Origin of the sequence: uncultured Porphyromonas sp. (assembly GCF_902489635.1) — a bacterium.
Taxonomy (GTDB): Bacteria; Bacteroidota; Bacteroidia; order Bacteroidales; family Porphyromonadaceae; genus Porphyromonas.
Genome location: NZ_CABUAN010000008.1, coordinates 1 through 57,671, shown reverse-complemented (window position 1 = coordinate 57,671; position 57,671 = coordinate 1). Strand labels below are relative to the sequence as shown.

At 52.4% G+C, this 57,671-nt stretch carries 42 protein-coding genes, 1 other RNA gene and 1 pseudogene (1 of these 44 running past the window's edge); 18 read left to right on the top strand and 26 right to left on the bottom strand.

Features of this window, described 5'->3' with window-relative positions; translation table 11 throughout:
• The 8 genes and pseudogenes from ffh to RDM37_RS02950 all read right to left on the bottom strand — a co-directional run.
• Positions 1 to 896, bottom strand: the 5' portion of a protein-coding gene (ffh, locus tag RDM37_RS02985) for a signal recognition particle protein (protein WP_308554863.1). The gene continues 445 nt to the left of window position 1, outside the view; 896 of the gene's 1,341 nt are visible here — the first part of the coding sequence; the start codon lies at positions 894 to 896; its stop codon lies beyond the left edge, outside the window.
• 21 nt (positions 897 to 917) lie between these two features.
• Positions 918 to 1,265, bottom strand: coding sequence for an aspartate 1-decarboxylase (gene panD, locus RDM37_RS02980; protein WP_308554861.1), 348 nt, complete (start codon positions 1,263 to 1,265; stop codon positions 918 to 920).
• 26 nt (positions 1,266 to 1,291) lie between these two features.
• A complete protein-coding gene (locus RDM37_RS02975) occupies positions 1,292 to 1,981 on the bottom strand; it encodes a hypothetical protein (RefSeq protein ID WP_308554859.1) in 690 nt (229 codons plus the stop codon).
• Positions 1,982 to 1,992: 11 nt separating this feature from the next.
• On the bottom strand, positions 1,993 to 4,590 hold the full coding sequence (locus RDM37_RS02970; protein ID WP_308554857.1) for a DNA translocase FtsK 4TM domain-containing protein: 2,598 nt from the start codon (positions 4,588 to 4,590) through the stop codon (positions 1,993 to 1,995).
• Positions 4,591 to 4,915: 325 nt separating this feature from the next.
• Positions 4,916 to 5,785, bottom strand: a complete 870-nt coding sequence (locus tag RDM37_RS02965; RefSeq protein WP_308554855.1) for an alpha/beta hydrolase — start codon at positions 5,783 to 5,785, stop codon at positions 4,916 to 4,918.
• A 452-nt stretch (positions 5,786 to 6,237) separates the two neighbouring features.
• Positions 6,238 to 6,641: a transfer-messenger RNA gene (ssrA, locus tag RDM37_RS02960) on the bottom strand.
• A 341-nt stretch (positions 6,642 to 6,982) separates the two neighbouring features.
• Entirely contained in the window at positions 6,983 to 7,723 is a 741-nt protein-coding gene (locus RDM37_RS02955; RefSeq protein ID WP_308554853.1) for a hypothetical protein, read from the bottom strand.
• A 54-nt stretch (positions 7,724 to 7,777) separates the two neighbouring features.
• Positions 7,778 to 8,356, bottom strand: a pseudogene (locus tag RDM37_RS02950) (transposase); the annotation flags it as partial.
• Positions 8,357 to 9,521: 1,165 nt separating this feature from the next.
• Here RDM37_RS02950 and greA point away from each other — a divergent pair.
• From greA to aroE, 6 genes are all read left to right on the top strand, one after another.
• Positions 9,522 to 9,992, top strand: coding sequence for a transcription elongation factor GreA (greA, locus tag RDM37_RS02945; protein WP_004330537.1), 471 nt, complete (start codon positions 9,522 to 9,524; stop codon positions 9,990 to 9,992).
• 46 nt (positions 9,993 to 10,038) lie between these two features.
• The gene (locus RDM37_RS02940) at positions 10,039 to 10,434 is read left to right on the top strand and encodes an HIT family protein (protein WP_308554851.1); all 396 of its coding nucleotides are present in this window, start codon (positions 10,039 to 10,041) and stop codon (positions 10,432 to 10,434) included.
• 17 nt (positions 10,435 to 10,451) lie between these two features.
• Complete coding sequence (locus RDM37_RS02935; RefSeq protein WP_308554849.1) at positions 10,452 to 11,474, top strand: PhoH family protein; 1,023 nt, start codon at positions 10,452 to 10,454, stop codon at positions 11,472 to 11,474.
• Between the two features lie 75 nt (positions 11,475 to 11,549).
• Positions 11,550 to 12,494, top strand: coding sequence for a phosphoribosylaminoimidazolesuccinocarboxamide synthase (locus RDM37_RS02930; RefSeq protein WP_308554847.1), 945 nt, complete (start codon positions 11,550 to 11,552; stop codon positions 12,492 to 12,494).
• Positions 12,495 to 12,578: 84 nt separating this feature from the next.
• Entirely contained in the window at positions 12,579 to 13,292 is a 714-nt protein-coding gene (gene ubiE / locus RDM37_RS02925; RefSeq protein WP_308554845.1) for a bifunctional demethylmenaquinone methyltransferase/2-methoxy-6-polyprenyl-1,4-benzoquinol methylase UbiE, read from the top strand.
• A 20-nt stretch (positions 13,293 to 13,312) separates the two neighbouring features.
• Positions 13,313 to 14,065, top strand: a complete 753-nt coding sequence (aroE, locus tag RDM37_RS02920) for a shikimate dehydrogenase (protein WP_308554843.1) — start codon at positions 13,313 to 13,315, stop codon at positions 14,063 to 14,065.
• Positions 14,066 to 14,068: 3 nt separating this feature from the next.
• Here aroE and RDM37_RS02915 read toward each other — a convergent pair whose 3' ends face one another.
• The 7 genes from RDM37_RS02915 to rsmH form a co-directional block, all read right to left on the bottom strand.
• Positions 14,069 to 15,481 carry an FtsW/RodA/SpoVE family cell cycle protein gene (locus RDM37_RS02915; RefSeq protein WP_308554841.1) on the bottom strand — a complete coding sequence of 471 codons (1,413 nt, stop codon included), beginning with the start codon at positions 15,479 to 15,481 and terminating at the stop codon, positions 14,069 to 14,071.
• Positions 15,482 to 15,495: 14 nt separating this feature from the next.
• Positions 15,496 to 16,881: a UDP-N-acetylmuramoyl-L-alanine--D-glutamate ligase gene (murD, locus tag RDM37_RS02910; RefSeq protein WP_308554839.1), complete on the bottom strand. Its 1,386-nt coding sequence runs from the start codon at positions 16,879 to 16,881 to the stop codon at positions 15,496 to 15,498.
• Positions 16,882 to 16,909: 28 nt separating this feature from the next.
• The gene (gene mraY, locus RDM37_RS02905) at positions 16,910 to 18,169 is read right to left on the bottom strand and encodes a phospho-N-acetylmuramoyl-pentapeptide-transferase (protein WP_308554837.1); all 1,260 of its coding nucleotides are present in this window, start codon (positions 18,167 to 18,169) and stop codon (positions 16,910 to 16,912) included.
• Positions 18,170 to 18,236: 67 nt separating this feature from the next.
• A complete protein-coding gene (locus tag RDM37_RS02900) occupies positions 18,237 to 19,736 on the bottom strand; it encodes a UDP-N-acetylmuramoyl-L-alanyl-D-glutamate--2,6-diaminopimelate ligase (RefSeq protein ID WP_308554835.1) in 1,500 nt (499 codons plus the stop codon).
• A gap of 25 nt (positions 19,737 to 19,761) precedes the next feature.
• Positions 19,762 to 22,002 carry a penicillin-binding protein gene (locus tag RDM37_RS02895; RefSeq protein WP_308554832.1) on the bottom strand — a complete coding sequence of 747 codons (2,241 nt, stop codon included), beginning with the start codon at positions 22,000 to 22,002 and terminating at the stop codon, positions 19,762 to 19,764.
• A gap of 30 nt (positions 22,003 to 22,032) precedes the next feature.
• Positions 22,033 to 22,752: an FtsL-like putative cell division protein gene (locus RDM37_RS02890; RefSeq protein WP_308554830.1), complete on the bottom strand. Its 720-nt coding sequence runs from the start codon at positions 22,750 to 22,752 to the stop codon at positions 22,033 to 22,035.
• A gap of 14 nt (positions 22,753 to 22,766) precedes the next feature.
• Positions 22,767 to 23,699, bottom strand: coding sequence for a 16S rRNA (cytosine(1402)-N(4))-methyltransferase RsmH (gene rsmH / locus RDM37_RS02885; protein ID WP_308554828.1), 933 nt, complete (start codon positions 23,697 to 23,699; stop codon positions 22,767 to 22,769).
• Between the two features lie 908 nt (positions 23,700 to 24,607).
• Between rsmH and RDM37_RS02880 the strand changes: the two genes are divergently transcribed.
• From RDM37_RS02880 to RDM37_RS02830, 11 genes are all read left to right on the top strand, one after another.
• Positions 24,608 to 27,481 carry a T9SS type A sorting domain-containing protein gene (locus tag RDM37_RS02880; protein WP_308554826.1) on the top strand — a complete coding sequence of 958 codons (2,874 nt, stop codon included), beginning with the start codon at positions 24,608 to 24,610 and terminating at the stop codon, positions 27,479 to 27,481.
• 396 nt (positions 27,482 to 27,877) lie between these two features.
• Entirely contained in the window at positions 27,878 to 30,943 is a 3,066-nt protein-coding gene (locus RDM37_RS02875) for a SusC/RagA family TonB-linked outer membrane protein (protein WP_308554824.1), read from the top strand.
• Positions 30,944 to 30,982: 39 nt separating this feature from the next.
• A complete protein-coding gene (locus RDM37_RS02870; RefSeq protein WP_308554822.1) occupies positions 30,983 to 32,632 on the top strand; it encodes a RagB/SusD family nutrient uptake outer membrane protein in 1,650 nt (549 codons plus the stop codon).
• Positions 32,633 to 33,130: 498 nt separating this feature from the next.
• On the top strand, positions 33,131 to 34,486 hold the full coding sequence (locus tag RDM37_RS02865; protein WP_308554821.1) for a Na(+)-translocating NADH-quinone reductase subunit A: 1,356 nt from the start codon (positions 33,131 to 33,133) through the stop codon (positions 34,484 to 34,486).
• A gap of 68 nt (positions 34,487 to 34,554) precedes the next feature.
• The gene (locus tag RDM37_RS02860) at positions 34,555 to 35,778 is read left to right on the top strand and encodes an NADH:ubiquinone reductase (Na(+)-transporting) subunit B (RefSeq protein ID WP_308554820.1); all 1,224 of its coding nucleotides are present in this window, start codon (positions 34,555 to 34,557) and stop codon (positions 35,776 to 35,778) included.
• Positions 35,779 to 35,792: 14 nt separating this feature from the next.
• Entirely contained in the window at positions 35,793 to 36,542 is a 750-nt protein-coding gene (gene nqrC, locus RDM37_RS02855) for an NADH:ubiquinone reductase (Na(+)-transporting) subunit C (RefSeq protein WP_308554819.1), read from the top strand.
• Positions 36,543 to 36,566: 24 nt separating this feature from the next.
• Entirely contained in the window at positions 36,567 to 37,190 is a 624-nt protein-coding gene (locus tag RDM37_RS02850; RefSeq protein ID WP_297114699.1) for an NADH:ubiquinone reductase (Na(+)-transporting) subunit D, read from the top strand.
• Positions 37,191 to 37,241: 51 nt separating this feature from the next.
• Entirely contained in the window at positions 37,242 to 37,856 is a 615-nt protein-coding gene (gene nqrE / locus RDM37_RS02845; protein WP_308554818.1) for an NADH:ubiquinone reductase (Na(+)-transporting) subunit E, read from the top strand.
• A 21-nt stretch (positions 37,857 to 37,877) separates the two neighbouring features.
• A complete protein-coding gene (gene nqrF, locus RDM37_RS02840) occupies positions 37,878 to 39,116 on the top strand; it encodes an NADH:ubiquinone reductase (Na(+)-transporting) subunit F (RefSeq protein WP_308554817.1) in 1,239 nt (412 codons plus the stop codon).
• Positions 39,117 to 39,383: 267 nt separating this feature from the next.
• A complete protein-coding gene (locus RDM37_RS02835) occupies positions 39,384 to 39,995 on the top strand; it encodes a DUF3575 domain-containing protein (protein WP_308554816.1) in 612 nt (203 codons plus the stop codon).
• A 38-nt stretch (positions 39,996 to 40,033) separates the two neighbouring features.
• The gene (locus RDM37_RS02830) at positions 40,034 to 41,473 is read left to right on the top strand and encodes a DUF3868 domain-containing protein (RefSeq protein WP_308554815.1); all 1,440 of its coding nucleotides are present in this window, start codon (positions 40,034 to 40,036) and stop codon (positions 41,471 to 41,473) included.
• Between the two features lie 199 nt (positions 41,474 to 41,672).
• Here RDM37_RS02830 and RDM37_RS02825 read toward each other — a convergent pair whose 3' ends face one another.
• From RDM37_RS02825 to RDM37_RS02775, 11 genes are all read right to left on the bottom strand, one after another.
• Complete coding sequence (locus RDM37_RS02825) at positions 41,673 to 43,016, bottom strand: DUF2851 family protein (RefSeq protein WP_308554814.1); 1,344 nt, start codon at positions 43,014 to 43,016, stop codon at positions 41,673 to 41,675.
• Positions 43,017 to 43,032: 16 nt separating this feature from the next.
• A complete protein-coding gene (locus RDM37_RS02820; RefSeq protein ID WP_308554813.1) occupies positions 43,033 to 44,121 on the bottom strand; it encodes a mannose-1-phosphate guanylyltransferase in 1,089 nt (362 codons plus the stop codon).
• Between the two features lie 519 nt (positions 44,122 to 44,640).
• On the bottom strand, positions 44,641 to 46,098 hold the full coding sequence (gene rodA / locus RDM37_RS02815; protein ID WP_308554812.1) for a rod shape-determining protein RodA: 1,458 nt from the start codon (positions 46,096 to 46,098) through the stop codon (positions 44,641 to 44,643).
• 15 nt (positions 46,099 to 46,113) lie between these two features.
• Positions 46,114 to 47,970 carry a penicillin-binding transpeptidase domain-containing protein gene (locus RDM37_RS02810; RefSeq protein WP_308554811.1) on the bottom strand — a complete coding sequence of 619 codons (1,857 nt, stop codon included), beginning with the start codon at positions 47,968 to 47,970 and terminating at the stop codon, positions 46,114 to 46,116.
• Between the two features lie 10 nt (positions 47,971 to 47,980).
• Positions 47,981 to 48,499: a rod shape-determining protein MreD gene (mreD, locus tag RDM37_RS02805; protein ID WP_299369349.1), complete on the bottom strand. Its 519-nt coding sequence runs from the start codon at positions 48,497 to 48,499 to the stop codon at positions 47,981 to 47,983.
• Positions 48,496 to 49,371: a rod shape-determining protein MreC gene (gene mreC, locus RDM37_RS02800; protein WP_308554809.1), complete on the bottom strand. Its 876-nt coding sequence runs from the start codon at positions 49,369 to 49,371 to the stop codon at positions 48,496 to 48,498. The genes mreD and mreC overlap by 4 nt, the downstream gene beginning before the upstream one ends.
• A gap of 40 nt (positions 49,372 to 49,411) precedes the next feature.
• A complete protein-coding gene (locus RDM37_RS02795; protein WP_308554807.1) occupies positions 49,412 to 50,434 on the bottom strand; it encodes a rod shape-determining protein in 1,023 nt (340 codons plus the stop codon).
• A 24-nt stretch (positions 50,435 to 50,458) separates the two neighbouring features.
• The gene (gene purH, locus RDM37_RS02790; protein WP_308554805.1) at positions 50,459 to 51,976 is read right to left on the bottom strand and encodes a bifunctional phosphoribosylaminoimidazolecarboxamide formyltransferase/IMP cyclohydrolase; all 1,518 of its coding nucleotides are present in this window, start codon (positions 51,974 to 51,976) and stop codon (positions 50,459 to 50,461) included.
• A gap of 254 nt (positions 51,977 to 52,230) precedes the next feature.
• A complete protein-coding gene (locus RDM37_RS02785) occupies positions 52,231 to 53,229 on the bottom strand; it encodes a malate dehydrogenase (RefSeq protein ID WP_308554803.1) in 999 nt (332 codons plus the stop codon).
• Positions 53,230 to 53,367: 138 nt separating this feature from the next.
• Positions 53,368 to 53,949 carry a superoxide dismutase gene (locus tag RDM37_RS02780; protein WP_308554801.1) on the bottom strand — a complete coding sequence of 194 codons (582 nt, stop codon included), beginning with the start codon at positions 53,947 to 53,949 and terminating at the stop codon, positions 53,368 to 53,370.
• 317 nt (positions 53,950 to 54,266) lie between these two features.
• On the bottom strand, positions 54,267 to 54,905 hold the full coding sequence (locus RDM37_RS02775) for a 50S ribosomal protein L25/general stress protein Ctc (protein WP_308554799.1): 639 nt from the start codon (positions 54,903 to 54,905) through the stop codon (positions 54,267 to 54,269).
• Positions 54,906 to 55,423: 518 nt separating this feature from the next.
• On the opposite strand from RDM37_RS02775, the gene rpsA reads away from it, so the two are divergent.
• The gene (gene rpsA / locus RDM37_RS02770; RefSeq protein WP_299366724.1) at positions 55,424 to 57,220 is read left to right on the top strand and encodes a 30S ribosomal protein S1; all 1,797 of its coding nucleotides are present in this window, start codon (positions 55,424 to 55,426) and stop codon (positions 57,218 to 57,220) included.
• Positions 57,221 to 57,671 lie beyond the last annotated feature (451 nt).

Below are 57,671 nucleotides of genomic sequence, written 5' to 3'. Positions count from 1 at the left end.
ATATCACCCATGCCGAGGATACGATCGGCCATACGTGAGGGGTGGAAGACCTGCAGCGCCTCCATCTTCTCGCCTGTACCGACGAACTTGATCGGCTTATTGACGACACTGCGTATAGAGAGCGCAGCACCACCACGAGAGTCACCATCGAGCTTGGTGAGGATCACACCGTCGAAGTCGAGTCGCTTGTCAAACTCGGCTGCCGTATTGACCGCATCCTGACCAGTCATGGAGTCTACGACGAAAAGGGTCTCGTCGGGTCGGATCGCCTCCTTGATGCTGCTGATCTCATTCATCATCTCCTCATCGACCGCCAGACGACCTGCGGTATCGATGATGACGGTGTCTAGGCCCTCTTGCTGGGCATGGGCTATCGCATTGCGGGCGATCTGTACGGGATCTTTGCTGTCCGGCTCGCTGTAGACGGTTACGCCGATCTGCTCGCCCAGTACGTGTAGCTGCTGAATAGCAGCGGGACGGTATACGTCACACGCTACGAGGAGTGGCTTGCGCTGCTCCTGCTTCTTGAGCATATTGGCGAGCTTGCCTGAGAAGGTTGTCTTACCAGAGCCCTGCAGTCCTGACATGAGGATGATGGCGGGGCTGCCCTTGAGGTTGATCGCCACCGCCTCACTACCCATTAGTGTGGCCAGCTCGTCATGGACGATCTTGACCATCATCTGCCCCGGATTGACCGCCGTGAGGACGTTCTGACCGAGAGCCTTCTCCTTGACTTGGTTGGTGAAGTCTCGTGCTACGTTGTAGTTGACGTCGGCATCGAGTAGGGCGCGGCGTACATCCTTGAGCGTTTCGGCGACGTTTATTTCGGTAATACTCCCTTGTCCTTTGAGTATTTTGAATGAACGCTCTAGGCGTTCGCTTAGATTTTCAAACATGTTGCTGAGATGATGAGAGGTTTATAGACGATTCGTGTCGCTATCGGGGAAGATGATCTTAGGCTGGAAGGTGCGAGCCTCGTCGTAGTCCATAAGAGCGTAAGACATGATGATGACGATGTCGTCAGGCTGTACGAGACGAGCTGCGGGACCATTGAGACAGATGACCCCGCTGTCGGGCTCACCCGCGATGACGTAGGTGTCGAGGCGGTTGCCGTTGTTGCAGTCTACCACCTGTACGCGCTCTCCTGGTAGTATGCCCACGGCATCCATGAGGGTGCGGTCGATGGTGATACTACCCACGTAGTTGAGGTCAGCCTGTGTGACCCGGACACGATGGATCTTAGATTTGAGTACCTGTATGTACATAGTTTATTGTGTGGATCGCGAGGGGCCTAGCGTAGGTCTACGACCTCAAGCGATTTGTATTCTTGCGGTGCAAAGGTAAAGGATTGTGACGTAATATGCACCTTCGGCTGTATCTTGTGAATGGTGTAAGAGACCTGCTCGCCTAGGTCAAAGTAGAGATCGACTCGCTTAGGAGCCTGACTCTGCTGGTCAAATGTCACCTCATAGTACTTGACTCCTGCGAGTACGTTGGTACCCTGTGTGGGGACAAAGCGGTAAATGACCGTGCCTCGAGGACTCTTGCGCTCGGTGATGCGGTATCGCTGCGAGGTCTGCTGTATATAAGCGAGCGGATTCATCGCCGTGAGGTCTTGCTCAGAGGGAGTCATCAAGGTGTAGGTGCGCTCGCTCTGATTGATGATGCGCAGTGTCGAGCCGTCGAAGGCCACCTCCATGCCGGGCATACTGAGCATAAAGCGACGCCCGTAGAGCCATGTGTAGCCCTCCTGAGGCTTTGCGCCTTGAGAGGTTAGGGTAAAGGTGATAGCGACCCCTTTTTTGACCTGCTGCTCGAACTGTTGGAGTGCTTTGTTTAGGTCAAAGACCGCTTTGCGCTGTCCTTGCAGAGGTGCTATGGCAAAAGCACCACACAGGAACAGAGCGAAGAGCGAACTCAGGAGACGCATTGCAAAGGGCGCAGAGTGTCGCTGGTATGATAAGGAGAGGTTTGGTCTCATTTGATTACCGTTTAGAAAGTGTCTAGGAGTTGATCGAGCGTTGTCTCATCAGCGATCAGCACTTGGCGAGGCTTGCTACCATCTTGTGCCGACACGATACCGCACTCGTAGAGCTGATCCATAATGCGGCCAGCTCGGTTGTACCCGATGTTAAAGCGTCGCTGTATGTTGCTCGTCGATCCCTGCTGCATCTGTACGACGTGGCGAGCCACCTCCTCAAAGAGCGGGTCGCGCTCGGTCGCGCCACCACCTCCAGAACCAGCAGTTCCAGCCGCGCCCTCTGTGGCAGGAGGCTCAGGCAGCAAGTAAGGCACTGTCGGATAGGGCTGACGAGATATGTGATCCACGATGCGCTCCGTCTCAGGTGTGTCAATGAAGGCACACTGGATGCGTCGCATCTCCTTGCCGTCGTTGATAAGCATATCGCCACGTCCGATGAGATCCTTGGCACTCTTAGTGTCGAGGATGGTGCGAGAGTCCACCTGCGAGGAGACCTTGAAGGCGATACGTGAGGGGAAGTTCGCCTTGATCAGACCAGTGATCACATCTGTACTAGGACGCTGTGTCGCTAGGACGATGTGGATACCCGCTGCACGCGCCTTCTGGGCTAGACGAGCGATAGGCTTCTCGATGGCTCGTCCTGTGGTCATGATGAGGTCGGCAAACTCATCGACGATGAGCACCAAGTAGGGGAGGAAGACGAAGCCATCCTCCTCACGTAGATGCCCCTGACGGAAGAGCTTGTTGTACTCTGCGATGTTGCGCACCTTAGCACGCGCGAGCAATTCGTAGCGCCCGTCCATATCCACGCAGAGAGACTCTAGGACGGGGAGTGCCTTGGTTGTGTCGGTGATGATATACTTCTCCTCGTCCTCGAGCTTCGTCAGGAAGTGACGACCGATGCTCTCGTAGATGCTAAACTCTAGCATCTTCGGGTCGATGAGGATCAGCTTGAGTTCCTCCGGACGCTTATTATATAGGAGTGAAGTGATGAGCGCATTGAGACCGACACTCTTACCCTGACCCGTAGCACCGGCGATTAGGAGGTGCGGCATCTTGGAGAGGTCAAAGAGGTAGACATCGTTCGTGATGGTTCGCCCGATGGCTATCGGGAGCTTCATATCGGTCGTGATAAACTTCTGCGAAGTGATCAGCGCCTTCATACCGACGGTGCGTGGGTTGCGGTTTGGCACCTCGATACCGATGGTGCCACGTCCAGGCATCGGGGCAATGATACGGATTCCGCCGATGCTCTCTACCTTCATCGCTATATCGTCCTCAAGGCTGCGGATGCGGTTGACCTTAACCTTAGGGTCTAGCTTAAATTCGTAGAGCGTCACGGTCGGTCCGATGGTCACTTCGACCGGTTCTAGTCCGATGCCCAGATCGCTGAGCTTCTCGATGATGAGCTGCTCGATCTCCTTGATCTCAGTCCGATCGATCGTTTGCGAAGATTGATCGACATCTGCCAGTAGGTCTGGCGAAGGCATCTGATATCCTCCACGACGTGTGTCACTCTGTGGCACGACGGCGACCGCCTGCGAATCGGCATCACCCTGCGCTACGGTTACCGTGACGCCACCCTCGAGGCTCTCTTCAGCTGGTGTGGAGACGGGTTCGCGGTGTGCCTGAGGAGCGTTTGTAGTCGTCTGCGAGGTGGTGCGTGGTGCAGGCTGTGCAGCCAAGACGCTCGGAGCAGGAAGTGGTGCCTCCTCATCATCGTCTTCTGCAGTGTCTGGTTCGCCATCCACATCGTCTGGGGCAGCATCTTCAATTGTATCTGTAGGCTCTTCACCTGTGGGCTCCTCTCCATCCTCGATGCTCTCTAGGGAGCTATCGGTCGTGCGGCGACGATTAGGACGCTTGACCCAGCCTAGACCGATAGCTCGGCGCATCCACTGGAGGTACTCATAGCGTATCACCACAATGAGGATAATGATCGAGACAAGCAGGATCAGTGCTACACCCAGCCAGCCGATAGCTGGCAGTAGCTTGTCGAGCCAAAGTGTGCCATAAGCACCGCCCCAGCGGAAGAAAGTGGGCATGCCGAGGATGTTTTGTATAGCAGCTGCCGTGAGGCCCGTCCATAGACTCAGGGAGATGGCATAGACCGTTATTTTGATGAGACTACCTCGCTTGGTGATGCGCATCATACGCAGGGCGCAGATTATGCCAAAGATGAGCAAGAACCAGCTACCGAAGCCGAGGAAGCCGTCCATCAGCCGATGTGCTAGATAGGCTCCATGTACACGAGTCACGTTCTGTATCTCCGCGACGGAGCTGTCGATCCCCTCGGGGAGTGTCTGTGTCAATGCCTCCCAAGGCGTTAGCTCCGTGACAATGCTCTGGTCACGAGCCCCCACCATAAGGTAGGAGCCACAAGCCACCAAGGTGTATATGACGAAGGCAAGGAGGATCAGTCCCAAGATAAACGAGATCAGCTCGCCATACCGCTTGTTGGCGACATTGTTTTGTAAGCCCTGCGCCCACGAGCGCATACGACTCCCCACCGAGCGAGAGGGGTTTGAGTCCTTTCTGCTAGATGCGTTCGTACGCTTGCGAGTCTGTGCCGAGCGTTTTTTTGTCGGTTTATCTTTGGATGTAGCCATGAGGTAGTAATCAGGAAGTCTGTAGCGTGAGCATTGCACCATGCGTGGTGATCTCCTACAGGAAAGCTTGATGCAAAGGTAACGATTTTTACGCCAATGGCACACCACTCCACATGTCCGATCGCATTAGCATGTGGCACCGCCTGTCGCTGATTACCATTGCGCATAGCGACATATAGGGTTCTTGGTTAGTCCCTAAGAGCCCTACTTTAATTCTTTACGGAAGGTATCGCAAGTGCTTTTGGATAGAAACTCCTTTCCTACTAGGAGGATTTTGCAAAGCTCTCACGTAAGACTCCCATTCGCTTGGGAAGGTGCGCTACGCTTATCTTAGGCGATTGATGATTTCGTTCTGAGCCTTACGTCCCTCTGGAAAGAAGCGGAAGAGCGGATAGCAGTGGCACAGTCCCTCACCGATATGTATCTCATAGGGGACCCCATACTGGACGAATGCACGCTTATAGTAGGGAGCGCAAGCGTAGAGACACTCGTGCGACCCATAGTAGAGGTAGGTCTTGGGGAAGTGCGAGAAGTCGCCCACGCAGCTGTTGATCATATAGTCAGGCAGTCGCTTGTGTCGGTTCATTATCGAAGCGACGGTGCCGAAGTAATGGTAGTCGACGATTATGTCTTGCGCCGAGAGAGCCTTTAGAGAGGCGATGAAGTCTGCATCTTCGTCTGCCATGTCTTCATGTCCCTCACAAAGCGAGAGGGGGATTCCTCCAGGAGAGACCGCTATGATTTGTCTGGGGCTAGGTAGCTGCATACGCTGCTCATTATTGTATTGTCCTATCCCGATAGCGAGACAAGCTCCTGAGGAGAAGCCTAAGATCGATATTTGCTCAGGAGCGTACTGCTCGAGCATAAGCCGATAGAGCTGATGCGTCTTCTCAAAGGTCACCTCGAGTGTTTGCTCCAAAATAAGGGGGTAAAGGAAAAACCACACATCGCTCCCCGTCTGATCGACAATCCTCTTGGCTATCTTGAAGTCTCTCGCATCTGGTGGCGTGACATATCCTCCGCCATAAAGTAGCAGGACAGCTTTTGCAGCGGGCTTAGGAGTCGCCTGTAGCTTGATACACTTAAAGCCATCGACCTCCTCTATGGAGCAGTGATAGTCCTTGAATTGATCTAGCCGAAGCCTGAACTTATTAGACTGCTTAGTCGCAAAGGCGAGGATCTTTGCTTCTGACATTCTAAAGAGTCTCTTAATGTTTAGGAGTCTCACTATTGAGGCTGCCACTCTGTAGGTAATACTCATAGCTGTATGGTCTTTTGTGTGAGTCTATGGATGGGCTTAGGTGCTCTGTGGAGACAAAGATAATGCTTCATCTAGTATGCAGTGCTAGTGATAAATACCTACTATGCGGTAGCAGGTGCCCGATCGGCTCTTTATGAGACTGTTGCAAAAGTCAACAGTCTCACAATCTTGCTCGCAAGATTGTTCTGACTTTGCAGAAAGGATGAAGCGCAAGGCGCTGAGGGTGAGGTCTGAAGGGAGCATACCTCCGTATGTGACCGAAGCCGAATCCCGAAAGCAACACAGCGATTCGCCTTTATGCAACAGTCTCTTTATGTAAGTGACCATATAAGATAAGTCCCTCCGACTAGGCGTACCCAGTCGAAGGGACTTAACTGTCTGTGGGGTTGTGGAGCTGCGGGGAATTGAACCCCGGTCCAAACATGGTGGCAAAGCGCTTTCTACATGTTTAGCTGTACTTTGATTGTCGGGCCTCAACTCACGAGCACAGCGACCGAGCTAAAGCCTTATCCTCTAAAGTTTAAGACGATGTACGAGGCTACACCATCCGATCCCCGATATCCATGCACCACCGTATCAGAGCGCCTCGGAGCAACGGCCCCCTGGGTGATGTCTCGTCCCGGCATCTATGCCTGGGATGAAGCGTTAGTGTACTATACTTCGACTACGCAGCGAGAGCAAAGTTGTTTTCGCCATTTAGAAAGGTTCGCAGTAAGGTTTTAAGGTGCGTCACAGCAGGCACCACATGCTTACGAATCACTACAACACGCTGTCAAAGCCAATCAGCCCCAAGAGTGTATGTTGCGTCTCCCAGACTAGCGTATCGCTATATCGCTCAGCTGAGGAGAGATCGTATCTGAGTCTAGTGGAGGCTCGCTTCAAGCGAGGACTCCTCCTACTCATCTGGCGCAAAGGTACAAAAAATCGAATAGCTGGCGCGATGTGGAATCTAACCCAAGTGGAAGATATAAAGAATGGGGCTAGCAGAGAAGATCCCCAGCCCCATTTTGACAACTAAAGCGATACATATCGCTCTGTTAATCAGTGTCTAATTATTGAATCTGCACATAATCATGCACAAGTGATTATGTGCATTTTGATGATTAAATCCACAGATAAAATGGACTGCATTCAACAATTATCTATTGCTCTATATTTTAGTTTTTCCAGCCTCTCTTCTAGATCTTTATAGGCTGCCGCTTCTAAAAGCAAATATACATCTCGTGCCTGAACTTCCCTAACCTCTGGATCACTCCAAAAAACACCTAATTCGTGACAATCAAAAGCATCACAATAGACTGTGTAACAAAAATCTAAAGCATTGTAGCTTTCACCATCACAAGCTTCTCCCTTGCCTGGAGCGAGAGAGGCTGAGATATAAACATCTGGATTCGTTCCCAAGGCTATCTGTTTTTGAATCAGATCTGCTTTGTAGGTCAATACAGCATAGCACAGTTCTACTTCATTCTCATCATATCCCATTGCTCTTAGCTCATTCATATCACCATCAAGCAATTCATCCATATCCCAATCTTTGAAATAAGCACATTCGTATCGATATGTTTCAAAATCCATTGGCATGTCAATAGGATAGCTCCACCTCTTCTCCCAGTAATTCAATAACCGCCTACAGTTTTGTCTATTTCGCTCTACTATAGGCAAGAAATTACTTCTCCATCCGTCAGTATCAAGCAAGATCATATTGCATAGGGACAATTTATACAATGGCAAGGGGTGTTCACAACAGCCAATATCCCCTAAAAGGCTCTTATTAAATTTGCCAGACTCAATCAGAGCAATTACCTTCTCTGCTTGGTTTTGCATCACTAATGCAACTAATTCGTCTAAATTCTTTGAATAATAACTGTACATAACGCTTCCTTAGAGTATCCATTTATACATGAAATCTATCTTCTAATTTCTGGTTCATCCGAGATTTTGTGTGATGACCTGATCGTGGAGAGCAAAAAGTCTTAGTTGAAAGTAGTCTATATCTCTGTATCCGTAGGCAACCCTTTTGAGGACTTTGACTTTGTTATTGATTCCTTCGACCACTCCATTGGAAATGCGGTGGTCATACCAGTTTAGAATGCCCCATTGATAGAGCCTGATGGTTTTAGCTATTTGTTTGACATGCCTGACACCCGAATCATCTGCTTGTTCGAGCCACTTCTTTAAAAACAGTTCAGCCTTTTCTTTTGAGCCCTGCTGCCAGAATAGTCTAAGATCTTCCTTAAGGTAATATGCTATAGCTAGAGGCTTGTTCATAGCCAGCACATTATCTAGTCTTGTGCGGTGATACGCATCCATTACGTCCGCTCCATTTAATAGAAGTAAATACCTAACACCTTTGATGACCTTACGCTTGTTGAGATCTGTCTCCTCTCTATACAGGTCTCTGCGAAGAGCATCTATCTTCTCATTCATCAACTTCATAATATGAAAGTGATCTAAGACTATCTGAGCTTTAGGCTGGTACTCCATCACTGCGCTTATATAGGCTGGGGAGAGATCGTATCTGAGTCTGGCGGAGGCTCACTTCAAGCGAAGGCTTCTCCTACTCATCTAGTGCGAAGGTACAAAAAATCGAATAGCTGGGGCGATGCTGCCCGAGGAACGAACAGGGCTGACGCATTATGTACAATGAGCTCGTTTACCTCTATATTCCTCGTCTATCGCTGTGCGAGGCTCTTGAAAAATTCGATTATGATGCGTCATACTTGGCTGGAAAGAGTCGATGCTGGCTAGTCACAATAATTTAGAACTGACTACATATCAAAACGGCGCGACGTCGAGGAAAACTGATTTCCACGTGGATATTTCGAAATTCCCACGTGGAAATTTTTTATTTCCCAGGTAGGAAATAAAAAATTCCTCGGAGGAATCAAATGAAACTTCGGAGGAAATGAATGACGCCCACGTGGAAAATAAAAAATATCCACGTGGAGATTTGAGATTTCCCACGTGGATATTCGAGAAAGGAGGGAATCGGACGAATTTCCCCGTAAAGATATGTAAATAGAGGTTGGAGGTTAGAAGTTAGAGATTAGAAGTTAGAGATTAGAGATCCGATCACTCTGATAGCTCCGATGGTTCCGATAGCTAACAGCCAATAGCTAACAGCCAACAGCTAATCCATGGCGGACACACTATATATAGTGACCTCATGAGACTATTGCATAAAGGCGCATCGCTGTGTTGCTTTCGGGATTCGGCTTCGGTCACATACGGAGGTATGCTCCCTTCAGACCTCACCCTCAGCGCCTTGCGCTTCATCCTTTCTGCAAAGTCAGGACAATCTTGCAAGCAAGATTGTGAGACTGTTGACTTTTGCAACAGTCTCCTCATCTATGTCTTGCTTGTCGCTCGTGTGTAGCTCCTGACAGAGCGATCGGAGGGGAGGGGGGAGTAAAGGAAAGGGGGTGAAACGTTTTTTTAGTACCTTTGCACCCAGTAAGGGAGGTGTGCAGACGGCGTAGCACATCTCAATATGTGACGAGGCTTCTCTGATGTGGCTCTTCTAGATGATAGAGGGTGCTGTGTGGGAGTAAGTCCTCATTTGTTTTGTATCTATGAGGTGCTTTCGCCAGCCGAGAGATGGCCCGCGTGGTGCGACTCATAGGATATGCACTAGACTGAATTAGAAATCATTATCACCTAATCTATATCTATGGGATATTACTATATGACCCAAGAGGGATACGATGCCCTCAACAATACGATCAAGCAACTGGAGGCTGAGGAGCGTCCTAAGGTCACACAGCAGATTGCTGAGGCTCGTGACAAGGGAGATCTGTCGGAGAATGCTGAGTACGATGCTGCTAAGGAGGCGCAGGCTCATCTCGAGGACAAGATCGCTATGCTCAAGGCTCAGCTGGGTAATGCACGTGTATTGGAGCCTTCGCAGATTAAGACTGATGAGGTGCAGATACTGAACCATGTGCGCCTACTCAACAAGAAGAAGGGCGAGGAGAAGAGCTACTACATCGTCTCTGATGCTGAAGCAAACTTTAAGGAAAACAAGATCTCGGTCAATACACCCATTGCTAAGGGTCTCCTCGGCAAGAAGGTGGGTGATATAGCGGAGATACAGGTGCCTGCGGGTACGCTGGTCTTTGAGATCCTGGAGATCACTCGATAGGCGGCTACGCTGCTTGAATACTTTCCCCCCAAAAAACGAATGCTCTATGGCTACAATCTTTAGTCGCATCATAGCGGGTGAGATCCCCTCCTACCGCATTGCAGAGGATGAGGAGCACTACGCATTTCTAGACATCAATCCCTATCAGCTGGGGCATACACTGGTGGTCCCGAAGCGTGAGGTCGACTACTATTACGATCTGACGGACGAGGAGCTGGCTGGGCTGATGGCTTTCTCCAAGCGGGTGGCATGCGCTATACAGGAGGCTACGCACTGCCGTAAGGTGGCTACGCTAGTCCTAGGACTCGAGGTGCCGCACGCCCATGTGCATCTGATACCGATCAATAGTGAGGGTGATGTGGCTCACGGACCTCTCGCTACGAAGCCTTCCGATGAGGAGATGGCTCGCATCGCCTCCGAGATAGCATCCTATATTAAATAAGGAGTATCAAAAGCCTAGTGACAGAGAGACTATATATCCTAGAGGAGATAGATCCTGCAGTACTCTATGGTCCTAACCGTGAGTACCTGCTCTTGCTACGCAATCTCTACCCTAAGCTGCGGATCGTGGCTCATGATCGGATCATCAAGATACTGGGTGACACGACCGATATACAGCTCTTGACGGCACTCCTCGATAAGCTAGTCCAGCACATCACGCGCTACAATCTCCTGACGGAGCAGACCATACGCAAGCTGGCTACGGGCGAGGAGCTCCCTGAGGTCAAGGTGTCGCCCAATCATCTGCTCTATGGAGCGAGAGGACGTAGTATAGGTTACCGAGGCGCTCACCAGCGTGAGATGGTGGAGGCCATAGCAGATCACGATATGCTCTTTGCGATCGGGCCTGCGGGTACGGGTAAGACTTATATAGCGATAGCACTAGCGGTCAAGGCTCTTAAGGAGAAGCAGGTACGACGTATCATACTCTCGCGTCCAGCTGTCGAGGCGGGCGAGAAGTTGGGCTTCCTACCAGGCGAACTGAAGGACAAGCTCGACCCTTACCTCCAGCCTCTCTACGATGCGCTCGAGGAGATGATCCCGACACAGCGCCTACGCACCTATATGGAGAGCGATGTGATACAGATCGCTCCGCTAGCCTATATGCGTGGTCGTACGCTCAACGATGCGGTCGTCATACTAGACGAGGCGCAGAATACGACCCACCATCAGATGAAGATGTTTCTCACGCGTCTCGGACGCAATAGCAAGATGATTATCACGGGCGACCTCTCGCAGGTAGACCTGCCACGGGGTGTCACCTCGGGCTTGCGCATTGCTGAGCGGATCCTGAGCGATGTGGAGCAGATACCTTTTGTTTACTTTGATGCGCAGGATATCGTGCGTCACCCGATCGTGCAGCTAGTTGTGGATGCTTACGATCGCAATGAGCATCAAGCTCTGCAGGGCGGACGGCCTACACAAGAGACTCGCCAACAGCAGGATATAGACTTAGATAAGGATCAAAGTAAAGACTCATAGAAACTTTGTCCTCTCCCGGCTAGGCTGAGGAGAGGGCAAGCGCCTTTTAGCAAATCAATTATTGATCATAATACAATGAATCAAGCACTAACACACACCGACCTATCTCTCCCAGGTATCCAATCTGTCTTTCATGGCAAGGTGAGAGATGTATACTTCCTTGAGGGCGATCTGATAGCGATGGTCGCTACGGATAGGATCTCAGCCTTTGACGTGGTACTCCCTGAGGGTATCCCCTACAAGGGACAGGTGCTCAACCAGATAGCTGCTGAGCAGCTCGACGCTACGGCACATCTCGTACCTAACTGGAAGATAGCAACTCCCGATCCGATGGTTACGGTGGGACACCGCTGCGAGCCGTTTAAGGTGGAGATGATCGTACGTGGCTACATAGCTGGTAGCGCATGGCGTGCTTACCAGGCTGGCGAGCGCACGATCTGCGGTATAGAGCTACCCGAGGGACTGAAGGAGAATGAGCGTCTCCCACACCCAATCATCACCCCAACGACCAAGGCTGACGAGGGTCACGACGAAAACATTAGCCGTGAGGAGATCATAGCCTCTGGACTGATCTCGGAGGAGGACTACAAGGTGATCGAGCAGTACACGCAGACACTCTTTGAGGAGGGGACACGCATAGCTCGTGAGCGGGGACTGATCCTCGTGGACACGAAGTATGAGTTTGGTAAGAAGGATGGCAAGGTGATCCTGATCGATGAGATCCACACGCCAGACTCCTCTCGCTACTTCTACCTCGAGGGTTACGAGGAGCGCCAAGCTAAGGGTGAGCCTCAGCGACAGCTCTCGAAGGAGTTCGTCCGTCAGTGGCTCATAGAGCAGGGCTTCCAGGGTAAGGCTGGGCAGAAGATGCCTACCATCACGCCTGAGTATGCAGCCTCTGTGAGTGATCGCTACATAGAGCTCTACGAGCATATCACGGGCAAGACCTTCGTCAAGGAGCAGACCCAAGATGTGGCTAAGCGTATCGAGAACAATCTGCTAGCTTTCCTGAAGAAGTAACAACAACCTGATTACATATATGGACCAGCGACTAGGGGGCTGTGTACAACCTCCCTAGTCGCTGGTTCTAATCTCTATATTACTATGTCTGTATCTCTAGATGGTAAGTCTCGCTACGTGCGACAGATGTTTGACCGCATCGCTGGGCACTATGACTCGATGAATCGCCTCATGACGGGCGGTATGGATCTGGCTTGGCGCTGGCAGGTCATAGAGCATCTGGCGGACTATGCGCCTCGTCAGGTGGCTGATCTGGCCTGCGGTACGGGAGATATGATCCTGATGCTCTCGCGATACTTGCCGTCGGTACGTGAGATAGTTGGCGTGGACCTCTCGGAGGGTATGCTGGCGGTGGCTGCTGAGCGTGTCAAGCGGGCTGCACAGGCAGTGCCTGTAACGCTACTGGCGGAGAACTGTCAGGAGCTCTCTCTAGCCACGCAGTCGGTCGATGCGGTGACCTGCACACTGGGGATTAGAAACTTCTCGGACCCACTACAAGGCTTGCGAGAGATGCACCGCATCCTAAGACCTGGGGGTGCTCTCGCTATACTGGAGCTGAGCGAGCCTCGTGCAGGGTTACTGCGGCAGGGATATAACATCTACGCCAAGCGGTTGATCCCGTGGATTGGACAGCTATGCGCTCACGATCGCTCTGCTTACAGCTATCTCCCAGCGTCTATTACAGCCATGCCCCAGAGAGAGGAGATGACGGCACTGATCCGTAGGGCAGGCTTTAGTGAGGTACAATATAAAGAAATGCCCCTAGGGATCTGCGTCTTATACACGGCAGAAGCTTAGAGGCATAAATGAATAAGAGTATGCAACGTATTTACGCACTGATAGGTAAGCCCTTGGGGCATTCGCTCTCGGCTGACTACTTCAACGATCTTTTTGAATCTCAGGGGATTGATGCGCGCTACATATTACAAGAGCTAGATGATCTCTCGGCACTGAGACCTTGGCTGGAGTCTAACCCCGCCATCGTGGGGCTTAATGTGACGAGCCCCTACAAGGTGGAGGTGTGCAACTATCTGGATGAGATAGACACTGAGGCTAAGTATGTGGGAGCCGTCAATACGATCGTCGTGGATCGCACGGGAGGACGGATGCGTCTCTTGGGCTACAATACGGATGTGCAGGGTGTCGTGGAGAGTCTGCAGCCGCTACTCACGCCCGAACGACAGCATGCACTCGTCCTCGGCACGGGTGGTGCAGCCCAAGCGGTAGCACAGGCTCTCAAGCGTCTCGGTCGTGACTGTACGCTGGTCAGTAGAGATCCGCAAGCTCCGCATATCTTGTCTTACGATGCGCTGACACCTGAGCTGATAGCAGACAAGTGGATCATCATCAACGCTACCCCCGTCGGTATGGGATCGCTTATTATGGAGCGTCCGCAGATACCCTATGAGGGGATCACGCCGGAGCATGTCTGTATGGATCTGATCTACAACCCAGAGGAGACACGCTTCCTCAAGGCTTGCCGTGAGCAAGGTGCGACGACGATCAATGGACTGAAGATGCTCCTCGTGCAGGCTCGCTACGCGTGGCACATTTGGAACAAGCAGGCGTAGAGACTACGCCATACTATCTACCTCGTCAGAGGAGGAGGGTAGAGGACTCCCTTCGATTGTAGAGCTGTTCGCAGCAACCGCTTCGGCGGCAGCTGCCTCCTCCTGAGCTTCGCGCTCTTTCTTTAATTGCTGATGGTACTCTTCCTCGCGGATCTGCCGTGTGATCGCTATGCAGACCCCGATGGCTATGGAGGTGGCCAGGAGCGAAGAACCTCCACGACTGATGAGCGGTAGCGTCTGACCCGTATTGGGTGAGATGCCCGTGACGACACACATGTGTATGATCGCCTGTGTGGTGTACATGATGCCCACGCCGAGGAGGAAGATGCGCTGCCAGTTACGCTGCGATCGTGTCGCCCAGCGAGAGAGCTTGAAGAAGAGAAGGATATAGAGTAGCGGCACCCAGATCATACCGATGAAACCAGTCTCCTCGATGATGATCGCATAGATAAAGTCGGAGTAAGCCTCGGGGAGGATGTCTCGCTCCACACTATTGCCTGGGAAGACGCCCGTACCATTGCTCCGTGCTATGGCTATGCGTGCGTGCTGCTCCTGAAAGTTGTCCTCGTCGATGACAAACTTACTGGAGTCAGACTTAGAGGTAAAGTCTTCGATACGTCCCTTCCAGCGCGCTGTGCTACTGTTTTTCATGACGATGCTATCGGGCAGCAGTAAGAGACTAGCCACGAGTAGTGCGATGATACCAAGTCCAACGCCACCAACGAGGAAGAGACTCTTGGAGAAGCCCGTCTGTACGATACCTATACCGAGAACGAACAAGGTAATGATGATACCCATCGAGAGACTCTCCTTGGCAACACAGATGAGTCCGATGGCGGTGAGCCCGCAGAAGAGGTAGAAGCGCTGGTTGTTAGTCAGCTCGCGTATAGAGAGGATGGCAGAGGCGAGGAAGATGACCCCTACCTTATAGAACTCAGAGGGTTGTATGCCTAGTAGCGTACGCTTCGCGTCATTGGTCTCTGTACCTATGAAGAGGGTTAAGATGACGAGTGCGAAAGATCCGATGAAAATAAGGATCCCTACGGAGCGTGTCAAAGTACGGTTCATCCGTGAGAAGCCCCACGCCGCAATCACCGATATGATGATGTGCTTGAGATGACCCGTAAAGGGTGCGTACAGGCTCTCCCCACGGTAAGCTAGCGTGCTGGTAGCACTATAGATGAAGAGTAGTGACGTGGCCAAGAAGGCAAAGTAGAGGAACCACAGCGAGCGGTCGCCTGTAATGCGTGGCTTGCGTGGTTTCGTCTCTACCTCGGCAGTGCCCTGAGTGCTCTCTTCGTCTAGATCTACGCTCTCATTATCGGTCGGAGCCGTCTCCTCACGGGGAGAGAGGTCGAAGATGTCCGAAGGGGTCGTAGTATCTTGGCTAGTATTGTGTTCGTCTTGTGGTATCATAGAGAGTGGATAGGCTAGAGCGATCTATCGGTGTCACGTTGCTGCTGAGCGATGGCGAGCACCTCTGCTCTGAACTGGTCGCCACGATCTTCATAGCAGGTAAAGAGGTCAAAGCTGGCGCAGGCTGGCGACAGCAATACGGTGTCTCCCGCCTTGGCCATCTGGCGAGCTGCAGCGATAGCGTCACGCATGGAGGTAACCTCCTCGTGGCGGGGTATGACACTGTCGAAGCTGCGGTGGAGCTTGGCAGAGTCGGTCGTCAGGTAGATCAGTCCGACGACCTTTTCCTTAACTAGATCCATCAGATCGTTGTAGTCATTGCCTTTGTCAGTGCCTCCTAGTATGAGGATCGTCGGCTTGCGCATACTCTCGAGGGCATACCACGTGCTGTTGATGTTGGTCGCCTTGGAGTCGTTGATGTAGTCTACGCCATCGATGCTGGCGATATACTCTAGGCGGTGTGGCACATTGGTAAAGGTCTCTAGAGAGGCTCGTATGATCTCGGGCTTGACGCCTAAAGCTTGCGCAGCGCAACCGACAGCTAGGGCGTTCTGCACGTTGTGCTTGCCCGAAAGAGCTAGGGCCGTCTCAGGCAACTCAACGACTGGCTCCTGAAGGGCAAAGCGTAGCTGTCCGTTGTGACTAAAAGCCACGACCGCATCGTCTGAAGAGGCTTCGGTAGAGAAGAAGATCCGGCGCCCCGCTCCCATGCCTGGCTCCTTGAGTAGTCGCTGTGTCCAGTCGTCTTCGATCCAAGAGATGAAGTAGTCGGTGGGCTCTTGGTTTTGCGTGATACGCATCTTAGCTCGTGCGTATAGCTCCATCTGGTGATCGTAACGATCTAGATGGTCGGGCGTGATATTAAGCAGGATCGCTATGTGTGCTCTAAACTGGTACATGTGATCCAGCTGGAAGCTACTCAGCTCGATCACATAGTAAGCATGTGGAGCGAGCGCCACTTGACGAGCTAGACTGGTCCCCACATTGCCTGCCATAGAGACATCTAGTCCCGCATTGTGGAGCGTGTGGTAGAGCCAGTTGGTCGTAGTGGTCTTGCCGTTGCTCCCTGTGATAGCGATCATCATACTGTTGCCAGCGTAGCGATAGGCGAACTCGATCTCACTGATGATCGGCGTCTGCTGCTCCGCCAGCTGTCGTATGAGCGGTGCGCTGTCAGGGATACCAGGGCTCTTGATCACCTCCTGGGCAGATAAAATACGTGAGAAGGTGTGTCCGCCCTCCTCGTAGGGGATACTGTACTGCTCCAGCTCTGCTTTGTACTGAGGCTTGATCTGTCCCGAGTCAGAGACGAAGACAGGGAGCCCTTGCTGCTGAGCGAGGATGGCAGCTCCGACGCCACTCTCTCCAGCTCCTAGGATGATATATTCGTTGCGTTGCATATCTGTGAGATCGTTGTAAGTCTATTATTTATCGCATCTTAAGCGTGATGACTGTTAGTACAGCCAGCAGGATAGCTATAAGCCAAAAGCGGACGGTGATCTTAGCCTCTCGGATAGGTGCCAGAGGTCTCTGAATCAGGGCGTCGATACCGCTATTGCCCGCTTTCTGAAAGTGGTGGTGTAGGGGTGACATCTTGAAGACCCGTCGGCCCGTGCCCGTGCGTCGCTTGGTAATCTTAAAGTATGCTTGCTGTATCAGCGAGGATAGTCCCTCGATGATAAAGAGGAAGCAGAGGATAGGTAGGAGTAGCTCCTTGCGAATGAGGATAGCCATCACGGCGATGATACTGCCGATGGCGAGACTTCCCGTATCGCCCATGAAGACCTGTGCTGGGTAAGCGTTGTACCAAAGGAAGCCAAAGGTAGCTCCCACGAAAGCTGCGCCAAAGATCACCAGCTCCTCAGCACCTGGGATAAACATGATACTAAAGTAGCTAGCGAGTGCTATGTGTGAGGAGACATAGGCGAGCACCGCCAGCGCCACACCCGCAGGGGCGGCCGTCCCCGCAGCTAGTCCGTCCAATCCATCTGTCAGGTTGACACAGTTCGAGATAAAGGTCACAATGAGGATGATGATGATCGAGAAGAGGATCCAGCCGACCAACTCGCGATTTGGCGTAGAGGCGGGGACTAGCGATAGGTAGTCGAAGTTATTGTTCTTGACAAAGGGAATGGTTGTCTGCGTATTCTTCGCCTCTTGACTAGAGAAGGTCACCTGCTCGATGCGTCCGTTGTTGATCACCTCTTGATTCTCACGAATGATAATGTCTGGACTCAAGTAGAAGGTGAGAGCCACGACAACGCCTAGGAGTACCTGCCCGATGATTTTGTAACGCCCGTGGAGTCCCGCCTTGTTTTTCTTAAAGACCTTGATGTAGTCATCGATAAAGCCCAAGGCACCCATCGTAAGGGTCGTGAAGAGCATCAGCTGTATATAGACATTGTCTAGGCGAGCGATGAGGAGTGTCGGGACAATGATCGCTATAATGATGATGATACCGCCCATCGTTGGGGTGCCTGTCTTCATAGCCTCTCCCTCCAGTCCCAGCGTACGAACCACCTCGCCTATCTGCATGCGATGCAACCAGTGGATGATGCGTCGGCCGATGATCGTACTGAAGATCAACGCTAGGATGAAGCTGACACCAGCCCGAAAGGTGACATACTGGGCTAGTCGCCAGCCAGGGATGTCGTTTGCTTGTAGCCAATCGTAGAGGTGATAAAGCATAGTGTGATGGGTAAGTTGATAAGGTTATAAGGTCTCTAAGTAAAAGGTGAGGACAAAAGTACGCTATCTACGCATGCTCCTCTCTTGCGAAGATCTCTTGCGCCACCTCTTTGTCGTCGAAGTGGTGCTTGACACCTTCGATCTCTTGATAGGTCTCATGACCTTTGCCAGCGATGACCACTAGGTCGCCACGCTGTGCAGCTGCGCAAGCGTCTGTGATCGCTTGGCGACGAGATACGTTGGTGTAGACCTCGTCGCGCTCCGCCAGAGGAATGCCCTCGAGCATCTGATCAATGATCGTCTGCGGATCTTCGGAGCGTGGATTATCTGAGGTAAGGTAGAGATGGTCGCACATATTGTAGGCGATACGCCCCATCTCAGGACGCTTGCCCATATCCCGATCACCGCCAGCGCCGACCACGACGTAGACCCGTGTGGCGTTAAGCTCGGAGACCGTCTTGAGGAGATTTTCCAGAGCGTCAGGCGTGTGCGCATAGTCCACTACCACATGATATCCTCTCGGGGAGGCGAGCAGGTCAAAGCGACCATTCACATGCTCTAGACTAGAGATGCCTCGTAGTATCACGCTCTTGTCCAGATCAGGCAGGAGAAGGCGTGCCACACCATAGACGGCCGTCACATTGTAAGCGTTGTAGCTCCCGACGAGCTTGATCTCCACCTCTTCGTTGTCCAGCAGTAGGGTAGAGCCGTCTACATACTGCCCCAGCAATTGAGCCATATAGTCCGCATGGCTACGCATCGCATAGGTGTGTAGGTGTGCAGCGCAGTTTTGTACCATGACACTCCCGTTGCGATCGTCCGCATTGACTAGCGCGTGAGCCTCTGGGGAGAGATTGTCAAAGAGAGACTTCTTTGCCGCAATGTAAGCCTGCATCGTGCCGTGGTAGTCTAGGTGGTCACGCGTCAGATTGGTAAAGAGAGCTAGTGCAAAAGGCAACCCATAGACCCGCTGCTGTACCAAAGCGTGCGAAGAGACCTCCATAAAAAGATAGCGACACCCCGCATCGACCATATCGCGCATCACACGATGCAGCTCGAGAGCGTCGGGCGTCGTATGGGTGGCGGGATACTCCTTGTCGCCGATACGTATGCAGACCGTGCTAAAGAGTGCAGCTCGCATACCGAGCCAGCTCCACAGCTGATAGCATAGCGTAGCGGTGGTCGTCTTGCCATTAGTCCCCGTGACTCCTACGATCGTGAGTTGTCGCTCCGGACGGTCATAGTAGACAGAGGCTAGGACCGCTATCGCCTTCGCCGTGTCGGTCACCGTGAGCCATGCCACCTCGTCAGAGAGGCTTTCGGGTCGTGGATGCTCTGTGACGATGATACGACAGCCCGCTGCAAGCGCCTTTGGAATGTAGTCGGCACCGTCCACATGTACGCCACGTAGTGCTACGAAGATGCATCCCTTGGAGGCACGACGTGAGTCCTGCTCGATAGAGGTCACTTGGCACTGCTCCGTAGAGACGCTACCCGTGTCTGCTTGGCTCAGTAGATGCTCCTCGGTGAGTGCTACTATATAATTATTGAGTGGTTTGAGATTCATATCTATCTATAAAGAGTATTCCACTTTACTGTCTATGATTATTGCCTAGATGTAGGATCACCTTCTGACCTGGGTGGATAGGCGTCCCGACAGGGATGCTCTGCGCTATGACTTGTCCATAGCCGACCAACTGCACCTCCAGCCCCTGCAGACTAATCTGATAGACCGCTTCGCTAGGGGCTAAACCTACAAGTCGAGGCATCACCCCCTTAGAGTAACGAGCCAGAGGATGCAGCTCCACCCCTTCACGTTCATACTGAGGTACGACCAGTTGGTCAGAGGCGACCTTGCTAGAGCCCTCGGATCTAACCTCGGGGATCTTGTAAGCCTTGACAAAGCTCTCGACACGCTTCTTCTCACCGCCAGCTAGCTCCAAGTGCTTTAGCCGCTCACTAGCCGGGTGAGGTGTGATCGTGTCTAGGAGGATAGGATTAGAGAGCGTGTAGATCTCCTCAGCGATACGCTTCACACCACGACCAGCTACGATACCGCCTGAGGCACGACCTACGCCGTGAGGATTGACTACAAAGATGAGGCAACTATACTTAGGATGATCAGAAGGGAAGTATCCGCAAAACGAAGTCATATAGACCTCCCCACTAGCACGATAACCTCCGCCACCATGGTTGCTCATCAGGGCTGTACCCGTCTTGCCACTGATAGAGATCAGCTCAGAGCGTACGGGCCCTTTAGCAGTGCCTTGTAAGACTACATTGTCTAGCATGGAGCGTATCGAGTCAAGCGTAGCCGGCTTGCAGATATTCTCGTGCAGCACCTGTGGTTGAAACTCTTGGATCACCTTGCCCTCTGCATCCTCTACACGATCTACCAGATAGGGACGCATGATACGTCCGCCGTTGGCGATACCATTGTAGAAGTTGAGCGTATTGATCGCCGGCACAGATATACCATAGCCACGGCTGATGCCAGGGATCGTCGAGTTACCGTAGCTCTTGTCCCCAGGTCGTATGATCGTTGGTGTAGCGACACCCTCGAGACCTACGTCCAGTCGCTCCAGCATGCCATAGTTGCTCAGATGCTGATAGATCCCGTCAGGGTGCTCCACATACCCCTTGATCGCAATTTTAGCCAGGACGATATTACTAGAGTACCATAGTCCCTGCGCTACCGAGATACGCCCATAGCCTCCCCGATTGGCATTGTGATCACGTATGTTGTAGCCTCCATACTTAAAGACTCCGTTTCCAGTGTCAATGGTATCGCTTGGCGTACAGACTCCATCATCTAGAGCAGCCATCATAAAGGGCGTCTTCATCGTAGAGCCAGGCTCGTTGAGCGCGCTAAGGGCATAGTTGACCCCCTCATAGTAGCTCTCGCCACCTTTCGTTAGATTGGCCAGTGCCAGGATACGCCCCGTCTCCACCTCCATCAGGATAGCCCCTCCGTAGTCCGCCTCAAACTGTGTCATCTGCTCATAGAGCGCACGGTGCACGATCTGCTGCAGATTCATATCTAGCGTGGTGTACACGTTGTAGCCATCACGAGGCGGCTGTAGCGTGTTCTGTCGGGTAGACCCCGCTAAGTACTGCCTCACAGCCAGTCCAGGCTCACCCCGCAGGAGGGTGTCAAAGCTCTGCTCCAGACCATACTCTCCCTGCGTGAGATCTCCCTTGACCTCCTTGTAGACACTCCCTATCGTACGTCTCGCCAGCTCGCCATAAGGTCTGTCACGTAGTGCACGCTCCTCATGTGTCAGCCCATTTCTGAGCGGACCACGGCGACGCACTATACGTCCCTTGCGCTCTACCGTCATCATCAGTGGATAAGTCTGCTTAAGCCGCTGATACTCCACATGGCTCACCTCGTAGGGGTATATAGATACGTAGCGATAGCCTGGCTGCTTATGCTGCGCCTTGCGATAGCCCTCACGAAGTCGCTTACGTAGAGCCTGGTAGGTAGCTTGCTCACCCTTCTCCCAGAGACTCATCTGGTAGGCTAGCGAGTCTAGCTGCTTGTAGAGCGAGTCGGGTTCCATCTGCTGAATAGCCTCTGAGCCAAAGTCTAGGTAAAGCTTGTACGCAGGCTTGCTAATAGCCACGATGTGTCCGTCTGACGAAATAATGTTGCCACGCAGTGGTGAGATCGTCACCGTGTCTGGGCGATGAAAGTTTTGCGCCATCTTGCGCCAGGTAGGTCCCTCGACGAAGATGATGCCGATCACCTTGATAAAGATCCATAGAGTCATCAAGATGGCCAGGAAGCCTAAAGTGCGGTAGCGAGCTATGATAGGGCTATGTTTCGACATAGAGCGTGTGTACGTTAGAGCGGGTAGAGATTATTTCTTGTCATCACGATAGAGGATGATCGACTGCTGCGAAGGTGCCTCAAGGTCTGACCCCATCGCCTGGAGTTGCTGCTCGAAGTTGCCCCCGATACTACGACGCGTTAGTTCGCTGACGCTCTCCATGTGCTTGTAGGTCAGATCCTTGACTCGTGTCTCTAGCTTGTCTATCTGACGGCGCTTGGCGATGATCTGATAGTTGCTCGTGATATGTATCAGTCCCATCAGGAGGATCGCGATAAAGGCTGGTATATACTTCCTAAAGGCGGGCTGCTCTAGCATATCTCCACCTAGCCAATACCATAGCCCACGCGAAGAGCGCTTGCGAGTAGACTGGTCAGACTCTTCCTCGATATCCTCTTCATCCTCCTCTTCGACAGCTTCCTCCTCTTCTTCCTCCTCAAGCTCTTCAGAAGCATACGGCTCTTCAGAGGCAAACAAAGCCTCAGGAGCCTCGGGCTCCGCTAGGGGAGTAGACTCTAGCGTGGAGGATTCATGGGTCTCCTCATCGTCAGCGGGAGCCATGGCAGCCGGTGTGAAGTCGCTCTGAGTGTCTGTGTCGACAGCTTCAGAAGAGACCTCCTCATCTAGGAGATCACCCAGCAGAGGCCTCGGCTGAGGCTCTGTCGTAGACTCATCAGTAGCTACTGGTGTAGGCTCCTGTAGCTCCTCCTCTAGGTCATCCTCAAAGTATGTGTCGTCTATCTTAACCATCTTCTCAATCTCACTCAAATATCCTCACGACGCTCAGCAACACGTAGCTTAGCACTGCGAGCACGATTATTATCCGCTATCTCATCCGCCGAGGGTGTGATAGCTTTTTTTGTGATCACACGTAGAGGCGCAGGGGGCGATAAAGGCATACCTGCTAGAGCCTCATTTGGCTGCTCGAAGCTCCCTAGACGGAAGAAGTCCTTGACCATGCGATCCTCCAGCGAGTGATAAGAGATGATCGCTATGCGCCCCCCCGGCTTGAGGAGACGCACGGAGTCGCTCAGCAGTTGACGCAGAGCGCCCAGCTCATCATTGACCTCGATGCGCAGCGCCTGGAAGATACGGCTCAGCTTATTGCGCAGCTGAGGCCCTCCCTTAGGTAGGACTGGCGTCAGCACCTCCATCAGCGAGGCGATCGTCGGGTAGCCCACGGCACGATGCGACACCAGCAGAGCTGCGATGCGACGAGCATCATGGAGCTCACCATAATAATATAGTATATCGGCCAGCTGCTCCTCGCTGTAGCTCAGTAGGAGGTCACGAGCTGTGACACCCGACCGGCTATTCATACGCATATCAGGCATGGCCTCCTCATAGCGAAAGCTAAAGCCTCGCTCCTCACTGTCGAAGTGATGTGACGAGACTCCTAGATCTGCCAAGATGCCATCGACCTGCCCTGAGAGTCCCCAGTAGTCAAGCCACTGCCCTAGGTAGCGAAAGTTTGTCGCCACAAAGTGGTAGCGACTATCCGTAGGGGCGTTGACCACCGCATCGGGATCTTGATCGAGGCCGATGCAGCGCCCCTCGGGAGCGAGTCGCTCGAGGAGGGCACGCGAGTGCCCCCCGCCACCCATTGTGACATCTACATAGAGACCAGTGGGTGTCGTGACCAATAAGTCGAGAGAGTCCTCACAGAGGACAGCCGTATGATAGAGCTTAGCAGACAAGGGAGTAAAAAAGGTAACAGTGCGATAAGTGTTTGACAGAGAGTTCCGTGCGCTTCTGGCGAAGGCGTGCCGATCGTCTTACTCACGGAGTTACTGCAAAGGTAATCAAATTAGAGATTAGAAATTGGCTATTGGCTATTGGCTATTAGCTGTTGGCACTAACACTCCGATAGCTCTGATTACTCTGGTAGCTCTAGCCAACAGCAACAACCAAAAAAGAGGGTAGACTCGACGCTGGCTTGTTACAATAATTTAGAGCCGACTACATATCGAAACGACGCTATGTCGGTGAAAACTGATTCCCACGTGGATATTTCAAAATCTCCACGTGGAGAATTTTTATTTCCCAGGTAGGAAATAAAAAATTCCTCGGAGGAATCAAATGAAACTTCGGAGGAAATGAATCACGCCCACGTGGAAAATAAAAAATATCCACGTGGAGATTTGAGATTTTCCACGTGGATATTCGAGAAAGGATGGGATCGGACGAATTTCCCTGTAAAGATATGTAAATAGAAGCTAGAGGTTAGAGATTAGAAGTTAGAGGTTAGAGATTAGAAGGCAGGGATGACACATTATATATAATGAACTCATCGACCTCCCTATGGAGGAAATCGGAAATCCCTCGATAGGGACTTTTCATTCTCCACGGAGGCTCGGAAAAATTCTTCGGACTTATGATTTCATTCTTCCGAAGTTTCATTTCATTCTTCCGAAGTTTTATTTCGGCCCTCCGTGGAGACTTTTTGTTTTCTAGGGAGCTATTGGAGATTTCCTCAGGTGTGTTTTGGCAGAGCGATTAAATAATACGTCAGTCCTGGCCAGAGTGGAGGATTCTTTCGCTAAGTCAGATTTTTGTTGTAACTTGCAGCCCGAATCGTTTTAACCCATACTATACAAACCAAAATATGACAGTTCAACGCTTATCCCTAGTCAGTCGACTCCTAGCAGTAGCTTTCGTCCTGCTGTGTGGTGGTCTCGTGACCTTCGGACAACAATCTTTCGGAGGTAGTCCCCTCATGATGCAGGAGGGTTCGCTACGCTCACTTACTGCCGTTCAAACCGTGAGTCTGGACTTTAACCCAGCAGACTACCTGTCTCAAGAGTCTTGGACGGAGACTGTACAGACGAAGCCTCTATCCGTGGGGCGCATCATAGAGCATCAGGTCGACTTTGCTGAGGATGCTCAGCTAGTAGGCACCGTCGAGGGGCGAAACATCTATCGCCTGCAGATCGAGCTAGAGGGTACGCCTGTAGGGTGTAACCTCTATTACGATGACTTCTACATTCCTGAGGGAGGTAAGCTCTACATCTATTCGCCTGAGGGTAAGCAGGTGCTGGGCGCTTACACACGCGCTACGCACCCCGAGCATGGAGCCTTCGCCACTGAGCCTATCAGTGGCAATACGCTGATCCTAGACTATGAGGCTCCTGTCACAGGCGAGATGCCATCGATCAAGGTACAGGGAGTAGGTTACTTCTACCGCCCAGTACTGATGGCTGATAAGGGTGCTGAGAAGCACATGAGCATCGAAGATAAGTCAGATCCAGGCCTCGTCAAGTACTGTCAGATCAATGCTAACTGCCCCGAGGGTGATCCCTACCAAGATCAGAAGTCTAGCTCTGTAGCTATGCTGATGCCCGGAAGGAATGGGGCACTAGGCATGTGCTCAGGCAACCTTGTAAACAATGTCGCAGGCGACTTCAAGCCATACATTATGTCGGCAGCGCACTGTGCCAGTGCGACTGAGACGTTTGATGTCTCGCCACAACAACTGAGCCAGTGGATCTTTGCCTTCCACTATGAGAAGCCTCGCTGCTCTAGTGGTGACTATGCTACTCTGCAAGAGGTAAGTATAGTAGGAGCTGAGATGAGATCTTTCATCCCTATTGCAAACTACTCGGATGGACTACTCCTTGAGCTCAAAAACGAGATACCTCTAGATTATCGTGTCTACTACGCAGGCTGGGATGCCTCGCCTACGACCTGGCCTAGAGGTGCTAGTATACATCACCCCGCAGGTGATGCTGCCAAGATCTCTACCTTCGATGGAGGGGTCTTCATAGCACAGTGGAGAGGTAAAGATGAAACAGGTGGCGAAGATGATCACTTTGGCTTCAACTTCAAGAGGGGCAATACTGAGGGTGGCTCCTCTGGCTCTCCACTCTTCAATGCAGAAGGCAATCAGATAGGTACACTCTCTGGTGGAGCACCTGGCACTTGTCGCATGGATGCTCTATATGGACGCCTAAACTCACACTTTGACAAGTATAAGTCTAAGGGGGCTACGTGGTACATGGCTAAGTGGCTCGACCCCAAGGGTACTGGCACTACAAAAGTGAAGGGTACCTGGAGAGAGAACTATCAGCCTCTAGCTGTCGTGCCCTCGATCATCGCTAAGATAGAGCCTACGGACGCCTCAAAGATAAAAATCTCTTGGGAGCCAGTACCGCAGCACCCACAGGGCTACCCAGTAAAGTATAACCTCTATCGCAATGGGCGTCGCATGGCTAGCCTAGCAGAGACAACGCGTGAGGATCTAGTCACTAGTGACATGAAGCGCAAGGGGCGTGTAGCATACTCCGTCGAGGCTGTTTATACGATTAATGGTCAGGAGGTCGCAACGCCTGCTGCTTACTATACGCTTTACACCGGACAGCTAGCCTCTAGAGCACCGCTCACAGTATCTACAGGTAAGACTGGCACCAAGCTTAAGTGGCAGATGCCATACAACACGCAGATCGTCTCCAAGATAAAGAATCGCGACAAGGTCTTCCCCCTAAGAGCCGCTAATGGAGTCGACTACATCTTGAAATACTACAATATCTCTAAGGATGCGATAAACAGAATCTACATGTACGACAGCTATCGTCTAGGACAGTCTCCGCTCAACGGACGTAAGCTCTACATACATCAGATCAACTTCATCCCCTCTCAGGACACGCCATACAACTCTAATGGCTCTATTGATGCTAAGAAAAATATCTCCTTCTTCATCAGACAGAAGGTCGATGGTCGCCCCGTACAGTACTACAACCTGGTCGTACCTCAGGGCACTGCAGATAAGAAGGAGTTCTTCTCTATGCAGCTCTCCATGCCTTACGAGATTAGTGATGCCCATCTACTAGATGTAGGCTTTGCCTTCGACCCGTCCAACATTACGGGAGACATCTACCTCGATGCTAACTCTACGGATGAGAAGGTGGCATACGACGGCTGTAAGCTAGCCCTAGACCTTGGCCGTGAGTTCTATGTATGGCAGGAGCCTTATAGCAAGGAGCGCATGGCCTACCAAGCCGTCGAGCTGGTCATCTCTGACAATCCTAAGAGGCAGCCAGGCGTAACCCACGACTACTACACACGTGGTGAGCTGCCAGTGCCTTTCCCCGAGATCAAGAGTTACATCATATATCGCAACGGGCAGAAGGTCAAAGAGCTACCTGCCGGCACCTACGTATACGATGATGCTGATGGTAAGACTACTGACGACTACTACGTAGAGGTCGTCTACGACTATCCAGGCGAGCTACGTCCTAACGAGCCTATCCATGTAGCTGCTGCAGAGGTGAGCCTCTATCCAGCACACTTCACCACACAGCTACAGCTCACAGATGCTACGGATGTACAGGCTGTCGAGCTATACAGCATGGAGGGTATCCAGGTAGCAGCCTTTGCAGGTGCTCAGCTGATGGCTATGGATGTCGCCTCTCTGCCTGCTGGTCAGTACATCGCTACGATCCGTACAGCTGATGGCGTAAAGACTCAGAGACTAGTCAAGTAGAGTCAGACTCTAGCTACTAGTTCAGCTAGACTAAAGAAGTTGCATAGCGGTAGTGCCGAGGAATCCTCAGCACTACCGCTCGCTATATAAGCTCATTGTGATACTCAATGATCGATACTTGTGAGATTTATTGCATCGAGATAGCTCTGTAGATTTGTTTTCCACGCATTTTTGTACTACCTTTGTTTCCGAAAGGTTAAGGTAGACTCCCTTCGGCAATGTTGAAGGCTCTGTGCAGGGTGGTGCCTGCGCGTATGCCACAGTGTGAGAGGAGATTCTATTGGTTGCTATATTAGGTTATGTCAGAGACACACCACCATAGTTGCTAGCGTGACGTGGTGGGTGGGTAAGACTATTCAAACTATCAATGTATAACTAACGCTAAAGAAGAGTTTTATGAAAAGATTGGCTCTATTCTTTCTGATGCTAACGGCCAGCATAGGATGGGCTGTAGCGCAGAATAGGACCATCACAGGTACTGTAACCTCGGGAGAGGGTAAAGAGCCGGTGATGTTTGCGAACGTGGTTGTAGAGGGCAACACCTCTATTGGTACCACGACAGACGTAGATGGTAAGTTTACACTCAGTGTACCTGCCTCTGCAAAGAAGCTGACCTTCTCCTACGTAGGTCTTAAGACTATCTCCGTACCCATCTCCAAGGTGATGAACGTCGTCATGACGACTGACGATCAGACCCTAGATCAGGTCGTCGTAGTAGGTTACGGTTCAGGACAGAAGCTCAGCACGATCTCAGGCTCTATGGCTCGCGTATCTGGTGAGCAGATCGCTGAGAAGCCTGTAGCCAACGTGATGGACGCACTACAAGGTAAGGTCGCTGGTATGAGTGTCTTGACGACCTCTGGAGACCCTAATGCTGTGGCAAACGTACAGATCCACGGAAAAGGTTCACTAACGGCTGGCTCTGCACCTCTCTACATCGTAGATGGTATGCAGACCGACCTAGCTACCGTTATGGCTATGAACTCCAACGATATCGAGAGCTTGACTACCCTTATGGACGCTTCGTCAACATCTATCTACGGTGCGCGAGCAGCTAATGGTGTTATCGTCATCACCACCAAGAAGGGTAAGCGCTCTGAGGAGGGACTAGGACATATCACTGTCAACGCACAGTATGGTATCTCCCAGTTCATCAATAGAAAGCCTTACGACAACATGATGACCGGTGATGAGCTGCTAGACTATCAGGCTGCTCATGGATACCTAAAGGCTAAGACCAAGGCTGAGCTCCTTGCAGCACTCAACAAGAAGGCTCAGAGTGATAATGAGAGAGAGGCATGGTCTTTCAATCCACTCTTTGATGTGGACGACTATAATCCAGCAGACTACAACTTCGACTGGCTCAAGTTCTTCATGGGACGCTTGGCTCCTACGTACAATGCTGACATCTCATTCAGCGGTGGTAGCAACCGTACGCAGTACTACATCTCTATGGGTACCTTCTCACAGGAGGGTCTGACTCGTGGTCGCAACAGCTTCACACGCTACAATGGTCGTGTCAGCGTTGACTCTCGTGTCAAGGATTGGCTCAAGGTAGGTGCAAACCTCTTTGGAGCTTATACGCAGCAGTTCTCTTCTAGCTTTGAGGGTAACTCTTACGTCGACGAGGGCCCGTTTGGTGCTCTTGTACAGCCTCGTTACTTCTCTCCTTATGATGCAAATGGTGAGCTACGTCGCTACTGGTACCTAACACAGGTAGGAGACTTCGGTATCATTAGAGATATCTCTGACAAGTATCGTAAGGAGGTCTCTGACGGTTACCAGGCTAACATCGGTGGTTATGCTGAGCTGACGCCTATCAAGGGTCTTGTCATCAAGACTCAGGCCGGTCTAGACATGTCTCACAGCCTCTCTTCTAATGCATTCCTCCCAGGAGCTTACTGGAGAACCGACAAGCGTGGCTCAAGAAGTGAGCAGCGTAGTCTCTATAGACTCTTCACATGGACCAATACGGCTGAGTATCGCACCTCTTTTGCTGATAAGCACAAGCTCACCTTCCTGCTTGGTCAGGAGTGGGTTCAGAGCCGTGCCGACATCATCGGTGCTTATGCGCGTGGTCTAGAGCACTCTGAGTTTATGCTCCTAGGCTCTGGTAGTACACAGCCTGAGGATCTAGTGCTACCTAGTCAGGCAAAGAGTGGTTATAACTACCTCTCTTTCTTCGGTCGTGTCAACTATTCCTTTGACAACTACCTACACCTAGACCTATCGCTACGTAGCGATGCTTCTTCAAGATTTGGTACTAGCAACCAGACAGCACTCTTCTACTCAGTAGGTGCTACCTATGATATCTATCGTGCACACCTAGATCACGTCAAGTGGCTCAACACGCTACGTCTACGTGCTAGCTGGGGTACGACGGGTAACTCTTCTATCCCCACCTTGGCATTCTTCCCACACTTGGGTCGTGTCAACTATAGTGGTATCTTCGGTCTCTACGCAGCTTCAATCGGTAACCCTGATCTAGGCTGGGAGAAGCAGTCTAACCTCAATGTCGGTGTAGACTTCGATGCCTTCGACAATCGCCTGCACACGGTGACCAACATTTATCACCGTATCACAGACGACATGCTTATGTCAGTACCTCTACCTTACATCTCTGGCTTCGCTTCTCGCTATGAGAACGTAGGCTCGATGACTAACACAGGTATTGACCTGACGGTCAGCTACGACATTGTTCGTACACGTGACTGGAACGTCTATGCTTCTGCAGTACTCAACTACAACCACGAGAAGATCACTAAGCTCTTCTATGGTATGGATGAGTACAAGATGCCTAACTACAGCTTGATATACAAGGTCGGTGAGGCTGAGCAGTTCCTAATGGCTGAGTATGCTGGTGTCAATCCTGAGACTGGTAAGCAGCAGTGGTATATACCCGATGAGAATGGCAACATCTCTAAGGATCGTGTCACAGAAGAGTATGTAGCTGAGAAGCTCCTTCGTGCTTCTGGCAAGAAGCTCCGCGCTCCGTTCAATGGTGGTTTCTCTATGGGTGCTAGCTGGAAGGGCCTCGCACTCGATATCGACTGGGCATTCAACGTAGGTAAGTGGATTATGAATAATGACCGCTACTTCACAGAGAACCTCAGCCAAGAGTTCCTAGACTCCAACAAGAGCCGCAAGGTCCTCGACGCTTGGACTCCAGAGAATACGAATACTGATGTACCTAAGTTCGGCGAGCAGATCGCTTTCGACTCTCGTCTCTTGGAGAACGCATCATTCCTTCGCTTGAAGAACGTACGTCTCTCATACGCACTGCCTAGCGCATGGTTTGAGAAGATCGGCGTCATCTCTGGTGTACGTGTCTACGTGACTGGACGTAACCTACTCACCTTTACGAAGTTTAGTGGGTTTGACCCAGAGGCTGGTTACAACATGGCTATGAATAGCTATCCTAATACCCGCCAGTATGTAGGAGGTCTTCAGATCACATTCTAAGCAAGGACTATTTAATCACCTTATAATAGAAAATATAGTATGAAACAACATATCAAGACCCTAGGTCTCTTGCTTGTATCGCTACTTGCTCTCGCTGCTTGTAAAGTAGAGTATATTCCCGAGGGCAACAAGGCACAGACCGAGTTCAAGACGATGCAAGACGTCAAGTGGACACGCGAGGCCATGTTTGAAACAGTCCGTGGGGCTGAGTCTCCTGCGAATCTAGTCCTCGGCGACTATCAGGCTGATCTCTACAATGTCGTCAACGCCCGTGACAATGGAGCCAATGGTAAGTTCTATGACTGGGATGAGCAGCTTCTTAGTGATGCTGATGAGATCGCTTCTTATTACGGATCTTACTGCTCACTCATCAAGGATGCCAACTACTTCATCATGCGTACTGAAGAGTTTATGGCAAACGAGGAGCTCACGAAGGATCTATCAGATGCCGATAAGCTAAGCATTGAGACTTATATAGCAGAGGCACGTACACTACGTGCACTAGCCCATTATCGTCTGATGCTACGCTTCTCTAAGCGCTACAATGACGCTAACGATGGTGGTGACCTAGGTATCGTCATGATGAAGCACTTCGACCCCCTCTTTAAGGAAACGCCTAAGGCGCGCTCCACACAAAAGGAGGTCTACGAGTGGTGCCTCGATGAACTCGCTGAGGCTGCTAAGAAGCTACCTACCAAGGCTGCCTATAATGACCTGCAGATGGATGGTATCCCCTGCTATCTCGTTGATGACTATGCTTACGCTATTCGCGCTCGCATACTCCTTGAGATGCATAAATATCAGGATGCTATCGCAGAGGTTGATAAGTTCATTGATAACTATCCTCTCGCTACAAAGGGTGCGCCCTCTGAGCAGGAAGATCAGAAAGACAAGACTGCTCTCCTAAACATCTGGAAGTACGAGACCTCTACCGAGATCATGATCAAGACCTATGCTAATAAGAAGGTAGGTCGTGTCGGTGGCGTCCTACATGGTATCCGCTACCTCAAGGGGGCTCTTAGCGACGGTAGTGATGTAGAGCTTGTAGTGCCTGTATGGCTACCTTCTCAGTATCTCCTAGATCTGTACAATAAGCCTATCGATACAGAGACCTCTCAGGAGGGTAAGGATTGGCGCTATACAAACTGGTTCGAGGATGGCTCTCAGAAACCCAACGGTGTACGGGTATTGGTGTATGATGCTGATGGTGCTACATTTGTCTCCAAGTTTAGAGGCAATCCAGACCTAGATCAGAATCGTGAAAAGCAGCTCTATAGTTATGCACATACGACACACCTCTTTGACATCGCAGAGGCTTGGCTTATCAAGGCTGAGGCTCAGGCGTGGAGTGGTGATGTAGCTAGTGCTAAGGCTACTCTAGAGGAGTTCCGTATGGCTCGTGGTCTAGGTGATCAGCTCAAGGCTACGACACAGGATCAGATCAAGCAGGCAGTCATGCATGAGCGTACACGCGAGATGCTCGGTATGGGTACACGTATGACCGATCTCAAGCGCTGGCAGGTGGATCTAGATCGTAGTGACAAGCCCGCACAGCCTGCTCTAGCCGCTTCTGGTGCACTCCATGAGAAGAGCCTGGATATGCACAAGTCTCACACGGACAAGATGTTCATCTGGGAGTTCCCACTCCAGGATCGCTTCGCAAATAAGGAGCTTATACGTAACTGGTAAGCTATAAGTAGCAAACTCGGTGATACGCTTTCTACTGCTAGTGTATGACTAGCTGACAGAGTAGCGTGTCGCAAGAGATCCTAACAATAAAGATAGCCTCCGAGATATCTCCACACAGGTGGATTATCTCGGGGGCTTCTTGTTTTTCATTGTAGCCACGGAGAAAATCGACAATCCTCACCTGGCTCTTCTTAACCCTCCACGCGGGGGCAAATCATTTCTTCGGACTTGTCATTTGATTCCTCCGAAGTTTCATTTCATTCCTCCGAAGTTTTATCCCTTTCCTCTGTGGGGATTTGGAAATTTCCACGTGTAGATCGCCTCTGTGAGGAGACTGTTGCAAAAGTCAACAGTCTCATGGGACGAAAAGGAGCGTCTCGTGGTGTAGCCGATGTTGACGATAAGAGGTCAGCCAGAAGTTTTTCTACCTAAAGTGAGCTAGTCCCAAATAAAATGAGTACTTTTGCACCAATTGTTGGATTCTAAAGAGAGATCGTCATGGCAAGAACGATAACTATCAAGCGAGGCTTGGATCTCAAACTAAATGGGACTGCGCCCCGTACCCTCCTGACCACACCTTCTGGCGGAGCATCGTCCACCTATGCATGGGTGCCCGATGATGTACCTGGGCTGACGCCCAAGATGAAGGTGCATGTGGGAGATCACGTAGAGGCTGGCGACCCGATTGTCTACGATAAGCAGTACCCAGAGATATGGGTCACAGCACCCGTCAGTGGTGAGCTAGTCGCGATCAATAGAGGTGCTAAGCGTAAAATAATGAGCGTAGAGATACGCCCAGATGAGAGTCAGGCACAGCGCACCTTTGCCGTAGAGGGACTACTTGACGGTGAAGCGAGCAAGCTACAGGCCCTGCTGCTAGAGTCTGGCCTATGGACGCTCATACGTCAGAGACCTTACGATCGCATTGCTAACCCTACGATCGCACCACGAGATATATTTGTCACAGCGCATCTGACCGCTCCGCTAGCTCCTGAGATCGACTATCTGCTAGAGGGACGTGAGGAGGAGCTACGCCTAGGACTACGCGCCTTGGCTCGTCTTACAGCTGGCAAGGTCTACGTAGGCGTCGCACACGATTGCCCTCTGACGCTGCCCGCAGAGGTGGAGAGCGTAGAGGTAAGAGGGCCACATCCTGCTGGTAATGTGGGAGTGCTGATCAACCACGTAGCTCCTATCAACAAGGGCGAGACGGTCTGGACACTTCGTGCTACAGATGTAGTACTCATCGGTCGTCTCCTGATGACGGGGCATGTGGATTACAGCCGTCGCATAGCCATCACCGGTAGTCACGCTGCCGAGCATGGCTATATGGACCTACTGCCTGGCTGTCGTATAGAGAGTCTGGGCAAGCTGGCTCAGGATGGATGCAAGACGCGTATCATCGCAGGCGATGTGCTGACAGGTACACAGCTCACGGAGGAGCGTCCTTTCTTCCCGATGAGCTGCGATCAGATCACGGTGATCCCTGATGGGGCTGATCGCGATGAACTACTCGGATGGGCTATGCCCCGTTTTGGAGAGTTTAGCCAGAGCCGTACTTACCTCAGCTGGCTGATGCCTCGCAAGCACTATACGCTGGATGCCCGCCTCAAGGGTGGCGAGCGTGCGATGATCATGAGTCATGAGTTGCAGAGCGTCTTCCCGCTAGATATCTATGCGGAGTATCTGCTGAAGGCGATTATAGCTTTTGACATTGACAAGATGGAGGAGCTAGGCATCTACGAGGTGGCTCCCGAGGACTTCGCCCTGTGCGAGTTCGTCGACACCTCCAAGATGGAGCTGCAGCACATCGTGCGTCAAGGTTTAGACCTACTATATAAGGAGATGAACTAAAAAAAGTAGCCTCCCGTGGGAGCAACGCTCCGTCACCGTAAGGCTATGGACTATGACTACTATATTATATGTCACTAAAAGATAGATTCAATAAGCGACGCTCGCAGTTTGAACCTGGGGGTAAGCTGCATGCGTTTCACTCGCTCTTTGACGGGTTTGAGACCTTCCTCTATGTGCCGCATACGACAGCGGCTCCACAAGGAGGTGTGCATGTACATGATGCGATAGATAGCAAGCGTGTCATGAGTACCGTGGTGCTAGCACTAGTGCCTGCGCTACTCTTTGGTATGTACAATGTGGGACTCCAGCACTTCATCGCGATCGGTCAGACGGCTGGCTTCTGGTCGATGTTTTGGTTCGGCTTCCTAGCAGTACTGCCTAAGATCGTAGTCTCGTACGTAGTGGGACTAGGTATCGAGTTTACCGTAGCTCAGTGGAAGCATGAGGAGATACAAGAGGGATACCTTGTGACAGGTATGCTGGTTCCGATGATCGTCCCCGTAGGCACGCCACTCTGGATGATTGCTGTGGCTGTCGCCATGTCGGTGATCTTCGCCAAGGAGGTCTTCGGTGGTACGGGCTACAACGTCTTCAACGTGGCTCTGGTGACCCGTGCGATCCTCTTCTTCGCCTATCCAGCAGCGATGACTGGTGACAAGGTGTTCGTCCGCACGGAGCCTATCTTTGGCTTCGGTGGTGGTGGCGATATGGCTACGGCTGCTGTCGACGGCTTCTCAGGGGCTACCCCCTTGGGTCAGGTGGCTACGGCTGGTGATACGCTCCCCACGATCGTGAATACACTCGGTGAGCCTTCATCACTATGGGACGCTTTCTGGGGCTTTATACCTGGTAGTATCGGCGAGGTTTCGACCTTTGCGATCCTACTCGGTGCTATCCTACTGATCTGGACGGGCGTGGCAAGCTACAAGATCATCGTGAGTGGTGTAGTAGGTGCGGCTCTGATGACACTCCTCTTCAACGCTATCGGTACGACCGCTGCCATGCAGCTTGACATCACGCATCACCTACTCTATGGTGGCTTTGCCTTCGGTCTTGTCTTTATGGCGACCGACCCTGTTACTTCGGCACGTACCGAGACGGGCAAGTGGATCTATGGTCTCCTCGTGGGTGTCATGTGCGTCTTCATACGTGTTCTCAACCCTGGTTATCCTGAGGGTATGATGCTCGCCATCTTGCTGATGAACGTCTTCGCACCGCTCATCGACTATGTGGTAGTAAACAAAAACGTCGCTAAGCGCAAGAAGCGCTGGGCAACGGCAGCTAAACATTGATCCTACTTACGACTATGAATAGAGATAGTAATACCTACACGATCCTCTACGCAGCCATTATGGTGGTCGTAGTCGCAATAGCTCTAGCACTGACCGCTGTGGCTCTACGCAAGCCACAGCAGGAGAATGAGCGCATCGACAAGATGCAGCAGATACTACGTGCCGTACATCTAGAGCCTACCAAAGATCAAGTCATCCCCACCTATACGAAGGTGATCAAGCAAGAGCTCCTGGTCAATGGTCAGGGCGAGGTGATCGCTACCTTTGAGGGTGATCAGATTGCTCAGAATGAGGCTTTCCAGATGAATACGGCCAATCAGTTTAAGCTCCGCCAGCAAGACCCTTCACTCGGACTCCCTGTCTACGTGGCAGAGGTCGAGGGACAGCAGCTCTACATCTTCCCGATGGATGGTGCTGGCCTATGGGGTGCTATCTGGGGCTTTCTAGCTGTGCAGGCAGACGGGTCGACCGTCTATGGTACCGACTTCTCGCACGCTGGTGAGACTCCAGGACTGGGTGCAGAGATCGCGACGAAGCACTTCTCAAAGGAGTTTGTCGGCAAGCAGCTCTATCATGACGGGCAGTTTAAGTCTATCGCAGTAGTCAAGCATGGCCGGACACTTGCCGACCAAGACTACGTGGATGGTATCTCCGGCGGTACGCTCACGAGCAATGGTGTCAACAACATGCTCTGGAGCTCTATCCACGAGTACCTTCCCTACATCGAGCAGATACGTGGTACTCAAGCAGTAGCAGCAGAATAATCAGAAGAGAGAGTAATCTAAGCTATGAGTAAGATAAGTAATAAAGAGGTATTCCTAGGGCCTCTCAATAAGAATAACCCTGTCACCGTACAGGTGCTCGGTATATGCTCGGCACTGGCGGTCACAGCTCAGCTCAAGCCCGCTCTGGTGATGGCTCTATCGGTGACGGTGGTCGTCGCCTTTGCGAACGTAATCATATCGCTACTGCGTAACACGATACCTAATCGTATCCGTATCATCGTGCAGCTGGTGGTGGTCGCTGCGCTTGTGACGATCGTCAATGAGGTGCTCAAGGCCTATGTCTACGATGTCTCTAAGGAGCTGTCGGTCTACATTGGTCTGATCATTACGAACTGTATCTTGATGGGTCGCCTAGAGGCTTTTGCCCTAGCAAATGGTCCTAAGGCCTCCTTCCTCGATGGTATCGGTAATGGACTGGGCTATGGACTCGTCTTGGTGATCATCGGCTTCGTCCGTGAGCTGCTTGGTAGAGGATCACTACTCGGATATCAGATTATCCCGCAGTCCTTCTACGATATGGGCTACGTCAATCACGGCTTGATGATCATGCCTCCTATGGCGCTCATCGTCCTCGCTTGTATCGTATGGATACAGCGCAGTAAAAACAAGGATCTGCAGGAGCAGTAAGCTCTCCAATCCATATAATACATTGGTCACACACAGATTAAAGTCTAAGCAATGGATTATCTAAGTCTATTTTTCAAGTCGATCTTTGTCGACAATATGATCTTTGCCTACTACCTAGGTATGTGTTCTTACCTAGCCGTATCCAAAGACGTCAAGACCTCACTGGGATTGGGGCTGGCAGTAACTTTTATCCTTACCTGTACACTACCGATCAACTACCTCCTGGAGACCTACGTCTTTAAGGCAGGAGCACTGAGCTGGCTCGGGACGGAGTTCGCTTCAGTCGATCTGAGCTTCCTATCGCTTATCGTCTTCATCGCCGTCATCGCCTCCTTTACACAGCTGGTAGAGATGGTCGTGGAGCGTTACAGCCCTTCGCTATACAACTCGCTCGGTATCTTCCTACCGCTCATCGCTGTGAACTGTGCGATCCTCGGTGGCTCGCTCTTTATGCAGCAGCGTGACTTCATCAATACAGGTATGGCAACTGTCTATGGCCTTGGATCTGGCATCGGTTGGATGCTCGCTATCGTCGGCCTGGCAGCTATCCGTGAGCGTCTAGCTTATAGTAACATACCGAAGCCTCTGAGAGGATTTGGTATCACGCTCATCGTCACTGGTCTGATGGGTATCGCATTCCTCAGCTTCTCAGGTGTCAAACTCTAATCGCCTACAGATATGGATCAAATGACCTTAATAATAGTCTCGAGTGTAGCGGTCTTCCTGCTGGTTGTACTGCTCCTCGTCGTGGTACTCCTAGTAGCTAAGAGTAAGCTCATTCCCTCTGGCAATGTACATATCAATGTCAATGATGTCAAGGATCTAGAGGTGCCGATGGGCGGTACGCTCCTCAGTACGCTACAGAACGAAGGCATCTTCCTCTCTAGTGCCTGTGGCGGTAGCGGTAGCTGTGGACAGTGTCGCTGTCGTGTCGTAGAGGGTGGGGGAGAGATCCTCGCCACAGAGAAGGGCTTCTTCTCTCGCAAAGAGCAGATGGCACACTGGCGTCTCGGCTGTCAGACCAAAGTCAAGGAGGATCTGAAGGTGATCGTCCCTGAGAGTGTCTTTGGTGTCAAGGAGTGGGAGTGCGAAGTCATCTCCAATAAGAACGTTGCTACCTTTATCAAAGAGTTTGTCGTCAAGCTCCCCGAGGGCGAGCACATGGACTTCAAGAGCGGTAGCTACGCCCAGATCAAGATCCCTAAGTACGAGGTCAAGTACAGCGACTACGCAGTCGAGGATCAGTTCCGTGGAGACTGGGACAAGTTCAATATGTGGAGCCTTACGGCAAAGAATACTGAGGAGACCGTCCGCGCCTACTCTATGGCAAACTATCCTGCCGAGGGTAATATCATCACGCTCAACGTGCGTATCGCCACGCCTCCGATGGATCGTGTGACTCACACCTGGCAGAAGGTACCCGCAGGTATTGCATCCTCTTACATCTTCAGCCTCAAGCCTGGCGACAAGGTGACCATGAGCGGTCCTTACGGAGACTTCCACATCCACGAGGACTCTGATGCCGAGATGCTCTACATCGGTGGAGGTGCAGGTATGGCTCCGCTACGTGCGCAGCTCTTACACCTATTCCTCACGGAGCATACGACTCGCAAGGTCTCCTTCTGGTATGGTGCACGCTCACGCAGCGAGATCTTCTACGAGGAGGACTTCCGCGCCATCGAGCGTGAGTTCCCGAACTTCTCCTTCCACATTGCGCTTTCGGCACCACTGCCTGAGGACAATTGGACAGGTCTGACGGGCTTCATCCACCAAGCCATCTATGACAACTACCTCAAGGATCATGAGGCTCCTGAGGATATCGAGTACTACATGTGCGGTCCTGGTCCTATGTCGGCAGCAGCCATTAAGATGCTGGACAACCTAGGCGTACCGCCCGAGCAGATCAACTACGACAACTTCGGCTAAGATATTCTTGAGTCGACCAGTTGGTCCATGAGAGTAAAGATACAAGGCGACGGTGTGTTATCCCGATGATCGGGGTTGTACGCTGTCGCCTTCTTCATGCTAACTCTTATATCTCTGACGCGTCTGAAAAGAGCATTAATACCGATAAAGTCAAAAGAAATACCGATTTTGCCAAGTTCTTTTCCCTAACAATTCGGCTTGTTTGAGCTAAAACTCGTATCTTTGTCCCATAGAAATAGTTGAAAAATGTAGCTAAACCACCCTACTATGATACGAAAGATAGTGATTACCATCGGCCTCGTTCTCACCATTGGATTCGCGGCCACGGCACAGCAAGTTGCTCTCAAGCACAACTTCGCTTATGATGCCCTCCTTACGCCCAACCTCTCACTCGAGTTCGCTATGGGCAAGAAGTTTACCCTAGACACCCAGTTCGGTTGGAACTCGTTCGTCTTCAACCTGGATGCGGGCAAGCCCAACTACAGTGAGACCAAATGGGCACACTGGATGGCTCAACCAGAGCTTCGCTACTGGTTCTGCGATGTTTTCAATGGATGGTTCCTTGGTCTACATGGACATGTAGGTCAGATGAACGTAGGCGGGGTCAACATCCCCTATCCCCTCATCTTGGAAAACAAAGAGTCTGTCATGAAGGATCACCGCTACGAAGGGTGGTTCTACGGAGGTGGTCTCAGCGTAGGCTACCAGTGGGTACTCTCGACGCGCTCTTCGCTCGAGTTCTCTCTCGGTGCAGGTTATGCTCGTATACTATATGACAAGTACCCCTGCCAGCGCTGTGGTACTAAGGTCGATGAGGGCAAAGCCAACTATGTCGGACCTACGAAGGCTACGATCTCGTACGTCTTCTTCTTTAAGTAATCGTCAGTAGCACATCTAATAATACAGACACAAAGACTATGAATATCAAGATATCCCGCTTACTCATACTCCTCTCGACGCTACTATTTACCGTCGGAGGGACACTATGTGCTCAGCAATATTCCAAGGCGGAGGAGACTCAGACGATTGCTTTATCAGCAGAGCACTGCACTATCACACGTGACATAGAGCGCAATGTACTATGCATCAATCTAGATGCGGCTCCCTATGCCAATGTACGCTCACAGCAGCTCGTACGCATTACTCCTGTTTACGTCTCTGCAGACAGAAGTAAGTCCCTAAGACTACCCAACATCTATGTAGCTGGCAATGCTCGCTACAAGATCATCAAGCGTCAGCACAACCTCTACAACAGTGATTCACTAGTTAAGGAGATATACTCACGCCCCGAGGGTTCTGTCTATGCACGAGGCATCAAGGATCTACCACACATGGTCTACGAGCGTCCCTTCGAGAGCTGGATGGCTAACGGACACATGGAGCTAGAGATCGATACTTATAGCTGTGGTAACTGCCCTAAGGGTACACTCTTAGCACAAGGCGATCCACAGTCTATCCCAGCCTTTGGTCCTGAATACTATAAGTACAACTACATAGAGCCTGCTGCTACAGCCTTCAAGGAGTACGCCGAGAGCTTTGATGCGAATGTTCAGTTCGTCGTCGCCAAGCACGACCTTCGCAAGGACTTCAAGAACAATGCTGCTGAGCTAGCACGTCTCGATGAGTTCGTAAAGAAGGCAACCAAGATCGAGGGCGCTGAGCTACACACCGTATACATCTATGGTTATGCATCTCCTGAGGCACCCTTTGACTACAACCTAGCACTCTCTGATCGTCGTACCAAGACCCTCTATAACTATGTCAAGGGAGCTCACAAGGCACTCTTCAATAAGGTCGAGGTCGTTGCTGAGGGCAAGGGCGAGGACTGGGATGGTCTACGCAAGCTCGTAGATGCTAGCAGTATGCCTGAGCGTCAGACGATACTAGACATTATCGATAAGTACGATACAGACACACCGCGTGAGGCAGACATCAAGGCTCTCGATGGTGGCAAGGTTTATCGCGACCTTCTCGACAACTACTATCCTAAGCTTCGTCGCACAACCTTTACGATGAGCTATCGGGTACGTCCCTTTGAGGTCTCTGAGCTGGCACGCATCTACTCAACCAATTCTAAGCTGCTAAGCCTCAGTGAGCTCTATACGCTAGCTAATCAGAAGGTGGCAAAGGGCGAGAACCCTGTAGCTATCTATCGCACGGCTTATGAGCAAAACGCTAAGGACCCTGTTGCTAAGCTCAACTATGCCAATGCGCTCCTTCAGTACGACAAGAATGCTAAGGAAGCTTACCGAGTACTCTCTACCATTCAGTCTGACAGTCGTGCTAAGCTACCCACAGCTATCGCACTCGATATGATGGGTCGCAAGGCTGAGGCTGAGAAGCTTTACTTCAACTAATAGTTGACAGTCGATACTTGTCACTGAGCTGATAAGTATCATTCAGATAAGGCACCTCCGTTAGGACGACTTCGCTCATCCTGACGGAGGTGCTTCTTTTGTTTTACGAGATCAATACCTTTGGATAGCTCTAAGGAGACTGTTGACTTTTGCAACAGTCTCCGGATGTCACAGGGTGCTTGTAGAGGTGTGGGGTGCCTTATTTGTGGGTTGCCTCCCCGACAGAGGGCGGTAGGGTCATGGCACCATAGCTCTGTAGGAGCGTACGCCCTACGGGACACAGCCAGCAGCGACGCGGCTCGCAGTAGCTCCCGTAGAGCTGCAGCAGTGCCTGCGAGTCGTAAGCACTGCGGGGGCGCAGCCCCTCATGGACGAAGCGACGCACGACGCTGTTGCGCTCCGCGGGGAGGTCGTGTGCACTCATCAGCGAGTCGCTCGCTAGGGAGAGCCCGAGCAGGTCACGCTCCTGTGTGAGGTAGTACTGGAGCGGTATGACCACATTGATTGCAATGCTCTCGATGGTCGCTCGCCCTATGGTGCCAAGCTGAGCATCCGTCTCGCTCCCCCAGTGGTAGTGTCGCTGCCAGTAGTCGGTGGGCGTGACGGTGAGTAGCTGCTCGAGATGAGCCAGAGAGGATGTGCGGAGTAGCTCTCCCGGCAGATTGTCACTACGGTAGTATAGTGCTGCAAGGTAGGCAAGCCGACGATGCGGGAAGGCACTCGGGCGCAGCCGTAGCATACGGATGGTGCCTGGCGGTAGGGGAAACAGGTGGTACTTATGTGCTAGGAAGGTAAACTCTTCACGCAGTTGCTCCCTATACTGGTCTACCTCTGGGGATATCGGGTCACTCTCTAGCAGTCCGCCCATACCTAGTAGTAGAGCCTCGAGGGCTAGCGTCGAAGTCTTGTGCTTGAGCAGGATCGACGGAGAGAGCTGGCGAGCGATCTGCTCGAAAGCGTCATTATTCACCTTCCCCCCTAGGTAGCGCATTAGGAAGAGATGGGTCACCGCTGCTATATCTCCCTTGAAAAAGCTCATCGCCGCCTCTATCTGCTCGCACTTCTTGTCCAGTCGTTCGCGTGTAAGTTGTGCAAACCAGTCGGCCTGCACCTCCTCGGGTAGCTGGTTACAAGCCTCCCCACAGCGAGGTATCTGCGGAGCCTCGGTGAGTTGCTGCGCTATGGCCAGCAAGTCAGGGTTGATCTGCATACGGCAGGTGATAGGTGGCGTGCCAGCCTGCAGAGAGATGGGGCCATCGTCCTGCAGTACGATATGTAACAATACATTATTGTAGGCCGGGTCTAGCTGGTGCCCATGGCGTAGCCAGTCTGTCGCATGACAATGTATCTCGCCATTCCCCGCCCAGGTCAGGGAGCCTATACGCAGCTTGAGATTGCTAAAGTCGGGCCCGCCATTGGTATTGTATCGCCCTGGGTCGATGACGATCGGCGTCACCCCCTCGGGGATGCAGGGGTGTGGCTCGAAGGTGAGCGACTCGTAGAGCCTATTGCCCCATATCTGGTGTAGCCACGTCTCCTGCATCGTCTATTTGGTCAGATCAGATGTAGTCCTGTCCAGACTCTATCTCCACATCGGTGACATAGTTCTTGATACTCTGCTCCGCCTCACGCTTGCAGATGAGCAGCACGTTGCCATGCTTAGCGATGATACAGTCGTCGACGCCCTGCACGACTGCTAGCAGGTCTGGGTCATCGATGTAGAGGATATTATTCATTGACTCGTAAAATCGGGTCTTCTCGTGATTTGTCACATTGCCCGTCTGATCCTTGGAGCTCTGGTCATAGAGCGCGCCCCAGGTGCCTAGGTCAGCCCAGCCAAAGGTAGCGGGCGTGACCAGCACGTTGTCCGCTTTTTCCAAAACCCCGTAGTCGATCGATATACTGGGGCAGTAGGGGTAGATCTCCTCGATCGCCTCCCGCTCACGGTCAGTGCCGAAGTCGCTAGCCCGCTCGGTAAAGAGTCTGCTCACCTCGGGCATATACTTGGCAAAAGCATCTAGGATCGTCTTGACATGCCAGACGAACATACCGCTGTTCCAGAGGAACTCGCCACAGGAAACAAATATCTCGGCCATCTCACGATTGGGCTTTTCGGTAAAGACCTTGACCTTGTGATATTGCCCGTCGAGAGGCTTTTCACTAGAATCCACCTGTATGTATCCGTATCCCGTCTCGGGAGCCGTGGGCTTGATGCCTAGCGTCAGGAGGTAAGGATGTAGTGACGAAAAGTGAAGTGCCTGGCTGACCGTCTGGACGAAGTTGTCCTCGTTCATAATGACATGGTCCGAAGCCGCTACTACGATCGACGCCTTCGGGTCTCGCTGCTGGATATGGTAGCATGCGTAGGCGATACATGGAGCTGTGTTGCGTCGTAGAGGCTCGGTGAGGATCTGGTCACGCTTGAGCTCTGGGAGCTGCTCGAGAGTTAGGTCGACATAGTCGGCATGGGTGACGATGTAGATGTGATCCTTAGGGACGATCCGCAGGAACCGCTTGTAAGTATCCTGTAGGAGTGAACTCCCCGTACCGAAGAAGTCTAGAAATTGCTTGGGTCGTGACTGACGTGAGATAGGCCAAAAGCGACTTCCCACCCCGCCACTCATGATGACACAATAGTAATGCTCCATGAGAGTTGAGTTGTCTTGAGTTTGTTGTTACAAAGCTACTAATAAAAAGGGTGCCACGCAATGAAAGAGGCTTCCTCGGCTTATTCTGCGTCCGTTGTGTCACAGGTTACAGCATTGAGAGGTTAACGGAGATGGACACCCTCCGACTCTCGATACTGGTGTGCGTTTCGACCGCGGGTTGCGTGGGCTTGGCAAACCTTTATAATAGGGCGAATAGCTCGGAATGGTCGTCCCATACTGATGGGACAAAATATCCCACCTGCGTTCGAACGAAAAAATCCCAAGGGAGGGGCGAAACGATCCCGACGTGGGAAATAAAGATTCTCCACGTAGGGACGAAATAAAACTTCGGAAGAATGAAATGAAACTTCGGAGGAATCAAATGAAACTTCGGAGGAATTTTTTCTCGCCTACGTGGAGAATAAAAAATAGCCACGTGGAACTTGAGGTTCCCCACGTGGCTATTCGTATGCTGGGTCTTTCGGCGGGTGAAGTTTTTGGAGAAGGGGGGAGGTGTGGCTACCGCTTACCCGAAGCGTCGATCTTGAGGAAGATGGCGAGCATGAGCGAGAAGCCCCAAAGCGAGGAGCCCCCATAGCTAAAGAAGGGGAGCGGGATGCCGATGACGGGTACCAGCCCCAGCACCATCCCTACATTGACCATGAGGTGAAAGATCAAAACGCACGCTAGGCAGTAGCCATAGACTCGACCGAAGGTGGAGGGGTGTCGCTCCGCTCGCCACATGATGCGTAGGATCATAGCGAGGAAGAGGAGGAGCAGACCGACGGAGCCCGCAAAGCCTTGCTCCTCACCGATGGTACAGAAGATGAAGTCGGTGTCTTGCTCGGGAACATACTTGAGCTTTGTCTGAGTGCCCTGGAGGAACCCTTTGCCCGTAAGTCCGCCTGAGCCGATGGCGATCTTGGCTTGATCCACATTGTACCCAGCACCGCGTGGGTCCTGCTCGATGCCTAGAGAAACCGCTATACGCATCTGCTGGTGCGGTGCGAGGATGTCGTTGTAGACGTACTCGACGGAGAGCGAGAAGGCGAGCAAGCCTAAGCTGGCTAAGCCGACCAAGAGGTAGGAGCGGGAGTAGTGCAGCAGGGCGCGAACGAAGCAGAAGAGGATGATGCAGCTCATCAGTATCAGCGCGACATAGCTGTAGTCGATCTGCAGCCAGCGCAGAGAGATGTACATGCCGACGAAGTAGATGGTGGTGACGATCCATAAGATGCGTCGCTCACGCTGCTTCCACCGTACGATGCTACTGAGGTAGAGGATCGTAGCTACTGAGATGATGCTACAGATGAGGAGGCGACTAGCGTCAGTAGCACCCCAGCTCACGTCGGCCAGCATGAGTGCCACCACAAAGAGCATCACCGCTAGCGAGGCGAGTAGGAGGAAGGCACCTGAGAGGCCTTCACGATAGAGTGCTAGGAAGAAGGCGCAGAAGACGAGTGCCGACCCTGTCTCGCTCTGTAGGATGATGATCGCCATGGGCAAGAGTATGATCGCAAAGACCTCTAGATAGCCCCGCAGGGTGGTGAGCTTGAATTCGGGGCGATTGAGCCAGTAGGCGAGCATCAGAGCGGTACCAAGCTTGGCAAACTCAGCGGGCTGCACCCTGACAGGCCCTATGACGAGCCACGAGCGGGAGCCTTTGATATCAGGTGCTACGATGGCAGTCACGATGAGCAGGAGTATAAAGAAGATGTATAAGTAGGGCGCTCCAGACTCAAAAAGATCTTCGTCGATGAGGAGCACGACGCCGCCTAGTACCAGTGCTAGAGAGATCCATATAAGCTGCTGCATCGGTCGGCCTCCCATCTCTAGGAGATGCCCCGGTGTGAAGTCGTACGTAGCACCACAGATTGCCAGCCACCCCCCAGCCACCATCAGGAGATAGAGGATGATGAGCGGCCAGTCGAGGCGCATCAGGAGGTTGCTACGTCGTTGCTTGCTAAGGTATGGCATGCTGCTTGTTGATTCTTAGGTGTCGTGTGTGTAGAGGATCTTTTGTCGGCTGATCTGCTCCACGATAGCTTGGGAGGCTCCCGAGAGTTCGCCATCGCGTAGGTAATACTCCATCATGACGCGCCCGATGGGTACGCCGTAGGTGGCTCCGAAGCCTCCGTTCTCAACATAGACGCTGATGGCCACTTTGGGGTCTTCGAGGGGAGCGAAGCCGATGAAGGCGGAGTGGTCTTTGCCAAAGCGGTTTTCGGCGGTGCCGGTCTTACCGCATACGTTGATTTCGCCTGGGGCAAAGTTTGCCCGACGGCAGGTACCCGCTAGGACGGCACCATGCATCCCCTGTGCGATCTCCTCCCAGTAACCTGGCGACACGACCGTATGGTGGGGAGTCCTATAGACGGAGTCTAGTGGGGTGTGCTCGATCTTGCGGACGACGTGGGGCTTGTAGTAGTAGCCTCTATTGGCGATGATGGCCGCGAGGTTTGCCATCTGTAGCGGAGTGAGGAGCACCTCGCCCTGACCGATGGAGAGGGAGATGATGGTGGAGGAGTTCCAGCGGCTATATACGCGGTCGTAGACGGAGCTATTGGGTATGAAGCCACGGTTCTCGCCTGCGATGTCGATGCCGAGCTTGTATCCGAAGCCAAAGTCTACCATATAGTCGCGCCACTTATTGAGCGCATCCTGCACGCTGGGGTAGCGCTTGCGGTCGTCTAGTAGGAAGTGCAGTCCCCAGCAGAAGTAAGCGTTGCAGGAGGTGGTCAGGGCACTGCGCAGATTGAGCGGAGAGGCGTGTCCGTGGCAGGCGGGTCGTCCACGCATACGAGGATAGCCCCGAGCGCAGGAAAGGAGCGTGGAGGGAGTGACGAGACGCTCCTGAAGCATCAAGGCACCCATGGCGGGCTTGAAGGTAGAGCCCGGGGGGTAGGTACCCATGATGGCACGGTTGAAGAGCGGCTTGCCCTCCTGTAGTACGAGCTGCTGATGCGCCTTGCCTAAGCCCTTGCCTTGCAGCATTCGCACGTCGTAAGTGGGCGATGAGACGAGGCAGAGCACTTCGCCACTCTTGGGCTCGATCATGACGATGGCACCACGCTTGCCCTGCAGGAGCTTTTCGCCTAGGCTCTGCAGCCCTATATCGATGCTGAGGGTTAGGTCTTCGCCTGGAATTGCCTCTATGTCGTCGGCTCCGTCGTTGTAGCTTCCTTGGATCCTACCACGGGCATCTCGAAGTAAGAGGTTGACACCATTGCGTCCCCGCAAGGTTTTGTCGTAGGTGCGCTCTACGCCGCTCTTGCCGACGTACTGACCGAGCGCGAGGGTGCTGTCGGTTTTGAGCTCCTCAGGACTAGACTCGCCTAGGTAACCGAGTAGCAGGGCGGCATTGGGCTGGTCGGAGCGACGCACAGCGCGGGGGCGGAGTGTGAAGCCTGGTAGACGGAAGAGCTGCTCCTGTATGAATCCCGCCTCCTCACTGGTGAGCTGTGACCAGAAGAGCTGTGGCGTAAAGGGCGAGTAACCGGGATTGATGGAGCGGTCTCGTAGTGCCGCCATGCGCTCCTGTAGTTCTGTCTCGGAGGTGTGCAGGAGGTTGGCGAGCAGAGGCGTGTCGAGAGTGTCGGCTAGCTCTTTGGTAGTGACGAGGAGGTCGTAGGCTGGTTCGTTGTAGACGAGTAGTGTCCCTTTGCGGTCATAGATGACACCTCGATCGGGGAAGATGACCTCTTCATATAGAGCATTGCGCATGGCGCGCTCCTTGTACTCAGAGCTGACGAGCTGCAGGTAGCCGAGCCGTATGACGTATAGCACGACGATGCCTATGGCGATCATCGGGAGGACGGCGATGCGTAGTCGATGGCGTGGACGCTCCATAGTTGATCCGCTAGCTCTGATGCCGTGGTAGGTGCTCTAGGAAGAGCATCTGCAGGATCATCACGATGAGATAGGTCAGGAGCATACTGCTACCCATCCGCAGAGCGTAGTACTCCCAGTCGAAGCCGCCTAGAGAGTCTAGCGTGAAGAGGACAAACTGATGGATCGCGACCATCTCTAGGATGACGAGCCAGATGCCCAAGCCATGTATGCGCATGGAGGGTGCGCGGTGTAGGTTGCTCTCGATGTCTACGACGGGAGCTAGGAGGTAGTTGCGCAGGAAGCCGACGAGTGTCAAGGCGGCCATGTGCAGTCCGGGGGTGCCACTGAGGAGGTCGACGGAGAGACCGACGAGAGCTCCGATGAGTGTGAGCCACTCTCTCGGCGTATCTACGCTAAAGAGTAGCAGCGCAAAGAGATAGACCGATGGGGTCGCATAGCGAAAGAGCTGTATGTAGTTAAAGACCTCCACCTGTAGCAGTACCAGCAGCACGATGCCTAGGGTGGTCCATATCATTTGTAGTCTCATAGCTCCTCTTTACGCTCTTGCTCTTCTAGATTGATCGCATCGCCACCCGTTATCACATAGACGTGGTGTAGCTGCCCGAAGTCTGTCGCTAGGAGCACTGGTAGCTCCTTACGATAGGTCAGGGGCGTGCCCTCGGCGCCTTCGCCCTCTAGTCTGCCGATCATCATGCCTGGGGGAAAGATGGCGGAGTAGCCACTCGTCACGAGCGTATCACCGACGGCTAGATGCGCATGCTTAGGCAAGCCCCGCACGATGCCCTCCGTGGGGGAGAGCTTTTGTCGCCACGAGAGATCTCCTACATGCCCCTCGCGGAGGGTCATGCAGCTGAGGGTTAGGCTCTCGTTGATGAGCGGTACGACCGTAGCGTAGCGAGGCCCCACCTGAGCGACGATGCCTACGACACCGCTCTGCGAGACAACGCCCATATTAGGCTTGATGCCGTCACGAGCGCCACGATCTATGGTCATCATATTGTTTGCCTTGAGATAGGTCAAGCTGACGACCTGTGCTGTCACAAAGGTAAAGCTTGGATCCTCCCGAACGAGGGTGTCTAAGGAGTCTAAAGGCGTCAGCACCTGCGGTACCACGGTGTCTGCGAGGAGGTACTCGAACTGCCTCTGTAGGGAGAGGTAGCGCCCTTCGAGTGTCGCCAGCTGTGCCGTGAGCTGCTGGTTCTCCTGCTGTAGCGAGAGGTAGGAGCGCCAGCGGGCGCCCTCGGTGTGAATCCTCCCCACGACAGACGAACTGGCAGCCGCTCCCACGAATGAGTGGTAGAGACTGCCATGAAAGAGTAGGAGCAAGGCGATCGCCTCACACACCACTAGGAGCACCCAGTGCAGGTTAGCACGAAGGAGTTCGAGGAGACGACGCATTGCTGTCTTTTATTACTACTATAGCGCCACGGACGACCCTTTAGTGAATGAGAAAGTTGTAACTATCTACATTCTTGAGTGCCTTGTCGGTACCCATAGCCACAGCGCGTAGTGGGTCCTCGGGGACGTTGAACTGTATCGCGAAGCGACGTGTCAGTCTCTCCGCCAGACCGCGTAGTAGTGCGCCACCGCCTGTTAGGGAGATGCCGTTTTGCGTCACATCGGAGTAGAGCTCAGGAGGCGTACTCTCGAGCGTCTTGAGGATAGCACTCTCGATCTTGACGATAGACTTGTCGAGACACTGAGCGATCTCCTGATAGGATACATTGATCTGTCGTGGCAGTGAGTCCATCAGGTCGGCACTGGTGACGACAAAGTCCTCGGGAGCGTTGTCTAGCTCAGCCAGAGCGCTACCTACCTCGATCTTGATCTGCTCTGCGGTACGCTCGCCGACACGTACATTGTGCTTCTGGCGCATGTACTCCATGATGTCGTGGGTGAACTCGTCGCCAGCTACACGTATCGACTGCTTTGAGGAGATACCACCGAGCGAGATGACTGCTATCTCGGTCGTACCACCGCCTATGTCGACTACCATGTTGCCCTCAGGGGCGAGGACGTCTATGCCGATGCCAATAGCGGCAGCCATCGACTCATAGAGCATGTAGACGTCACGACCGCCAGCGTGCTCGCTAGAGTCCTTGACGGCGCGTATCTCTACTTCCGTACTACCCGAAGGCACGCTGACCACCATACGTAGCGAGGGGGAGAAGAGCGAGTGCGACTTCTTATTGATCTGCTTGACCATGCCTCGGATCATCTTCTCAGCTGCGTCAAAGTCCGCTATGACACCATCTCTGAGAGGACGCACGGAGCGAATGTACTCGTGACCCTTCTCATAGATCTCTCGCGCCTTCGTACCCACGGCGATCACCTCGTCGTTGCGCCGATCGAAGGCGATGACACTGGGCTCGTCGAAGACGATCTTCCCATCCTTCATTATAATCGTATTAGCTGTACCGAGGTCAATAGCTAATTCTTGTCGTAGTTTGAATAGTCCCATATATCGTTTGGTTGTGACTAATGATTAATGTCTAAAGTGGCGAATACCTGTCGTCACCATGGCGATGCCCTGCTCGTTGCATGCGTCAATGCTCTCCTGGTCTCGTATCGATCCGCCAGGCTGTACGATAGCCGTAATACCCGCTGCGGCTGCTAGATCCACACAATCACGGAAGGGGAAGAAAGCGTCGCTCGCCAGGACAGCCCCCTTGAGGTCAAAGCCAAAGGTGTGCGCCTTCTGGATTGCTTGTCTCAGTGCTGAGACACGAGAAGTCTGACCGATGCCTGTCGCTAGTAGTTGGCTGTCACGGACGATAGCCAGTGCATTGCTCTTGCAGTACTTGACGATGCTCTCGGCCATACGTATGTCGGCCATCTCATCTTCGGTGGGCGTAGCCTCCGTAACAGAGGTGTAGACGACTGGCTCGGAGAGGACGTCAGGCGTCTGCACCAGATAGCCACCCGCAGCTGTGCGGATGCTGTCTAGGTCTGGTAGGGGAGCTTTCTGTAGGAGGAGGATGCGCTTCGACTTCTCACCCAATATCTGCAAAGCTTCGGTGTCAAAGTCTGGCGCGATGAGTACCTCAAAGAAGATGTGTGAGATCTGCTCTGCCGTCTCCTTGTCGATCGCTCTATTTGCCACCAGGATGCCGCCAAAGGCTGACTCCGTGTCCGCCTCATAAGCTGCTTGCCAAGCCTCCGAGATCGTCTCTCGTGAAGCTATACCGCACGGGTTCGTATGCTTAAGCACGGCAAATGTCGGAGCTTCGAACTCCTGTATGAGATGCACGGCAGCGTCTAGATCCTGCAGGTTGTTGTAGGATAGCTCTTTGCCCTGTAGTTTGTCAAAGTAGTGGTCTAAGTCCCCAAAGTAGAAGCCCATCTGGTGAGGGTTCTCGCCATAGCGTAGGACCCGTGGGTTGCGCCCCGAGATATGTAGTGCCGTATGAGCACCCGCATCGAAGTAGTTGAAGATATCGCTGTCGTAGGTTGCCGTCACCTCAAAGGCACGCAGCGCATAGCTCCTCCGCTCGGGGAGCGTCGTGGTACATCCGTCACGCTCCAGCAGATCGATGAGCCCATCGTACTGATCACGATGCGAGCAGATGAGCACGTCGTGGTAGTTCTTTGCCGCAGCACGTATGAGGGAGATGCCGCCTATGTCAATCTTCTCGATGATCTCTTCCTCGCTGGCACCACTAGCGACCGTCTCAGCAAAGGGGTATAGGTCCACAATGACAAGGTCTATCAGGGGAAGGGCGTACTGCGCCACCTGCTCCTCGTCATGCGCATTGTCTCGCCGTGCGAGGATACCGCCGAAGATCATCGGGTGGAGTGTCTTGACACGTCCTCCTAGGATAGAGGGTAGAGCGGTCAGCGACTCAACGGGAGTACAGGGTATACCGAGCGACTCGATATACTCTTGCGTGCCTCCTGTGGAGACGATCTCTACCTCGGCAGCATGTAGTATACGTGCGATGCGATCGATGCCCTCCTTGTGGTAGACTGATATGAGGGCTCGCCGGATAGGTCTTATGGTCATAGTGCTTGTGGCGTGTGGTATAGGGTGAATAGCAGCTCTCCTAGGTAGCCCCTAAGCAGAGCCAGATGTTGGTCATAGCTACAGTAGCTACAAAGGTAGTAAAAAGAGCGGATAAAGAGAGCTTTTTGCTAGCTGTTCTTTAGAAAAAAGCGATCACGTGAAGGCTGAATGTCTTCACGTGACCGCTAATTATGTGTCTCCACCCCTGTAACGGGAGGAGTACGGCTGCCTTACCAGACAGACGATACGAGATCCTATAGGTTAGGGTTGACCTTATGCCACTCAGCTACGGGAGGTATGACACCCATCTCGATGATCTGCTCGCGCATACCCTCTAGATGCTTGTAGCTCTTGTCTAGAGCAGCCTCCTCTTCGGGTAGACCCTCTACCTCCTTGTAGGTTACGCCCTCACGAGTTATGGTCGTCTCGCGCGCCATCATCACATTCTTGTAGCGATGGTCATTGACGAAGCACCCTGCGGGCCAGCGGAAGGGCTCACCGCCCATAGCTGCGCGAATCATCTCGATGGAGACGTAAGCGGGGCTCTGGAAGCTGGAGCGACCACGTAGTGCGATAATGTTTGCACCGCCCTTGATGACACGCTGCTGGAGTGCAGCCCACTGGTCATGCGTGAGGCGATCGGTGCCGATGAGCTCCGTCAGGGGTTTGCCGTCGATGCGGGCTGTGCTGGCGAAGACGGCCATCTGCTCTCCGTGACCACCATAGGTGCGAGTGTTCGTCACCTGACTCTGCTGGAGACCGAAGTGCTTAGCTAGCTCGCTCTGCAGACGTGTGCTGTCGAGCGCAGCAAGGGTGGTCACCTGTGAAGGCTTAAGGCCTGAGTGTATCAGCGTGACTAGACCCGTGATGTCTGCGGGGTTGAAGATGATGACCACATGGTTTACGTCGGGGCAATACTTCTTGATGTTGCGTCCCAGCTCGGCGGCTATCTCGGAGTTCCCCTTGAGGAGGTCTTCGCGGGTCATACCCTCCTTACGAGGTGCGCCACCAGAAGATACGATATACTTAGCTCCTCGCAGAGCCTCAGCGATGTCAGAGGTAAAGGTTAGATTGATTCCATCGAAGCCACAGTGACGCATCTCCTCCCAGACTCCCTCGAGCCCCTTAGCGTAGGGGTCGTATAGGCAGATGTTTGGGGTGAGGCGCATCATGGCAGCCGTCTGTGCCATGTTTGATCCGATCATGCCGGCAGCGCCGACGATGACCAGCTTGTCTTGTGATACGAAACTCATAGTGTTTTTATACTTGTTGAAATGATTGATACGCGATCTCCTGTCTAGTCTAGAAAAGGAAAAGATCGAGAGCCGGTCATCAGACCTGCAAGGGTCGTACGCACTAGCTCCCGATCTCTCCACTAGAGTGTTATCTTACTAAGCCTCGTAGCGACGAGCGACCTCCTTCCAGTTGATGATAGACCAGAGATCCTTGACGTGGTCGGCACGGCGGTTCTGATAAGTTAGGTAGTAAGCGTGCTCCCATACGTCGAAGCACATCAGAGGCTTGAGTCCCTTGCGTAGTGGGTTGCCAGCGTTTGGCTCCTTCTCTATCGAGAGCTTGCCCTGGTTGTCACTAGCTAGCCAAGCCCAGCCTGAGCCAAAGAGTGAGGTGCAGGCATCGTTGAAGGCCTTCTGAAACTCCTCGAAGCTACCGAAGTCACGCTTGATGGCCTCAGCGAGCTTACCCTCGGGCTGACCGCCAGCCTTAGGCGCAAACTGTAGGAAGTACATGTTGTGGTTCATCACCTGGCCAGCCTGATTGTACAGCTTGCCCTCAGCCTTGCGGACGATGTCCTCTAGAGAGGCATCCTTCAGGTCAGAGTCGGGAAGGAGCTTATTGAGTGTGTCTACGTAGCCCTTGAGGTGCTTACCGTGGTGATACTGGATCGTCTCAGCGCTGATTACTGGCTCAAGTGCATCGTTTGCATAGGGGAGCTTTATTAGTTCGTGTGTCATGTTGCTTTATCTGTTTATGTTAAGTATTACAAATGCTTCTCTAGTCTCGCAGCTCATACATCTAGAGCTACTATCTTAGACAGTATCACAAAGGTATATAAAAAGAGTCACAACTGCAAGTCCCCCCCCCAGGGAGATCTTCTGCAAATCGTCACACGCTTCTAACCTCTAATCAATACTATATAATAATAGAGAGCCTACAATCCTTGGACTGTAGGCTCTCTTTGCTAGACACTTGAATGTCTTCTTCTTTTACTCAACTTCTCAAGAAGTACTGCTAGGGACTCCTCAAGTGTGAGGCCGGACGCACTGAGGCGTTACTCAGCGTCCTTGTGCTCCTCGGAGTGCTCGCTGCTCTCCTCCTCGGTCTCGCCCGGCTCGGCCTCAGCAGCATCCTTGCCACGAGCGGCACGTGTCTGCTTGACACCGCAGACGACAGCCTGTGGAGCGTCTACAAGCTCAAGCCCCTCGAAGGATAGCTCGTGCACCTGGATCGTCTTGCCGAGCTTGAGGTCAGTTACGTCGATAACTAGATTCTCGGGGATCTTGTCGTAGGTGGCACGTACGCGTAGATTGCGCTTCTCACGTACCAGCTTACCACCGGCTCTAACACCGACTGCGTGACCATCGAGTACGACAGGTACGTTCATGACGATAGGCTTATCCTCGCTCACCTCGTAGAGGTCTGCGTGAAGAGTCTTGTCACTTACTGGGTGAAACTGTACATCCTTGAGTACAGCCTTGATCTGCTTGCCCTCGACGTCTAGCTCGATGAGATAGATGTCTGGCGTGTAGATCAGCTTGTTGATGTCGTCGCTCTTGACGACGAGGTGCTGTGTCTCGCCACCTCCGTAGAGGACTACAGGTACGAGCCCCTCACGACGGAGCCCCTTGGTGGCTTTCTTGCCGAGCTGGTCGGCCTTGCGCACGGTGGCGCTGAGCTTAAAATGCTTCATTAGTACAAATAGTTAGTGTTACTCAAAATTAGTCTCGCTAATCTCCCATTACACTGTGGTGCACTACTCAGAGCCTCTGTGACAGATGTCAGACAGTAACGTCAGACGCCTCGTCGGCTCCGCTAGAGACCAAAGATCCCCATCACGCAAGAGGGGGTGTACAATTGGATTCATAGGAAAACCGTCCGCAAAGGTACGAATATTCTACCAATCAACGGCAAAGAATTTCAGATCGTCGATCGCGCAACTAGAGACTGTTGCAAAAGTCAACAGTCTCACAATCTTGCTAGCAAGATTGTCCTGACTTTGCAGAAAGGATGAAGCGCAAGGCGCTGAGGGTGAGGTCTGAAGGGAGCATACATCCGTATGTGACCGAAGCCGAATCCCGAAAGCAACACAGCGATTCGCCTTTATGCAACGTCTCAACTGGTTATTAGATAAGATTTTTGTACCTTTGCGCCATTGTACAGAGTAACTATACATACAGTTTTACCTATTAAATCACCACAACTTACTAAATGAGTAACAATCCAACGGATCGTATCCAGCCACTCACAGACTTCGACTGGTCTGGCTACGCACAGGACACTGACATCTCTCCGGAGATGCGCAAAGAGCGCGAGGCGATTTATGACAAGACTCTGACGACAATCAAAGAAAACGAGGTCGTCATGGGTAAGGTCATGTCTATCAGCAAGCGCGAGGTACTAGTCAACATTGGCTACAAGAGTGCAGGTATCATCTCTGCCAACGAGTTTAACTACAACAAGGATCTCAAGGTCGGCGACGAGGTTGAGGTACTTGTCGAGAGCAAGGAGGACCGCTTCGGTCAGCTACAACTCTCTCACCGCAAGGCTCGTGCAGCTCGTGCTTGGGAGAAGATCGCAGCTGCTCAGGAGAACGACGAGGTCATCCTGGGCTACATCAAGAGCCGTGTCAACGGCGGTATGATCGTCGACATCTTTGGCATCGAGGCATTCCTACCAGGCTCACAGATCGACGTACGTCCTATCAAGGACTACGATGCTTTTGTCGACAAGACGATGGAGTTCAAGATCGTCAAGGTCAACCCCGAGTATCGCAACGTAGTCGTATCGCACAAGGTCCTCATCGAGGCAGAGCTCGAGCAGCAGAAGAAGGAGATCATCTCCAAGCTCGAGAAGGGTCAAGTCCTCGAGGGTGTCGTCAAGGGTATCACCTCTTATGGTGCCTTCGTCGACCTCGGTGGCGTAGACGGTCTGATCCATATTACCGACCTCTCTTGGGGTCGTATCGGAGATCCCTCTGAGGTGGTCTCTATCGATGAGAAGATCAACGTGGTCATCCTCGACTTTGATGAGGAGAAGACACGTATCGCTCTCGGTCTCAAGCAGCTTATGCCACATCCATGGGATGCCCTCGATCCTAACCTTAAGGAGGGTGATATCATCCATGGTCGTGTCGTCGTCATCACGGACTACGGCGCATTTGTAGAGGTGATCCCAGGTGTCGAGGGGCTGATCCATGTCAGCGAGATGTCCTGGACGCAGCACCTACGTAGTGCTCAGGAGTTCCTCACCGTAGGTCAGGAGGTAGACGCTGTCGTCCTCATGCTCGACCGCGAGGATCGCAAGATGAGCCTCGGTCTCAAGCAGCTCAAGCCCGATCCATGGGAGACCATCGAGCAGCGCTTCCCCGTTGGGTCTAACCACGAGGCTCGCGTACGCAACTTCACCAACTACGGTGTCTTCGTTGAGCTCGATGAGGGTATCGATGGCCTGATCCACATCAGCGACCTATCTTGGACTCGCAAGGTCAAGCACCCCAATGAGTTTGTCAAGGTTGGTCAGATGATCGAGGTACAGGTACTGGAGATCGACAAGGAGAATCGTCGTCTCAGCCTGGGTCACAAGCAGGTTACGGAGAATCCTTGGGATGAGTTCGCTAAGGAGTTCACCATCGGCTCTATCCACGAGGGTACAGTCGTTCGTATGAACGAGAAGGGTGCCACCATCGCACTACCTTACGGTGTTGAGGCTTTTGCTACGCCTAAGCACCTCATCAAGGAGGACGGTTCTAGCGTCGCAGTAGACGAGAAGCTCCCCTTCAAGATCCTCGACTTCAACCCCGAGATGCAGCGCATCATCGTCTCTCACAGTCGCATCCACGAGGATGCTGAGCGTGCAGAGCGTCGTCAGGCTGCTACCGAAGAGCGTAACCAGCAGGTACGTGACGCTGCCGCTGTCGCTGCTACACAGCAGAGCGTAGAGCGTGCTACCCTAGGAGACCTTGACGAGCTAGCTGCTCTCAAGGAGCGTCTAGAGAGCGCTGAGTAATAGATAGTGGAGATCTAGAGCGGTGCTTAGCACCCTCTGAGCCGATCCATAATAAATAACGAAGAGAGGTGATGACCCGTCGGGACGTCACCTCTCTTCTTATCTAGTAGGTACCGATCTAAGGAAGAGACTATTGCATAAAGGCGAATCGCTGTGTTGCTTTCGGGATTCGGCTTCGGTCACATACGGAGGTATGCTCCCTTCAGACCTCACCCTCAGCGCCTTGCGCTTCATCCTTTCTGCAAAGTCAGGACAATCTTGCAAGCAAGATTGTGAGACTGTTGACTGTTGCAACAGTCTCAGGAAGTCTGACGCCGTCGGCTCGTTACAATAATTTATGCTCGTCTACATATCGATACGGTGCCGTGTCGGGGAAAAGTGATTTCCACGTGGATATTTCAAAATCTCCACGTGGGGAATTTTTATTTCCCAGGTAGGAAATAAAAAATTC

What these genes read in the sequence shown, in the direction of transcription:
- RDM37_RS02860 (WP_308554820.1), top strand. Translation starts at nt 34,555, where the DNA reads ATGTCACTAAAAGATAGATTCAATAAGCGACGCTCGCAGTTTGAACCT.
- RDM37_RS02890 (WP_308554830.1), bottom strand. Translation starts at nt 22,752, where the DNA reads ATGGTTAAGATAGACGACACATACTTTGAGGATGACCTAGAGGAGGAG.
- RDM37_RS02955 (WP_308554853.1), bottom strand. Translation starts at nt 7,723, where the DNA reads ATGTACAGTTATTATTCAAAGAATTTAGACGAATTAGTTGCATTAGTG.
- ubiE (WP_308554845.1), top strand. Translation starts at nt 12,579, where the DNA reads ATGTCTGTATCTCTAGATGGTAAGTCTCGCTACGTGCGACAGATGTTT.
- murD (WP_308554839.1), bottom strand. Translation starts at nt 16,881, where the DNA reads ATGCAACGCAACGAATATATCATCCTAGGAGCTGGAGAGAGTGGCGTC.
- RDM37_RS02830 (WP_308554815.1), top strand. Translation starts at nt 40,034, where the DNA reads ATGAATATCAAGATATCCCGCTTACTCATACTCCTCTCGACGCTACTA.
- RDM37_RS02970 (WP_308554857.1), bottom strand. Translation starts at nt 4,590, where the DNA reads ATGGCTACATCCAAAGATAAACCGACAAAAAAACGCTCGGCACAGACT.
- RDM37_RS02825 (WP_308554814.1), bottom strand. Translation starts at nt 43,016, where the DNA reads ATGCAGGAGACGTGGCTACACCAGATATGGGGCAATAGGCTCTACGAG.
- RDM37_RS02775 (WP_308554799.1), bottom strand. Translation starts at nt 54,905, where the DNA reads ATGAAGCATTTTAAGCTCAGCGCCACCGTGCGCAAGGCCGACCAGCTC.
- panD (WP_308554861.1), bottom strand. Translation starts at nt 1,265, where the DNA reads ATGTACATACAGGTACTCAAATCTAAGATCCATCGTGTCCGGGTCACA.
- RDM37_RS02835 (WP_308554816.1), top strand. Translation starts at nt 39,384, where the DNA reads ATGATACGAAAGATAGTGATTACCATCGGCCTCGTTCTCACCATTGGA.
- RDM37_RS02875 (WP_308554824.1), top strand. Translation starts at nt 27,878, where the DNA reads ATGAAAAGATTGGCTCTATTCTTTCTGATGCTAACGGCCAGCATAGGA.
- rpsA (WP_299366724.1), top strand. Translation starts at nt 55,424, where the DNA reads ATGAGTAACAATCCAACGGATCGTATCCAGCCACTCACAGACTTCGAC.
- RDM37_RS02965 (WP_308554855.1), bottom strand. Translation starts at nt 5,785, where the DNA reads ATGTCAGAAGCAAAGATCCTCGCCTTTGCGACTAAGCAGTCTAATAAG.
- mraY (WP_308554837.1), bottom strand. Translation starts at nt 18,169, where the DNA reads ATGCTTTATCACCTCTACGATTGGCTACAAGCAAACGACATCCCTGGC.
- RDM37_RS02820 (WP_308554813.1), bottom strand. Translation starts at nt 44,121, where the DNA reads ATGGAGCATTACTATTGTGTCATCATGAGTGGCGGGGTGGGAAGTCGC.
- RDM37_RS02870 (WP_308554822.1), top strand. Translation starts at nt 30,983, where the DNA reads ATGAAACAACATATCAAGACCCTAGGTCTCTTGCTTGTATCGCTACTT.
- nqrF (WP_308554817.1), top strand. Translation starts at nt 37,878, where the DNA reads ATGACCTTAATAATAGTCTCGAGTGTAGCGGTCTTCCTGCTGGTTGTA.
- RDM37_RS02780 (WP_308554801.1), bottom strand. Translation starts at nt 53,949, where the DNA reads ATGACACACGAACTAATAAAGCTCCCCTATGCAAACGATGCACTTGAG.
- RDM37_RS02865 (WP_308554821.1), top strand. Translation starts at nt 33,131, where the DNA reads ATGGCAAGAACGATAACTATCAAGCGAGGCTTGGATCTCAAACTAAAT.
- mreD (WP_299369349.1), bottom strand. Translation starts at nt 48,499, where the DNA reads ATGAGACTACAAATGATATGGACCACCCTAGGCATCGTGCTGCTGGTA.
- RDM37_RS02795 (WP_308554807.1), bottom strand. Translation starts at nt 50,434, where the DNA reads ATGGGACTATTCAAACTACGACAAGAATTAGCTATTGACCTCGGTACA.
- RDM37_RS02810 (WP_308554811.1), bottom strand. Translation starts at nt 47,970, where the DNA reads ATGGAGCGTCCACGCCATCGACTACGCATCGCCGTCCTCCCGATGATC.
- mreC (WP_308554809.1), bottom strand. Translation starts at nt 49,371, where the DNA reads ATGCGTCGTCTCCTCGAACTCCTTCGTGCTAACCTGCACTGGGTGCTC.
- RDM37_RS02975 (WP_308554859.1), bottom strand. Translation starts at nt 1,981, where the DNA reads ATGAGACCAAACCTCTCCTTATCATACCAGCGACACTCTGCGCCCTTT.
- RDM37_RS02915 (WP_308554841.1), bottom strand. Translation starts at nt 15,481, where the DNA reads ATGATACCACAAGACGAACACAATACTAGCCAAGATACTACGACCCCT.
- RDM37_RS02930 (WP_308554847.1), top strand. Translation starts at nt 11,550, where the DNA reads ATGAATCAAGCACTAACACACACCGACCTATCTCTCCCAGGTATCCAA.
- greA (WP_004330537.1), top strand. Translation starts at nt 9,522, where the DNA reads ATGGGATATTACTATATGACCCAAGAGGGATACGATGCCCTCAACAAT.
- purH (WP_308554805.1), bottom strand. Translation starts at nt 51,976, where the DNA reads ATGACCATAAGACCTATCCGGCGAGCCCTCATATCAGTCTACCACAAG.
- nqrC (WP_308554819.1), top strand. Translation starts at nt 35,793, where the DNA reads ATGAATAGAGATAGTAATACCTACACGATCCTCTACGCAGCCATTATG.
- RDM37_RS02785 (WP_308554803.1), bottom strand. Translation starts at nt 53,229, where the DNA reads ATGAGTTTCGTATCACAAGACAAGCTGGTCATCGTCGGCGCTGCCGGC.
- RDM37_RS02880 (WP_308554826.1), top strand. Translation starts at nt 24,608, where the DNA reads ATGACAGTTCAACGCTTATCCCTAGTCAGTCGACTCCTAGCAGTAGCT.
- RDM37_RS02900 (WP_308554835.1), bottom strand. Translation starts at nt 19,736, where the DNA reads ATGAATCTCAAACCACTCAATAATTATATAGTAGCACTCACCGAGGAG.
- nqrE (WP_308554818.1), top strand. Translation starts at nt 37,242, where the DNA reads ATGGATTATCTAAGTCTATTTTTCAAGTCGATCTTTGTCGACAATATG.
- rodA (WP_308554812.1), bottom strand. Translation starts at nt 46,098, where the DNA reads ATGCCATACCTTAGCAAGCAACGACGTAGCAACCTCCTGATGCGCCTC.
- RDM37_RS02850 (WP_297114699.1), top strand. Translation starts at nt 36,567, where the DNA reads ATGAGTAAGATAAGTAATAAAGAGGTATTCCTAGGGCCTCTCAATAAG.
- RDM37_RS02895 (WP_308554832.1), bottom strand. Translation starts at nt 22,002, where the DNA reads ATGTCGAAACATAGCCCTATCATAGCTCGCTACCGCACTTTAGGCTTC.
- aroE (WP_308554843.1), top strand. Translation starts at nt 13,313, where the DNA reads ATGCAACGTATTTACGCACTGATAGGTAAGCCCTTGGGGCATTCGCTC.
- RDM37_RS02940 (WP_308554851.1), top strand. Translation starts at nt 10,039, where the DNA reads ATGGCTACAATCTTTAGTCGCATCATAGCGGGTGAGATCCCCTCCTAC.